Source organism: Nocardia sp. alder85J (assembly GCF_020176955.2).
In the GTDB taxonomy this organism is placed as follows: domain Bacteria; phylum Actinomycetota; class Actinomycetes; order Mycobacteriales; family Mycobacteriaceae; genus Nocardia.
This window is the reverse complement of the sequence record NZ_JAIUCZ020000008.1, coordinates 286,207-343,877: the sequence shown is the minus strand read 5'-3', so window position 1 is coordinate 343,877 and position 57,671 is coordinate 286,207. Positions and strand designations below refer to the sequence as shown.

Here is a 57,671-nt window from a genome sequence, read left to right as displayed (position 1 = left end):
AGGGCACCTTCGACGCGGGCAGTGTGGGCCGGATCGTCGATCAGCAGCCCAAGGCCGGATCCTCGGTCGCCAAGGACGGCATCATCACGATCGTCACCGGGGTGCTGGGCCCGCCCTGATCAGGAGAGGTCGAGGTGCCGGTTCATCGACATGGCCTCCGCGGCCAGATCCGGCAGCTCGAGCACCTCGATACCGTGTTCGCGCAGCTGCTCCACCCCGACGCAGTCGGCCACGAAGATGGCCGGCTCCCGCCAGGCGATGACCACCCGGGCGACGCCCGCGGCCAGGATCCGCTCGGCGCACGGCGCCCGGTCGGGCGACGCGCGGCGGGAACAGGGTTCGAGTGTGCTGTACACGGTGGCGCCGGTCAGCCGGGGGTCGTCGCCCAGTTTGTCCAGCGCCGATTCCTCGGCGTGCACCTTGGGGTCGGTCTCCCGGGAATAGCCGTGCGCGAGTTCGATTCCGTCGGCGCCGACGATCACCGCGCCGACGGAGAACGCGGTGGGGCTGCGCGGGCACAGCCGGGCCAGCCCGATGGCATGATGCATCCAGAACCGGTGGGTGGTACCGGGATTCGCTTCCCGTTCTTCGAAATCGGTTGTCACTGTGAGGTTTCCGTTCCGGGCCGGCCCGCGGCGAGGGCCTGCGGAGCGCCGCCGCGGGGAAGATACCGCAGGACCGCGATGTCACCGATGCGGGTGACGTCCGCCAGCACCATTCTCCGCCCCGGCCCGCCCGGGTAGTCGGCCGGATGCAGGAATCGCGGGGCATCGGTGTGGCCGACCAGGATCGGCGCCACCGCCAGCAGCAGTTCGTCGGCCAGCCCCGCGGCGAGGAAACCGGTGTGCAGATGCCCGCCGCCCTCCACCATCAGCCGCCGCACCCCGCGCGCACCCAGATCGTCGAGTAGTGCGCCGAAGCCGACCTCGGGGCCGAGGTCGACGACCTCGGCCAGGCCGGCCAGCCGGGCGCCGAGCTCCGCCGCGGCCGCGGTGGTGGTGTACACCAGTTTGCCGCCGCCGGAATGCAGGAAGCGCAGACCGGGATCGACGTCGCCACCGGCGGTGACGGTGACCTTCACCGGATGTTCCGGCCGCCCCGCCGCGAGCCGCGCGGTCCGCCGCTGCGGGCTCGCGACCAGCAGGCGCGGATCGTCGCGGCGCAGGGTGCGCGCCCCCACCAGGATCGCGTCGGAGTCGGCGCGCAGCGCGTCCACCCGGTCGAAATCCTCCGGATTCGACAGCAGCAACCGCTGCGGGGAGGCGTCGTCGAGATAGCCGTCGATGCTGACCGCGACCGACAGCAGCACGTACGGCCTGGTCACAGCGACAGCGCCGCGACCTCGGCCTCGAGCGTCGCGACCAGGCCCTCGGCGGGCCGGTCGCCGCACACCTCCAGCCAGTTGGCCAGCATCCGGTGCCCGCCCTGGGTCAGCACCGATTCGGGGTGGAACTGCACGCCGTGGATCGGCAGCGTCCGGTGCCGCAATGCCATCACGATGCCGCTCTCGGTGCGCCCGATGACCTCGAGCTCGTCGGGCAGCGTGCCCTCCAGCACGGTCAGCGAGTGGTAGCGGGTGGCGGTGAACGGATCGGGCAGACCGGCCAGCACCCCGGTGCCCTTGTGGAAGACCGAACTGGTCTTGCCGTGCAGCAGTTCCGGCGCGCGGGTGACGGTCGCGCCGAACGCCTCGCCGATGGCCTGGTGACCGAGACAGACGCCCAGCAGCGGGGTGTCGTGCCGGGCGGCCGCGCGAACCAGATCGATGCTGGCCCCGGCGCGGGCCGGGGTGCCCGGGCCGGGGCTGATCAGCACGCCGTCGAAGGCCGTCACGACGTCGTCCACCACCGCCAGGTGCGGATCGTCGTTGCGCCACACCGTGGCCTCGACGCCCAGCTGCCCCAGGTACTGGACCAGGTTGAACACGAAGCTGTCGTAGTTGTCGACCACCAGTACGCGCATGGGTCGAGCCTACGTCGCGCCCGATTCACGGTCGCGGGAATATCCGGCACACGCCCCGGCAACCGTCCGAGCCCCGGACGTATACCCAGCTGGGATAGCCTTTAGGTCAGACGGGCAGGTGGCCGGCGTGGCCCACGTGGCAGACGACACGACACGCTGCAACCTGCGCTCACCGGCGGGCCAGCGCTCGCCGGACGACCTGTACGCCGAATTCGAGGACGTCATGCCCAAGTCGAAGGTCCGGAAGAAGACCGATTACTCGATCACACCGACCAGTCGCATCCCGGTCAAGGTGAAGGTCGGGCCGTCTCCGGTCTGGTACATCTCCATCATGCTCGGCTTCATGCTGGCCGGGCTGGTCTGGCTGCTGGTCTACTACCTCGGTGCCGACCACATCGGCTGGATGAGCGATCTGGGAGCCTGGAACTTCCTGATCGGCTTCGGCCTGATGGTGATCGGCCTGATCATGACCATGCGCTGGCGCTGATCCACAGCCGGCTGTGGATATCCACACCTGTGGATAGCTATGTGGACAACTCGAGGAGCAATGGGGGACGTGACCGAACAGCCGCAGGTGGGACCGCGCCTCACCTGGTCCACTCCCCTGCCCGCTCTGATCGTCGCGACGCTCGGCGCGGTCGCGCTGGGCGTCGCCGCCGTGTTGTCCACAGATCCGCCCGGTCGCCTGTTGATCGGCCTGGGTGCGGTATTGCTGCTGGTCCTGGCCCTGATCGGGTTCCGGCAGCGGCCGCGGCTCGAGGTGCGGACCGGCACCGGGGCCGACGGTCCGCGGTTGATCGTGCGGGGTGTGCTCGGGCCTGTGGAGTACGCGCCCGAACAGATCCGGCGGGCCCGGGTCGTCAGTTTCCCCAGGCTCGGCCGCCGTGTCCCCAACCTGGAGCTCGACGTCGAGCACCGCGGTGACGAGCGGCTGTTGATATTCGGCCGCTGGGATCTGGGAACTCATCCACAGGATGTGCTCGACGCACTCGTCGTGCATCGGCTGGCCCGGCTGAGCGACGCCTATCCCGGTGAGATCGGGCCGGACGATCGGCCGGGCGCCTGGTGATGACCAGGCCGTGAGCCGATCACCGGCCCCGATCGCCCCGGCGGATCCGGTCGACCGGGGCCGGTGATCGGCTGTGGACAACTGCGGTCAGGCGGCGATACTGGCCGCCGCGCCCACGATGGCGATGATCGCGAGCAGCGCCACCCCGGCCACCGCGGCCCAGCCGATCGTCCGCACCGATTCCCGGGTCTTCGCACCCAGCCACTGCGGCAGGAACAGGATGCCGACGGCGGCCAGCGTGCCGGCGGTCAGACCACCCAGATGACCCCACAGCGAGATGCCCGGCAGCGAGACACTGATGATCAGGTTGATCGCGATCAACACCAGCATCTGCACGGGACTCTGCCGCAATCGCAGCAGGATGACCGTCATCGCCCCGAACAGGCCGTAGATCGCGCCGGAGGCCCCGGCGGTGGCCGTGTGCTGCGCCAGCCACATCACCGCCGCCGAACCACCCAGCAATGCGGTCAGGTAGACCGCGAGATAGCGGGACCGGCCCAGCACCAGCTCGGTGTCCCGGCCCAGGATGTAGAGCGCGAACATGTTCACCGCCAGGTGGATCGGCCCGTAGTGCAGGAATCCGGCGCCCAGCACCCGCCCCCACTGGCCCTGGTCCGCGACCAGTTGCGGCGCCAGCACCCAGTCGTAGAACAGCCGCGACATCTGATTGTCGGAGACGCTGTGCGCCTGCGCGGCGGTCGCGGCGAAGACCGCGACGTTCACCGCGATCAGCCCGTAGGTGGCATACGGCGTCGGACGCCCGGCCACCGCACCCGCAGCGGTCCGGACCGGCGCTGCCTGGGCGGACTCCTCCCGCACGCAGTCGACACAGTGCTGCCCGACCGCGGCCGGGCGCAGGCATTCCGGACAGGCCGGCCGCCCGCACCGCGTGCATGCCAGGCCGGTGGCCCGGTCGGGGTGGCGGACGCAGGTCGGTGCGGGCGGATTCGGGTTCACGTCACAACACAACCAGAAAATTCAGGCCAGGGTGATGCCGGAGATCGCGATCGGATCCTTCGGCCGGTCGTTGCGATCGGTGGGGACGGCGGCGATGGCGTCGACCACCTTCCGGGAGTCCGGATCCAGCACCTCACCGAAGATGGTGTGCCGCCGGTTCAGATGCGGCTGCGGGCTCACCGTGATGAAGAACTGCGAGCCGTTGGTGCCCGGCCCCGCATTCGCCATGCCGAGCAGGTACGGCCGGTCGAACCGCAACTCCGGATGGAATTCGTCGGCGAACTGGTACCCGGGCCCACCGCGACCGGTATCGGTCGGATCGCCCGTCTGAATCATGAAGCCGTCCATCACGCGGTGGAAGACGACGCCGTCGTAGAACGGACCGGAGGTACCGCCGGCGGCGTTCTTCGAGGTGTACGAGGCGGATCCGTCGGCCAGGCCGACGAAGTTCCGCACCGTCCGGGGGGCGTGGTTACCGAAGAGCGAGATCCGGATGTCGCCGAGGCTGGTGTGCAGCGTGGCCACGGCAGTCTGATTCGGTGAGGTCACGCGACCATGGTGCCACGCACGGATCGGGCCGCCCGGGACCACCACCCGGCGCGAATGTCCGTGGTCCGCGACACGCGGGCGGCACGACCTGCCGCGCTGCGCGAACGACGCCACTGTGTCACAGTGGTCGCATGGCTCTGGGGAGTATTCGGGAATCCGGTCGGTTGCGTAATCGCCTCGTCGTCGTGGCACTCATCGCGCTGGTCACCGCCGTCGCCGGCGTGCTGCGCTCGCGCCGCCCCCAGCTCGCGCCGCCGGTGCCCGAACCGCCGCGCATCGGCTACTCCCGCAACGGCGCCGCGCCCAGCACCGTCTCGGTCTGATTCACCGCGTCTCGCCTGCGCGACCGGCCGTCAACGGCTGACCGTGCGACGGAACTGACGCAGCGCCAGCGGCACGAAGATCACCAGGATCACCACCACCCAGACGAGGGTCGTGACGGTCGGATGCCGCATCGACCACACCGCCTCGGACGGCAGCACGGCCGTATCGTTGCCGAACAGTTCGCGAGTGGCCTGGGTGACCGCCGACACCGGATTCCAGTCCGCGAAAACCCGTAGTGGCGTGGGCAGTTCGCGACTGGGCACGAAGGTGTTGGCGATGAAGGTGAGCGGGAAGATCACCACGAAGCTGGCGTTGTTGAAGACCTCGGGCGCGCGGACCAGCAGCCCCACCACGGCCATGATCCAGGACACCGCGTACGCGAACACCAGCAGCAGGACATAGGCCAGCACCGCGTCCAGCAGCGACCCCCGGATGCGCCAGCCGACGGCCAGTCCGGTCAGCGACATCACCACCAGGCTGACCACGTTGATGACGACATCCGCGAACGTGCGGCCGATCAGCACCGCGGCCGGCGTCATGGGCAGCGATCGGAACCGATCGATGATGCCCTTCTGCATATCCTCGGCGAGGCTGGAGCCGGTGAAGGTGGCGCCGAAAACGGCTGTCTGCGCGAAGATCCCGGCGATCAGGAACTCCCGGTAGGAGGTGCCCTCCAGCTTGATCGCCGAGCCGAACACGTAGGCGAACAACAGCACGAACATGATCGGCGACAACGTCGAGAAGATCAGCACGTCGGGCACCCGGCGGATCTTGACCACATTGCGCTTGGTGATGGTGAGGCTGTCGGCGACGAGATCGGTCAGCCGATCGGACAGCGAGGTGCGCTCGGTGAGCGTGGTCATCGGGTGGCTCCTTCCGCCGGCTGCGGCGCGGCGCCGGGGGTGTCGGCCGCCTCGTGGCCGGTGAGCGTGAGGAAGACGTCGTCGAGCGAGGGGCGGCGCAGGGCCACGTCGCGAATGGCCACCCGGCGCTCGGTGAGCCGGCCGACCGCGTCCGCCAGGGCCTGGGCGCCGTCGCTGACCGGCACGGTGATCCGCCGCAGCGCGGGCTCGGGATGGATCTCGCCGACCGCCAGCCCGGCCAGGGCCTGCCGGGCGATCTCCAGATCGCCGGCCTGTTCCACCGTCAGCTCGATGCGATCGCCACCGACCAGCGCCTTCAGCTCGTCGGCGGTGCCACTGGCGATGACCCGGCCGTGATCGATCACCGCGATCGAGTCGGCGAGCCGGTCGGCCTCCTCCATGTACTGGGTGGTCAGCAGCAGGGTGGTGCCACCCGCGACGAGTTCCCCGATGACCTCCCACAGGTCCAGCCGGGCCCGGGGATCCAGCCCGGTGGTCGGCTCGTCGAGGAACAGCACCGGCGGATCGGCGACCAGCGCCCCGGCCAGGTCGAGGCGGCGGCGCATGCCGCCGGAATAACCCTTCACCGGCCGATCGGCGGCCTCGGTGAGCCGGAACCGGGCCAGCAGTTCCCGGGCGCGTTCCTTGCTGCGTTGCACGCCCAGGTGGTACAGCCGCCCCACCATCTCCAGATTCTCGAAGCCCGTGAGGTATTCGTCGACCGCGGCGTACTGCCCGGAGGTGCCGATGTGCGCCCGCAACCGCTGCGGCTCGCGCAGCACGTCGATCCCGGCGACGGTGGCGCGGCCCGCGTCCGGGGTCAGCAGCGTCGTCAGCACCCGGACCGTGGTGGTCTTGCCGGCGCCGTTGGGACCCAGCAACGCGGTGACGGTGCCGGCCGGAACGGACAGGTCGAGCCCGTCCAGGGCCACGAGCCGGCCGTATCGCTTGACCAGTCCCTCGGCGATGATGGCGTCGGGCATGACACTCCTGACTGGGCGGGGCCCGGGCTCGGGCCCTCGGTGCAGCCAGTATCGCGGAGGGCACCGACAAGTTTCACCCCGATTCATCCCCAGCCCTGTTCCCCGCCGTCATCCCCAGATTCGGCCCAGGTCGGCGGCACTTTCTCCACAAGTTGTCCACAACCGTGCAGTTCCTCTGCACATCGATCGGCCCCGGACTGCACAGGTGATCCACGGGGAGAACCGGATTCGTGCACAGCCGGTTCACACCTCGGCCCCCGGCACGAACGGCGAGGCCGCATCCCGGACCCGGCGGTGCTCGGGGGGTGCCGGGCGGGATGCGGCCTCGTGATCAATGGTGGTCCGCGGGCGCCGTGAAATCCCGAGTAGTGCGGTACGCGTCTTTCGTTTCCGGCGTACTCGATGGGCTGTGGTCGACACGCCGGACGATCCGGACGACGCGGACGCGAATCGGGATATGCACGGCCGCTACGCACCGCGACACCTCCGTTCGACCGCCCGCGGATCCCCGCTCGGAACCGCCGCGAGAAACCTCGGAAAGCCCTGGTGCACAAGGCATTCGGCCGCCCTCGGCAGGACCCGGGAGGTACCCGCCGAGGGCCGGTCTCACGATCGCGAACAGCGCCTGTGAAAAAACTTTGCGAAGTGGCCACGCTCATACGCCCGGAACCGGCGATCGTCGCGTAGGATCGAACACGTCGGCCCCTCCCCCCCGGGCCGACCTTACGCGGGCCTCGGCTAACTCCCCCCCTTCGCCGAGGCCCGCTCCTATTTCCGGGTACTTCCGCCGTGCGTTTCCGGGTACTTCCGCGTAGCCGCGAAACCGGTCACGGACCCCCGCTCCGGCGGGCCCGTCCGGCACTCACCTCACTCGGGCGTGCCGACTGTCCCCAGCACATTCCACCGGCCGATCAGCGGTCGCTCACCGCGCGGCGCGTCGCAGCACATGCGAGCGCAACCGGCTGAAACCGCGTACCCGGACACTGCGCAGCTGCCGCAGGGCGAACATCTGCTCGCCGGCCAGCCGCGCGGCCGCGCCGTCGTCGATCAGTACCGTGCCCGGCCGCGCCACACCCGTCAGCCGCGCCGCGATGTTCACCGTCGAGCCGTACAGGTCTCCGAACCGTTGCAGCACGTCCCCGTACGCCAGGCCCACGCGCAGTTCGGGGGTGGTGCCGTCCCGCCGGGTCGCCTCCTGGATCGCCAGGGCGATGTCGGCGCCCGCGACGGCCGTCTCCGCGGCGAACATCACCTCGTCGCCGACGTTCTTGATCACCCAGCCGCCGTGCGCGGTGATCGCCTCGGTGCCGACGGTCTCGAACGTCTCCAGCAGTTCGGTCAGCTCCTCCGGATCCAGATGCCGGGTCAGCCGGGTGTACCCGACCATGTCGGCGAAACCCACCGCCAGATCGCGCACGATGCCGCCGGGGTGGTCGCTGTCGCTGTCGATCGACCGCGCCAGCGCGGCCGCCAGATGCCGCCTCCAGGCGTACGCCTGGAGGGCCTGTAGCCGCGACAGCACCTCGTCGGTGGCCGCCTGCGCCGCCGCCTCGCGATCCGCGCCCGGATCGGCGGCCAGAGTATCTGCCAGCCGGGTGGTGATCTCGGCGACCACCAGATCGACCTGCCACTCCGCCAGCCGCGCCATCGACTGCCCGAGGCTGCGGACGACGGCCTGCTGCTGCCGCGGATCCGCGGCGGCCAAGGTGTCCAGACTCCGGAAATTGCGCACGGCCGCGATATCGGCCTCGGTGTACTCGTGCGCGGAATCATCGGGATCGGCCGCGAAACCGAGCGAAACCCACAACCGCCGCGAAACCTCCGACGGCACCCCGGAACGCTGTGCCACTTCGGCCCGGCTGTAGCGCCGCGGCCCGTTCAGCAACGCCGGCTCCACCACCGACTGCACCAGTTTCGACAATTCCGCGGAGGCCATGAATTCGACAGTACGGGCCGGAACGACGTCCGAAGAATGGGCTGGTGATTTATCACAGGCGCTCCCATCAGGGCATATACCTTCTACTGGATACAGAAGAACTGTGTCCACCGATCGACTATCGGCGGCGATCGCGATACGGAACCCGGTGAGTCGTCAGGTCCGCACCCCCGCCACCCCGGACTACCGCCCGGGTCGGGGCCGGGATGCGGCCCAGCGCCGCACGGTACCCTCACAGGGGTAACAGTGAACCGGAGGGCATAGGTAACAGTGAGTCGTGCGTACGGATGGCAGCGGGACGGCCGCACCGTCGACCCGGTCGAGGCCGACGAGATCCGCCTGTGGGCGCGCTACATGCTGGCCGACGTCGACCCCGCGCCGTCGCAGCGGGGCCTGGTCGACGAACTGAGCGCCCGCGGCGTCACCACCGTCAGCGGGAAGCCCTGGCGTGCCATCGTCATCCGCCGCGCACTCACCGCGCCCCGGATGATCGGCATGAAATTCGACGACACCGGCCGCCTGGTCGACGCGGATATGGAACCGATCCTGGATTGGGAAACCTGGCAACGGCTGCGGGCGGTACTCGACGATCCGCAACGCAGCGTGAAGTTCGCCCCGAACCGGAACCGGCCGCCGGCGTTGCTGAGTGGCGGCCTGGCGCGCTGCGGGGCCGACGGATCGGCGCTGCATCACTCCGGCGGCCGCCACGGCAGCTATGCGTGCAGCGTCCGCGCCGGCGGCTGCGGCCTGTCGATCGCCGCACCCCTGCTGGAGGCCGACGCCACCCGGCGGCTGCTGGCCCGGCTCACCGACCCGGCCGGTAGGCAGTCGCTCGGCCGCGGGCAACCGGCCGAGGCCGAAGCGCTGGCCGAACTCGACGAACTCCAGGCACGGCTGCGCACCCTCGGCGAGGACTACGCCGACGGTGCGATCGAGCGCGACACGATGCTGTCGGGCACCGAGCGCGCCCGGGAGCACATCCTCCGAGCCCGGAAACGCGCCGAACGCGCCCGGCTGCTGACCGCGTTACCGGACGCGTCGACGGAGAATTCGCCCCCGCTCGACGGCTGGTGGAACACCGCTACCGACGCGGACCGGCACACCGTCCTGGCGGCCGTCTTGGACCACGTGATCGTGCGGCCGTCGGAGGGCCGGACCGTCATCGGCGCCGACCGGCTGGAATATCACTGGTACGAATGACCGGAAAAGAAAAACGGCCCCGACAGACTGTCGAGGCCGGAGATTCGTCCGGAATCCGAGCCGAACCTTTCGATGGTGGAGCCTAGGGGAATCGAACCCCTAACCCCTGCTTAGCGGACAGGGGCCGATGAGGATTCTCATCGGCCCCTGTCCGTGCTTCCACCTGCTTATATGCCGAGGAGCACCGACCCATCGGTTCCTGTCGAATCGCACCGATTCCCGCTGAAACCGTGTCGTTAGCGTGTCACGGTTCGAGTGCAGCGAACGGCCTGGTACTGGTTACCTCGGGCGTAGTCGGACCTGACGTACCGGAGGATCAACGGCAGACTCGACCCACCTACCCATCGGCCGCATCGAAGGTTGCTTTCTACGCCAACGCTCAGCGTCCGAGCGGGACGGCGGTGAATCGGAGAAGAAAAGCAGCGGTCCGGCCGAGTCCAAGACATTCCTGATTCGGTTCACGCTTGCTGGTGACACCAAGTCCGAGCCGTCGCTGAAGGCTGAGAAGGGAAGTTGGGGCCGGCCCTTGGTGATTCACCGCCAGGTCCCGGGACACCCCACGGGGGTAGGTCGAATCCCCAGTCAGAACCCACCAATGACCCAGCCTCAGACCAGTTTGCTCGGTGCCAAGTTTCCCCGTGATGTGAAGAAAGGGCCGGAGCCCGGATCTGTGCGACGCTGGCCGAAACGGCCAGTCCCGAACGGCATCGGCTACAGCGACGCTGAGCTACTTCCCGACCGCGAATCGGGGATGCTCGTGCAGCGCGCGCCAGGCACCCTCCCACGGGAAACGCTCGCGAGCGGCACCGCCGGACTTCGGTTCGTGCGGCGGGTCCTCCGATAACACGGTCACGCCCCACTGCGACAGCTTGCGCACAGCCTCGCCGATCGGCGGGAAGCTCAGCAGGGCTCGGTTCACGAACGGCACAGCGACCACAGGCAGGCCCAGCCCGACCGCTTCGACCAGCAACCCGAGCGGCAACGTGTCGGAGATGCCCGTGGCCCACTTCGCCAGCGAGTTCGAGGTGATCGGCGCGACGATGATCCCGTCGGCCGGCGGTAGCGCGTCGGGGGCTCCAGGGTCCTTGTACTGACTGCGCACCGGGTGCCCGGTCTTGGCCACCAGCTCGTCAACGTCGATGAACCGCCGCCCCTCCGGCGAAGCGATCACGCACACATCCCATCCGTCGCCCTGGGCGAGATCCACCAGCGCGCCGACATTCGCCGCGACGGTCGAGCCGGTCACGATGGCGTACAGGACCGGAATTCCCTGCTCGTTCATGCCCTTATCGTGTCAGCCTCGCGGCCCGCCGTCCGGCTACAGCGACGCACCCAGCCAGGAGGCGAACCCGAGCAGGCTGTCCGACTGGCGGCGCTGCGCCGCGGCGATGCCGTAAACGGTCTCCCGGACCGACGGGTGCAGGCGAGTCTGCTGTGGAGCCACGGTGCGAGCCTTGTTCAGTGCCGCCAGCGCCTTGTCCGGCTTACCTGCCATGAGCCAGGCGCGGGCATTGTCCTGCCAGTGATGCCCGGCCCGAGGGGCGGCTACGTCGGACGGCAGTTGCAGCACGGCACCGTCCCGAGCGGCCTTGCCAGGGTCGCCAGCTTCCAACTCGACTGCGCACGCATGGATCTCGACATTGCCCGGACCGAAATCGGTTGTGTACAAGTCGCTCTCACGATTCATCGTATTAGCGATCCGGCGGGCTTCTTCGATGTGGTCGCGCGCCGAATCCAGCCGCAGGCCACGCGCGGCCACGATCGCGGCGCGAAGATGCCCGTATCCGCGCAGTACGCGCTCCCCCTCGCTGTCTCCGGGCAGCAACTCGAGGCCACGATCTACCAGCGACATCGCTACGTCGGTCGAGCCGTACGACATGAGGAGCCGTGACCGTTTCATCAGACTGCGAACCGCGTAGCCGCGATCTTCGGCATGCCCAGCCGCCCAGTCCAGCCGATCAAGCACCAACGCCGTCAGCGACGAGTATCCGAGTCGGCAGCATGCGCCTTCGGCTGCGACGTATGCAGCACACAGCATCTCGTACGCGCGGGTGCGCTCCCGATCATCTCGAGCAGACTGCGCCGCACCGTGCAGTTGCCGAATCAGACCGGGAAGCAACGCCAGTGCACGCCGCGTTTTGTCGTCGTGCAAGGCTGTCTCCACCCTCGCCAATTCGGCGGCCAACTCCGATGATGGCGGCGGCTGAGCAGCCAGCACGTACGCGCCTTCGGCCAACACCGCCCGCAGTTCGGCAAGCCCTTCGAGTGGGCCGTCTTCTTCCAAGGTCTCGACGAAAGGCGTTCCTTGTAGCCTGTCCGGCTCCACTCCGAGCGCCCTCGACACCGCTGCGATGAATCCAGGCGAAGCGACCTCCCGGCCCTGCTCAACCGCCTTGACCATGCTCAGGCTGTACAAAGCACGCCCGGCCAACTGCCGTTGGCTCAGCCCGGCAATCTTGCGCTCGGCGGCGATCCGCTGTCCCACATGCTCGCCCATGAACCGAGCGTAGATCGATGCCTACCGGCTGTCCCTCTGTCCCATCGCTGGCCCTCGCCGGTCTTGCCAGCCACGAAGCTCGGTAGTGGCCCCGCCGCCGGGTCGGAATCGGCCCACCTCGTCAGGTTCCCCGGCGGCGGGTGCCTTCCAGATATCGGAGACAGGCAGGGGTGACGACGTGATCGTGTCCAGGAATACGGATCGGCTTCTCTTCCGGACGGTGAAGGATGTCGTCTCGGCCATGTGGGAGATCCCCGCCGGCGGTGTCGCCCGGATCATGCACCTCAACGATCCGCAATCCCGGTTCCCGGCTCGGCGGTGGCCGAACGAGCCGATGCGGGAACTCCCGGACGGCCACATTGCTTTCGGCCCCGAACCACACCAGCGTCCGACGCTGGACCAGGTCCGGGAGATGCTGCCGCAGTACGCGGGCCTCTGGGACGAGATCCGGGAAGAGTCGCTGATCAATCACACAGTGCTGGTCGTCAACAACCGGCCCTCGGGATGCAACATCGGCCGGATGTTCACCTCTGCCGACGGCTTGACCGACTGGACCGAGCGGGTACGACGATGATCACGGAAAGTTCCCTACCACAACGGATTCCGCGTCGATCGGACGATGCGCAGCCGTGGGAGGTTCGGGAACCGTATCGGCCGATCGAGTTCGCCGGACCCGAGGAGATCGAAGCGACGCTCGAGGCCATGCGGGACGCGCGATGGTGACCCTCGTCGGTGTGGTGGCGATCGTGGCGGTATGCGCCGGTGTGGTGTTCGTGTCGTTCACCTGGCCGAACCGCACACGAACCACGCTCCAACCGTCCGGCAAGCTGAAAAAGCTTGTAGAGCAAGGGATCAGGGGAAACCGTGGCGCTGACTGAGCCGTATGTCACCGTGACCGCTTCGGGCAACGGAGCGGTCTGGCAGGCGGACGGACCCGTGATCCGGGTCGCGTCGTTCTGGGTCGAAGACCACACAGTCACCTACTTCTCCCCGCGTCCGTTGTCCGACTGCATGGACCACATGCCCCTCACACTCACGCTGGCGGTGTGGGGACACTACGACGAATTCGCTGGCAGAGAAGGTGTTTTGACCTACTTGGAGAGAGAGCATGGGGTATGACGGTCCGGATGCCGACCCTGAGGACGATGGTCCGGCCACGTTTCAACAAGCTTGGCTGGAAGATTTGTCGCGGTACGAGCGGTGGGGGTGGATGGAGAAGGCCGAGGAACTGCGGCGGCAAGGCCCTGACTGCGCTCATCGAAATTCCCCAACTGGGCTCGTCGAAATGCCTCACCCGTGGGCGGTCACGATTATAGGGGCTCGCGATTGCCGGTGGTTGCCCGCCGGAGGTTGTCCGCGGTTGCGTGATGATCGCGTAGCCGGTAGGAGTCGCCGTCGAGGTTGATGACCATCGACCGGTGTAACAGGCGGTCCAGGAGTGCGGCCGCGACGGTGTTGTCTCCGAGGATTTCGCCCCACGACCCGACACCTCGGTTGGTGGTGATCACGATCGAGGTCTTCAAATATCGTTGCGAGACAACCTGAAACAAGGCTGATGCCGCCTCGGCCGGCAACGGCAGGTAGCCCAGTTCGTCGATGACGAGCAAGGCCGGTCCGGCGTAGAACCGCATGGTGGTCGCCCACCGGCCCTCGATCGCCGCGCGGTGGCAGCGGGCAGCCAGATCGGCGGCGGTGGTGAAGTAGGTGCGGTAACCGGCGTGGGCGGCCGCGCGGGCGAGTCCTGTTGCCAGATGGGTCTTTCCGGTGCCGGGGGTGCCGATCAGCAGGACGTTGGTCGCGGATTCGAGGAACCGGCAGGTGCCGAGCTCGTCGAGCAGCGGCCGGTCGATCCCGGAGGCGGCATCGACGTCGAAGTTGTCCAGCGACGCGGGGGTTTGCAGGTTCGCGAACCGGAGACGCCCGTTCAGCCGGCGGGCTTCGGTGTCGTCGACCTCGATGCGTAGTAGTTTCTCCAAAGTCGCTGTCGCCGAGAGGTTCTGCGCGACGGCGTCTTCGAGGATCCGTGGGAGGGCTTCGGCGGCGGCGTGGAGTTTCAGCGTCGCCAGATGCGAGCGGAGCTGCTGGTAGCGGGTCGCGGTCTCGTCGGCGCCGGCGGCTTTCGTGGCTCGGCGGGCGGTCTTGTTCGGGCTGGTGGTCATTTGCGGCTCCTGGCGGTGGCGGCGCGCTCGTAGGCGGCCAGATCGGTGATGTTGCTGGTGACCGCCGATGCGGCTGTGCTGGTGTCGGCGGGATCGGCGGCTGCCCGCAGGGCCGCGGCGGCGGCGCGGGCGGCGTCGCCGGGTGGGATGCGTTCCTTGCGGCGGTGCGGGCGGCCGGTGTTCGCCGACTCCATCGCCGCGCGGTCGAGCGCGACGACGTGGCCGTGGTCACGGACCGTGGCGCCGAGGCCGTCGGCGGCGCGTTCGTGTCGGGCGATCACGATCCCGGCTGTGGTGGCGATGTCGATGGTGTTGCCGCGTAACGGTTGTGCGACGATGACCGTCGCCGCGGCCAGCTCGGGAGGCACCGAGTAGCGGTTGCCGCGCCAGGAGATCATCGCCTGCCGGGACACAACCCTCGGTTCGGTGACCATCGCCGGATACGGGTCAGCAGGTAACGGCCGCAATGGTTCTCGTGCCGCGATCGTCGCGACGCTGGCCCGGCCGTCGGCGGTCGGCCGCAGCCGGGTGTCGGTGCGCAGTGAACAGAACTTGTCCAGGCTCGCTTGTGCCTGTTCGACGGTGAGTTCGTCGGCGAGGGTGCGCCACCAGCGTTGCGCGGCAGTGTGATTGGCTTTCTCGACCACTCCTTTGCGGTTGCCGGCGCGGGCCGGGCAGATCTCCGGCAGCACGGCGTAGTACTTGAGCACCGCGGCGAACGACGCGGTGACCTGCCCCGACGACGGATAGCAGACAGTGGACATGCGGTCGAACCGCCACGACCCGGTCACCCCGCCCAGGGCGCGAGCGACCCGGTCCAGGCCCTCGATCAGGTGCGGCTGGTCGGTGGCCGGCGCGAGATAGCCGCGCCAGCGGCCGGAGTGGGCCAGGGACCCGACGAGCAGGTGCGCGTTCGCGCCCCACCCCCACGACTGCGGTGGGTTGGGCAGATCGACCCAGTCCCATTGGGTTTCACCACCGGGTGGGTGCGCGATGACGGCATTGGGGCGTTCGGTCACCCTCCGGCAGGCTTGGCAGACCGGACGGAGCTTGCGGGCGCGGATGTTGCGGGTCAGCGACTGATACGACAACCCGAACCCGAGAGGTTCGAGCTCGTCGAACAGGGTTTGCGCCCACAGGTGCGGGTCCTCGGTCAGGCGGGCGGTCACATAGTCCACGAACCGTTCGAACGGGTCGGGCTGGTGTCGTTTCCGGACCCCGGGCTGGCGTTCCCCGGCCAGATAGGCGCGGATCGTCTTGCGGTCGCGGCCGGTGTGGCGGGCGATCTGGGAGATCGTCCAGCCTCGGGCGCGCAGGGCACTGATTTCCACATCTTCCTCACGTGTCAACATGGAAAAGCGGGCCTCCTCCGAACGAAACTGCTGGTCAGGTGTGGTAACCACCAGCTTCGGAAGAGGCCCGCCCTTCACGACGAAGCCACACGGGCAAATGGGGAATTTCGATGAGCGTCAGTGGGGAGATTCAGTGAGCGCCGTCAGCCCGCCCCCGCCGATGGTGTCGGACGGGTACGGCGGCAAGCTCGCCTACTACCGGCATCATGCCGACGCGGGCGATCCGGAAGCGATCGAGGTCTACCAACGGTTGATCGCCGAAGGCCCGGCAGGCTACACGTAAGCGATCTCTGGCGGGGTGCGGTATCCGGTCTCGGCTCGAGGGTCTGGCGGGCACCGGACCCGCCCCACGGGTGGAACCCTCACCGACGAACACGACGCGATCGTATGCAGCGGCAGCCTCGAGCACTGGCTCTGGCACCACGATGTACCCGGCACCGACCGATAGACCCCGTGCTGTGCGGGTCGAGCGGGCACCGCGTCACGACCGTGAGTCCATCCAGGGGATATCCGCCCACGAATGACCCTGGAAGATGCCTGTTTCCGCTGTTCAGGCACCGGAACAGTCCGTTTCTTGGCGAAAAACGGCCCCGTATAAAAAAATTCATGACTAGGGCGGGGGTCATGGGGGCCGGGGGTCGGATTTTTCCGGGGCCTGCCCCCGCCGACGTGCTTCTACCCGGACAGGGCGACCATCATCGGTGACGGTCACTACGGATCGGAACGATTCCGGAACCCGTACAAACAACTCGGCGGTATGCCTGCCGATGACGGTTTCAGTCCTCTCCCTGGTCGGAAAAACCGGCCATGGCGCACGCATGGGGGCGAGTGCTATGTGTCCCGGTGAGCATCGCCAGGTCCGGGGGTAGTCCCCCACCCCTCCCCCGGCTGTCCGAGCGGCATCGGGATGCCCTGCGCATTTTCGTCGGTACGGGTTCCCCAGCGTTCGGCCAGAGATTCCGCGCCACCTCTACCCGACTCCTTCGAGCATGAGTTGGGGGCGGCACACCCGGTGCCGATCGAAGACGAACTTCCGAGGCAACTCCTCGCCGCACACCGCGCACCGTCGCGGGTAGTTACCGGCCGTACGGCAGCGCCGACACAGCGCGGTCGCGTTCAGTTCGAGGTCATCGTGAACCTGGCGGCAGATCGGGCAGCGCAGCCCTGCGACATCCGCCAGCGGTTCGGGCTCACCCGATCCGGCTGTCGAATCACTTGCCACATCCGTAGATCTCTGGTCGGTATCACCAACCACAGGGACTCAAGTCCCACTGGGACTCACAGAATCTCCGCTGGTAGAGCGGGATTACCAGGATGAGTCCCTGGGGACTCGGGTCCGTCGGTGGACAAGGTGTAGACCGGCTTGCTGTCGGGACCGGATTCGAGGATCTGGCCGGAGTCGAGCAGATCCGAGAGCGCGGCATCGAAGTTGGCGCGGATATCTTCCTTCATCCTCCGGCGCAGTGGCGAACGCCCGGCCGGGCCATCGGTAAGAGATCGAAGAATCGAGTTTCGGGCGCGCTGGAACTTCCGGTCGCTGAGTATCTCCTCACGCTCCGCGCTCGCCAGCGCACGAGCGTGGTTGGCGCGGCGCTTCTGCTCGGTTGCTGCTCGCTGCACACTCGCACGCGTCCCGTCCGAAACGGCCATCACCACACCGGCAAGAGCCCAATCCTGCGCGTCGATCACCGTCCGGCCATCCAGCACCATCAGCGCCGCTGCAACCTTCAAACGGGACAGCAACCCGTGCCCGTCCAGCGTTTCAGCTTCATCTGTGCCGCCACGCAATCGAGCCAACCGCGCCGCGTCGATCTCTTGCCGGGCAACATCCGGAATCGGCAGCGGACCAGGCTGCCAGTCACGCAAACGCACCTTCCACACCGCCGGCTCGGCGGGCGCTTGGTCCGGCGCATCCGGATCGGCGACCGGCAACCACAGGAACCGTTGCGGAGTACCACCGTCGGCCCCGTCGAGCAGCGCCCCCGCCCGCAACGGCTGCGCTCCGACCACCAGGCAGGCCCGATAGCTGTGCGCGGAAACCACTGTACGTGTCGTCTTCTGGGCGTTGTTGAAGCCGATCTGTTCACCGCTGTACAACTTGCGCAGCTCTGCTTCAAGTGTGGCTCCGGTACGCGCGAACAACGCCTTCATAGTGTCGACCTCCGGCGCTGTAAACACCGCTCGATCCCTCAGGTTCGGTGCATCGTCGTCGGCACCCGCCGGGCGGAAACTCCGAGCGATTCCCTCGCCGGACCCCAGAGGAAACTCCGGCACGTCGACCACGACCCGGCCGGTCGGGTCGTAGCAGCAGACCAAGGCATCCCGCGCCGCGGCTTCACACGCACCCTTACCGCTACCCGACGGGCCGACCAGCGCCGTGAACAAGTTCAACGACATCCGGCCGCCGACCGTCGCGGGCAACGTCACCGTCGGCGGGACGGCAGCCACTGCGCGCGCCAGCACCACGCCGAGAGTTCCCCACGGCCCCGCCCGTCGCGCTCGCGCGAACTCCAGCACATGCGCCAATACCGGGCGCGCACTCCAGAACCCCACCACCGGATCGACCGGCGACGACGCCGACGCCTGCCACGGCACAGGTACCAGCTCACCTATCCCGAGCCCGGCAGCGATATGGTCGGCCAAGTCTTTACCTTCACGAGCCTCGACAATCGCCACAGATGCGGCGGTGCCGACCAGCAACTTCGCCACCGCCTTGGCCCGCGCCCGGCCCACGTCGTCTTTGTCCTGGACCACGACGACGCGCCTGCCGCGTAGCGGCGACCAGTCGGCCCGCTCCGGCGAGGTGCGCGCGCCCTGGGCTTGCGACACCGCGAACACCCCGACCGCGGTCGCGGCCCGCACGTCTTTCTCTCCCTCCACCACGTACACCACCGAATCCTGATCGGTAGGCGGGTTGTCGATATTGAACAGGGCGCGGCCGGACCTGGTGCCGCTCTGGCTGAAGGTCTTCTTCCCATCCCGGTACGAGCGGGTCACTGTGCGGCCATCGGCGTACCGATACGACGTACGCGGCGAATCGAACAGATCCGCCATCGTCAACCCGAGCGCAGTGAGCATCTCCTCACGGTCCTGGTTGAAACACCAGACCAGCACACCGTCCGGATACCGGCGGAACATCGTTCCCCGATCCGAAGAACCATGGCCCGGGGTGGACGCTGAGCCACGATCACCCTTGTCGTCTACCGTGCACCCGTACTCACGCAGGCAGGACACGAATTGGTCGTAGGCGCTCACCGGCCCGCCATCTGACCTACCTTGTACCGCCACCGATCAGTCCTCGAATTGCTTTCTCTCCCAGTCAATTACGTCACTGAGTAGGTAGCGGCAGTACTTGCCCATGCGGACATAGCGCGGCCCCTTCTGCGGCTGCTGGGATGCCCACACGGCCAATGTCTTGGCCGGGATCTTCAGGCGTTGGGCCAATTCGTCGCGGGTGAGCCACTGATCATCTGCTGTGGTCGGCACGGCCAACTCAACCTCCGGTGTTCGGTTCTTACGGGAAGCGCTCAAGCACCACCGGTCACAACGATAACGCATGAAGTTACATCTATCTTAGAAGCTAATGTTATAGTCACAACGAGAAAATATGAGAAGCGACAGGAAGATGTAGAACGTTGGATGTTGACCGTGCGATCGGTAAGCGGATCGAGGCGCGCCGTATCCACCGAGAGTGGAGCCAAGAGGAGCTTTCGAAACGGCTGCGGGAAGTCGGAGTGAACTGGAGTCAGGTCACCTTGTCCAAGGTTGAGAAGGGACAGCGACCAGTCAAGCTCGCCGAAACCCTCCCGGTCTCAACCGTCCTGGGCATCGAGCCTCTAGCTCTGGTCCCAGGATGGGGAGGGCTCGCCACGCTGAGAGCCCGAGCCGACCAGAACCTTCAACAGGCCATGCACCGGGTTCACCAGACCACGAGCATCCTCAACCATGCCCGCCACGAACTGAAGGGCATACGGGCAAAGGCCGAACTGTTCCATCTGTGCTGCGAGCTAGAGGAGGGCAGACGTGGACCACGCCAATACGTGGTCAACTGCCGCAACGAAAAGGAATTCCTCGAACTGCTGGACGGCACCGTACAGGAGTTCGACCGGGTCGATGCTGGCGAACGAGACTGGCTCGACCTCATGGAAGAACTGGGCATCGGTCGCAGCCGCATTCGCAACGCACGCGCGCAGATCAGCGGGGACCTGAACGACGCCAACGACCAGGTCACCTACCGTCGCGCATGGGAAGTTCCACCCTATGCAATAGACATCCCTCGTGACACCGAGTGGGGGGAACACCTGCTGCAACCCCCTGAACTGGAACCGATCCTGAACAACGGCCGACTTCAGCGCGCCTTGACGTGCGGCATGGCGTTGTCGCTGTTCCGTAGAGAGTTCGGCGAGACCATCGTGTTCAGGGCCGGAGATACGAAGTGGTTCCGTGCGGGAGACGAAGAACCCTTGATGGTTCGGGGTCTGAAGGGAGATCGGTCGCACCCGCGCTCCCACCACAAGCCCGACACTACTGCCGACGATACCGACGAGACGTACCCCGGAAAGAACGGAAATGGCTAGACAACCCCTCCAGATCGGCACCTACGGCAAGATCAGCTGTAGGCAGCAGGACAACGGCAGTTGGCGCGCCACCACCCGCCACCGCGACGACGACGGCGAAACCCGGACGGTGCAAGCGTTCGGACCGACGAAGACCCGCGCCGATGCCAATCTCAAGAACAAGCTTCAGAAGCGAACCAACAAGCGCGGCACGGCGATCACCCGAGATACCAAGCTCGCCGAGTTGGCGGACAAATGGCTGTCCGAACTCACGTTCGAAGATGGCGTGACGCAACAGACCATCGACCTGTATCGCGACGAGATCGACGTATCCACCGACCCACGGGCGCGGAAGGACACGATCAAAATCAAGTCGGCACTTGGTGGAGTCAGGGTCTGGGAAGCTTCCACATCACGACTCGACCAGCATCTCAAGAAGGTTGCCGAGGTGGGCAAGGAAAAGGCCCGCCGGCATCGCGTGATCTTGTCCGGGATGATGGGTCTTGCTGCCCGGCACGATGCGATCGATCAGAACCCAGTGCGCGAGGTAGCGCGGATACGCAAGAAGCGTGAGAAGCCTCGAGCGGCCGATCTGGCCACGCTGCAAGCCCTTCAGGCACAGCTGGCGGTCTGGTTGTCTGGAGAAAAGATCCCCGGCACTCCGGCATACACCAGCGGACCGAAGCGGAGCCGAGCCATGCTGGATATCGCGGACGTGCTACTGGCGACCGGCGCGCGGCCGGGCGAGGCGCTGGCGGTCCGGTGGTGCGATCTCGACCTTGCCGCCACAGCCCCCACGCTCACGATCTCCGGCACGATTGTTCGGAACTCGGCGAGGGGCTTGCATCGCCAGGAGTGGACGAAGACCGATGCCGGGTACCGGACCGTGAAGCTACCGAAGTTCGCGGTGGACACCCTGCTTCGGGTAAAGGTGGACGCGGTGCCGAACAAGTTGGACTTGGTGTTTCCGGACCGCAATGGTGGCATCCGCGAGCCACACAACTTCCGCCGGGTCTGGCGGCAAGCACGCGGAGACGACTTCGCATGGATCACGCCGAAGACATTCCGCAAGTGCGTGGCTTCGATCATCGCTGAGGACTACGGGCCGGAGGACGCGGCAAGCCAACTCGGGCATGCAGACGGAGGGGCGATTGCTCGCAAGCACTACATCGATAAGCCTCATGAGGCGCCGGACTTTACGGCAACGCTCGACCGGTTTGCGAGCTGAATCCGTGTCATTTCCGTGTCATTCGATCGAATCTCTATTCGATCGAACCAGCGTTTCCGCTGGTAGAGAGTGGAGCCTAGGGGAATCGAACCCCTAACCCCTGCCTTGCAAAGGCAGTGCTCTGCCAATTGAGCTAAGGCCCCTGACCGGGAAATCAGCGCGTGGTGACCTCGTGCCACAAAGCGGCATCGTCACGCTGGCGGAACCGGCTGATGGCGAAGGCCACCGCGGCCACGACACCGATCGTGAGAAAGTACTTCATGAACCCCACCCTACTGTGCTGTTCTCCAGTGGGCCTAGGAGGACTTGAACCTCCGACCTCTTCGTTATCAGCGAAGCGCTCTAACCGCCTGAGCTATAGGCCCTCATCCGATTCGAGTGTGTGACTCGAACGAGTTGGAAGATTACCGTACGGCGGCCCGGAAGACCAAAACGGCCGGTACCAGGCCCGGAAGGGGCGGTACCGGCCGTCGGCGGCAGCGGGCGCCGGACTAGTCCGGATCGGCGAGGGTGACCTGGATACCGCCGACCAGATCGGTGCACTGGTTGTAGATGAACACCCCGATCGTCGACAGCGCCGTGATCAAGACCACGTTGATGAGCCCGATCACGGCCGCGTAGCCGAAGACCGAGCCGGCGCCGATCAACGACGACGAACCGCTGTCGGACACCATGTCGGTGGTGAAGGTGTTGATCCGGTCCCACACGCCCATGCCGGACAGCACGATGTAGAGGAAGCCGACGGCGAGCATCCACACGAAGAACATCGCCACGCTGATCACCAGCGACACCTTCAGCGTCGACCAGGGGTCGATGTGGCGCACCTGCACGGTGGCCCGCAACGGCTCACCGGTGACCGCCGCCTGGGCGACCGCGGCCGGGGCCGTCGGCGAGATGCGCTGCTGCGGGCCGGTGGCGTCCAGCAGCGGCGCCGCCACCGGCGGTGGCACGGGGGCCATCGGCAACCCGGGCTGCGGGGCGGCCGCCGGGGCCGTCGGCAGCGGATGCCGCAGCTCCGACAGATCGGGCATGTCCTTGATCAGCTCCGGCCGCGCGATGCTGCGGGTCGGGCCGTCGATGCCGACCGACTTCACCATCGCCGCCTCCTTGCGGGCGGCCTTGGCGGCGAGATCGGCGGTGGTGCGGGCGTTGCTGACCCCGGCATTGAGCCCGACCGAGCGGCCGCCGGTCACCGGGACGTGGCCCGGACGGTTCAGGTTGGACTGCGGCTCACGCTGCGGCAGCTGCGACGAACCGTTCCCACCGTCGGCCTTCGGACCGGATCCGCCCGGCTCGCCGATATCCAGTGTCTTGTCCAGCTTTTCCGTCGCCGAATTCTCCGCGGCACTACCCGGCCCGCCCTCACCCGACGCCGGCCGCGGAATCGGCCGCGGCGGAATCGGCGACGGTGCGACCCGCTCGGTCACACCGTTGGCGTGGTGCCGATCGTCATTCGGCTGGTTCGGAGTGGTCAATGTCGGAAGTCCTTCGATCGGTCGTGCCGCCGCTGCTGGTGGAGAACTTACTGGTTCTACGAACCATCGGTATCGTCAACGCCGGAAACCTGATCGGGCTCGTCGGCATTGCGGGCGATTGCAAGCAACGTATCGCCCTCACCGAGGTTCATCAATCGCACACCCTTGGTCTGTCGGCCCGCTTTACGTACTTGATTCGCAGCCGTCCGGATGACGCCGCCCCCGGAGGTGATCGCATAGAGCTCGTCGTCGTCGTCGACGATCAAAGCGCCTACCAGATTGCCACGCTTGGGGTCGTACTGAATCGTCAGCACCCCTTTACCCCCGCGGCCCTGCGCGGTGTACTCGTCGATCGCGGTGCGCTTGGCGTACCCGCCCGCGGTGGCGACCAGCAGATACGTCTCCTCCCGCACGACATTGAGCGACAGCAGCTCGTCGTCGGTGTTGAAACGCATACCCTGCACGCCCGAGGTGGCGCGGCCCATCGGGCGCAGCACCTCGTCGTTGGCGGAGAACCGGATCGACTGGCCGTGCGCCGACACCAGCAGCAGATCCGTCTCGGGGGAGCACAGCGCCGCGCCGACCAGCTCGTCACCGTCGCGCAGGTTGACCGCGACGATGCCGCCGGACCGGTTGGAGTCGAAATCGGTCAGCTTCGACTTCTTCACCAGACCGTTGCGGGTCGCCAGCACCAGATAGGCCGCGTCCTCGTAGGACTTGATCTGGATGACCTGCGCGATCTTCTCGTCGGGCTGGAAGGCGAGCAGGTTGGCCACGTGCTGGCCGCGGGCGGTACGGGCCGCCTCCGGCAGTTCGTACGCCTTGGCCCGGTACACCCGGCCGAGGTTGGTGAAGAACAGCAGCCAGTCGTGCGTGGACGTGATGAAGAAGTGCTGGACCAGGTCGTCCTGCTTGAGGCCGGCGCCCTGCACACCCTTGCCGCCGCGCTTCTGGCTGCGGTACAGGTCGGTCTTGGTGCGCTTGGCGTACCCGGTCGCGGTGATGGTGACGACCACGTCCTCGCGGGCGATCAGATCCTCGTCGGCGACGTCGCCGTCGGCCGCGATGATCCGGGTACGGCGATCGTCGCCGTACTTGTCGACGATCTCCTTCAGCTCGTCGCGGACGATCGCGCGCTGCCGCTCCGGCTTCGCCAGGATGTCCTTGAGGTCCGCGATCTCGGCCTCGATCTTGGTCAACTCGTCGAGGATCTTCTGCCGCTCCAGGGCGGACAGGCGACGCAGCTGCATGTCGAGGATCGCGGTGGCCTGGATCTCGTCGATCTCCAGCAACTGCATCAGGCCGGTGCGGGCGGTCTCGGTGTCGGCCGAGCGCCGGATCAGCGCGATGACCTCGTCGAGCGCGTCCAACGCCTTGACCAGGCCACGCAGGATGTGGGCCCGCTCCTCGGCCTTGCGCAACAGGTACCGGGTCCGCCGGACGATGACTTCCAACTGGTGATCGACGTAGAGCCGGATCATCTGATCCAGGCGCAGGGTGCGCGGCACGCCCTGGACGATCGACAGCATGTTGGCGCCGAAGCTGGTCTGCAACTGGGTGTGCTTGTACAGATTGTTCAGCACGACCTTGGCGATCGCGTCGCGCTTGATCGTGACGACGATGCGCAGGCCGACGCGGTCGGAGGACTCGTCGTGGATGTCGGCGACGCCGGCGATCTTGCCGTCCTTCACCTGCTCCGCGATCGAGTTGATGAAGTTGTCCGTGTTCACCTGGTACGGCAGCTCGGTGATGACGATGGTGGTGCGACCGCGGTTGTCCTCCTCGATCTCCACCACCCCGCGCATCCGGACCGAACCGCGGCCGGTGGTGTAAGCGTCGTGGATGCCCTGGGTGCCGACGATCAGGCCCGAGGTCGGGAAGTCCGGCCCCTTCACCCGCTCCATACAGGCCGCGAGCATGGTCTCCTCGTCGGCCTCGTGATTCTCCAGCGTCCAGTAGATCGCCTCGGCCAGCTCGCGCAGGTTGTGCGGCGGGATGTTGGTGGCCATGCCGACCGCGATCCCGTTGCTGCCGTTCATCAACAGGTTGGGGACACGGGCCGGCAGCACGACCGGCTCTTGTGTCTTGCCGTCGTAGTTGGGGATGAAATCGACCGTCTCGTGGTCGATCTCGCGCAGCAGTTCCATCGCCAGCGGGGTGAGCCGGCATTCGGTGTAGCGCATGGCGGCGGCGCCGTCGTTGCCGCGGCTGCCGAAGTTGCCCTGGCCGTCGACCAGCGGGTACCGCATCGCCCACGGCTGGGCCATGCGAACCAGGGTGTCGTAGATGGCCGAGTCACCGTGCGGGTGGTAGTTACCCATGGTCTCGGAGACCGGACGGGCCGACTTCACGTAACCGCGGTCGGGCCGATAGCCGTTGTCGTACATCGCGTAGAGGATGCGGCGGTGCACCGGCTTCAGACCGTCGCGCACCTCCGGCAGCGCGCGGCCGACGATCACGCTCATCGCGTAATCGATGTAGGAGTTCTGCATCTCCTGCTGGATGTCGACCGGCTCGATACGGTCGCCACCGCTGGGGGGCAGGGAGGTCTCGGTCATGAATCAGTCTCCAGGGGAAGGCTTTTCGGATGGTTCCTCGGAGCGCGACCGCGGCGGCGCACTACCCGTCGCCGCGGCGGCGCGCTACACGTCGAGGAACCGCACGTCCTTGGCATTGCGGGTGATGAAGCTGCGACGTGCCTCCACGTCCTCACCCATCAGGATGCTGAACAGCTCGTCGGCCGCGGCCGCGTCGTCCAACGTCACTTGACGAAGTACCCGCACGCTCGGATCCATGGTGGTCTCCCACAGTTCCTTCGGGTTCATCTCACCGAGGCCTTTGTAGCGCTGGATGCCGTCGTCCTTGTTGATCTTCTTGCCCGACGCCAGACCGCTCTCCAGCAGGCCGTCGCGCTCCCGATCGGAGTACGCGAACTCCGGCTCGCCGCGCTGCCACTTCAGCTTGTACAGCGGCGGCTGCGCGAGATAGACGTGCCCGTGCTCGACCAGCGGCCGCATGAAGCGGAACAGCAGCGTCAGCAGCAGCGTCGAGATGTGCTGGCCGTCGACGTCGGCGTCGGCCATCAGCACGATCTTGTGATAGCGCAGCTTGGTGAGGTCGAACTCGTCGTGGATGCCGGTGCCGAAGGCCGTGATGATCGACTGCACCTCGGTGTTCTTCAGCACCCGGTCGATGCGGGCCTTCTCGACGTTGATGATCTTGCCCCGAATCGGCAGGATCGCCTGGTACATCGAGTCGCGGCCGGATTTGGCCGAGCCGCCGGCGGAATCGCCCTCCACGATGTAGATCTCGGAGCGGGCCGGATCCTTCGAGCGACAGTCGGCCAGCTTGCCGGGCAGGCCGCCGAGATCGGTGGCGCTCTTGCGGCGCACCAACTCTCGCGCCTTGCGGGCGGCCGCGCGAGCCTGCGCCGAGGACACCGCCTTCTGCACGATGGTCTTGGCATCGGCCGGATTCGCCTCGAACCAGTGCGCGAGGTGCTCGTTGCAGGTGCGCTGCACGAACGACTTCACCTCGGTATTGCCGAGTTTGGTCTTGGTCTGGCCCTCGAACTGCGGATTGCTGACCTTCACGCTGACGATGGCGGCCAGGCCCTCGCGGATGTCGTCACCGGTGAGCGCCGGTTCCTTCTCCTTGACCAGCTTCTTGTCCTTGGCGTACTTGTTCACCACCGTGGTGAGCGCCGCGCGGAAGCCCTCCTCGTGGGTACCGCCCTCGTGGGTGTTGATGGTGTTGGCGAAGGTGTGGACGGACTCCGAATAACCCGAGTTCCACTGCATCGCGATCTCGAGCTCGTGGCCGGTGCCCTTGCCCTGGAACGCCACGATCGAGTTGTGGATGGGCTGCTTGGTCCGGTTGATGTGCTTGACGAAATCCTCGAGCCCGCCCGGGTAGTAGTACGTCCGGGTCTTCACCTTCTGCTCGACCGGCGCACTCTCGGCCTCGGCGTGCTTGGGCGCCTCCGCGGTCTCGCTGACCACCTCGTCGATGACGTCGTTGGCGGCCACCCGCTGATCGGTGAGCGTGATGGTGAGGCCCTTGTTGAGGAAGGCCATCTCCTGCAGGCGGCGCGCGACCGTCTCGAAGTTGTAGGTGGTGGTCTCGAAGACGTTCGGATCGGCCCAGAACCGCTGGGTGGTGCCGGTGCGCTTGGTGGGCTCGCCCTGGATCAGCTTGCCGGGCTTGGCCTCTTTGTACTCCTGGCTCCAGTGGTAGCCGTCGGTGTCGATCTCCACCTCCATGCGGGTGGACAGCGCGTTCACCACGGAGATGCCGACACCGTGCAGACCGCCGGAGACCGCGTAGGCGTCGGAGTCGAACTTGCCGCCGGCGTGCAGCTGGGTCATGACGACCTCGACGGTGGGCACACCCTGGGCGTGCATCTCCACCGGAATGCCACGGCCGTCGTCGATGACCTCGACACCGCCATCGCCGAGCAGGGTGACGTCGACCCGGGTGGCGTAGCCGGCCATCGCCTCGTCGACGGAGTTGTCCACAACCTCCCAGATGAGGTGATGCAGACCACGCTCACCGGTGGAGCCGATGTACATACCGGGCCGGAGGCGAACCGCCTCCAACCCCTCGAGGACCTTGATGTTGGAGGCACCGTAGTCCTGGTTGCCCGCTTTCGCCCTGGTCGTACCACTTGCGTTGGAGTCGTTGGCAGCCACTGCTCGGTAGCTCTCCTTACTTGCTGATCCCTCTGGCGCGGAGTTCCCGGCGTCGTGCTGCTCGAGAATTACGGGTCCTCGCGCGGGCTGTGCGGAACGCGCCGACGGTATCGCCGCTAGTTACTCCACCATCCTACTGGTAGACCCCGACCAGGATGCACCTATGACACCCCTGGCCGGGCCGTGAGCGCGTTGAATCGAGTCGCGACGGGTCGGGCTATAGGTGTCGGTGCTCCCGGAAGCCTCAGTGGCGCCCGGAGAAGGTTTGCGGATCGGTTGGCCGGTTCCCGCGCCATCGGTTCCACGTGAAACTCCGGCGCGACACCACGACATCCGGTCGGCGGTGGGCCCGAGCCGTACCGGCAGTGGGCCCGAGCCGTACCGGCAGTGGGCTCAGCCGTAGGTGTCGCGCGGCCCGCGGCCCCTGATGTGCCGTTCTCCCTTGCGCCAGCTGGGCGCGGCCGGACCGCTGATCTTCAGCGAGGTCACCACGCCCTGGCCGATCGCGGCATTGATCTTCGCCAGCAGCTGGGACTGCAACATGCGCAGTTGGGTGGCCCAGGCGGTGGATTCGGCCTGCACGCTCAGCACCCCGTCGGTCAGCGACACCGGCGTCGCGTGCGAGGCGATGTCCTCGCCCACGACGCTGGACCAGCGGCCGAACACCATGCCCTCCGCGACCCGCGCCGACCAGCCGCGGCTCTTGGCCAGGGAACCGGCCAGGGCGGACAGCAACTGGGGATCGCGCTCGTCCGGCCGGGACCCGGACCAGCCACCGCCGCGCCGCCGCAACGCGCGCACCCCGCCGCGGCGCGGCGACGCCCGGCCCTGGCCGACCGCCTTGCCGCTGGCGCGGGCCGCGGCCCGCGCCTCCTCCAGCGCACGCCGGGCCAGGTCGACACCGCGTAGCGCGCCATCGGGCCCGGCCGGCGCGGCGGCGCCAGTAGTTGTGGAAACGTCTGGGGATGAATCCGCAGCACCGGCCGCGGGCGGGCGGGCATCGGACCAGGCGGCCGGATACGACGGATCGGCGTCGTGTGCGTAGTCGTCGGTCATCGTGTGCGTCCTTCCCCGATACCGGCCTCGACGTGCGGTTCCCCATTGAGCCCGGGCGCGGTGTGCAGGACAGGGTATCCGGTCGCCGCCGCCGGATCGATCTCCTGGACCGGGTGTCGCGAGGCACGCCGCGCGGCGCCGGAGCGGCCGCGCCGATCGGAGTTGTTCACAGTCAACCGGCGTGGCTGTGGACAACTATGGCCGCCGCCTCGGGGACGACCACGTCGGCCGCCTCGGACGGCTCCGGAGCCGCGGCGCTCACCCGGGAGGCGCGATGGTCGGCCTCGCCGGTGGTCTCCACCCGGATCGGGTTCGCCTCGAGTTCGGGCGGCACGTCGTCGGGAACGGCGGCGGTGATGAGGACCTGTTCGGCGCCGGCGGCGACGGCGGCCAGCGCGGATCGGCGGCGCCGGTCCAGTTCGGCGAACACGTCGTCGAGCAGCAGCACCGGATCGCTGCCGGTACTGCGCAGCAGTTCGAAGGCGGCCAGCCGTAAGGCCAGTGCGAACGACCAGGATTCGCCGTGGCTGGCGAAACCCTTGGCCGGTGCCGAGCCGAGCATCAGGTCCAGATCGTCGCGATGCGGGCCGACCAGGCAGACACCGCGTTCCAGCTCCTTCGGCCGGGCGGCCGTGAGCTCGTGCAGCAGCACCGTCTGCAGTTGTTCGGCATCCTCCGGCCGCGGGGCGCGGCCCGGGTCCAGATACTCCGGCGGCAGGTAACCGCTGCGATAGCCGATGGCCGCCGCCCGCGATTCGGGGGCGATGGACCGGTACGCCGCGGCCAGGTGCGGGGCCAGTTCGTGGACCAGCGACAGCCGTTGGGCCAGCAGTTCGGCGCCGTGTACGGCCAGATGCCCGTCCCAGACGTCCAGCGTGCCGAGTTCGGCGCCGGCCGAGCGGGACCGGGACTGTTTGCCTGCGGTCTTCAACAGGGCCGACCGCTGCCGCAGCACCCGGTCGTAGTCGGCGCGCACTGCGGCCAGCCGGGGCAGCCGGGCTGTGCACAACTCGTCGAGGAAGCGGCGGCGCTCGGACGGATCGCCGCGCACCAGCGCCAGATCCTCCGGAGCGAACAACACCGTCTGCAGGATGCCGAGAATCTCCCGGGTACGCCGCACCGGGGAGCGGTTGATCTGCGCCCGGTTGGCCGTGCCCTGGTTGAGCTCCACATCGACGCGCAGCTCGCGGCCGGAATTGACCACCGTGGCCCCGACCCGGGCCCGGGCCGCGCCGATGCGCAGCAGCGGGGCCTCGGCCGCCACCCGGTGTGAACCGAGTGTGGACAGATAGCCGACCGCCTCGACGAGGTTGGTCTTGCCGTTGCCGTTGGCGCCCAGGAATACCGTACGACCTGGGGACAACTCGAGATCGGCCTGCTCCCAGGACCGGAAGTCGCGCAGCGTCAAGGTCCGGACGTACACGCTACGCACCCCCTGCCGAGGCTTCCGCCGGATCCCGGCGACCGTCGGATGCTCCAGGAACGGTCCAGGTCGCCAAGTTATCCACAGACTTATCAACACTATCCACAGTTGGGTACCAATTGTGGATACAGACCACCGGCATCAGCCCGGCAGCCGCACCGGCATCAGCAGATAGATGTACTTGCTCTCCAGCGCGGCGAACGCACCCGAGTCGAGCACAGCGGGCTCCTCCTCGGCCGTCGGGCACATTACCGCAGGGCGGCTGGGAGTCGTGAATCCGAAGGTCACCCGGTCCGAATGCAGTGCCGCCAGGCCGTCGTTGAGGTAGCCGGGGTTGAACGCGATGGTCAGCGACTCGCCCTGGAAGTCGGCCTCCAGCCATTCCTCCGCGCGGCCGGCGTCGTCACCGCCGGCGGTCAGCCGCAGGCCCTGCTCGGAGAACTCCAGGCGCACCTGGGCGCCGCGCTCGGCGACCAGGGCGACGCGCTTGATGGCCTCGATCAGCGCGCTCACCTGGAGGGTCGCGATCGAGGTGTGCTCCTTGGGGAGCAACTGGCGGAACTTGGGGAATTCGGCGTCGAGCAGCCGGGTGGTGGTGCGGCGGCCGCCGTTGACGATGCCGAGCAGGCCGTCGGTGCCGGTGCCGAATGCCAGCTGCACCGGCTGGTCCGACGCACCGAGGGTCTTCGCCGCCTCGGACAGGGTGCGGGCCGGGACCAGGACCGCGGTCTCCACATCGGGACGGCCGGGCTGCCACTCCAGATGCCGCACGGCGAGCCGGAAGCGGTCGGTGGCGGCGAGCACGATCTGGGTGCCGGAGATCTCCACCCGGATGCCGGTGAGCATGGGCAGCGTGTCGTCGCGGCCCGCGGCCACGGCCACCTGACCGACCGCCTGGGAGAACACATCCACCCCGAGCTCACCGGTCTGCGGCGGCAGTTCGGGCAGCTGGGGATAGTCCTCGACGGGCATCGTCGGCAGCGAGAATTTCGCGCTGCCGCAGGCGATGAGGACCCGGGTGCCGTCCACCGACACGTCGACGGGCTTGTTCGGCAACGCCTTGGTGATGTCGGCCAGCAGGCGGCCGGAGACCAGCACCTGCCCGGGCCCGGCCACCTCGGCGGCCACTCGCATCTGCGCGGAGACTTCGTAGTCGAATCCGGAGACCGTCAGGCCACCCTCGTCGGCCACCAGGAGGACGCCACCGAGCACGGGCACCGGCGGGCGCGACGGCAGGCTACGGGCCACCCAGGCGACGGATTCCGCGAAATCCTCGCGAGCGACCCGAAACTTCATGCTTGCAAGCTCCATCGCCCGGTCTGTCCTCTCCAGTCTCGATCGGTCGTGATCTGTTCGGCTGCTCGGTTCGGCTGCTCGTCGTCGGAATTCTCCATCGACGGTCGCTCCGAGCAGAGGTCTGAATCGGCCGCCGACGACGTACCCACGAGAGTGTGGCACAGGCGACCGACACAGACCGTACCCGTGAGCGTCCGCTGTGGCTACGGCACCCCTCCGTGCGGCGCGGCGAATTCCGGCCGTGGCGCACAGGGGACTCGTATATCGGACGTCCGCCTGTCGGGCCGATCCGCCGGCGTCCGGGTGGATCCGCGTGCGGCCCTCGATCGCTCCCCGCGCCGATCCGTCGCACCCGTGCCGCGGGTTCGCTGTCCTCCTTGCCGATCGTTCGCCGACGCGTCCCACTGCGGATCCGGCGGTTCGCTCCCGAGCCGAGTTTCCACACACCCTGTTTTAGAAGAATTTATTCAAGGAGAAGAACTGCAGTAGTAGTAGGCACTGTGGAATCTGTGGACTTCCGCCATATCCGCAGGTGGGAACGGGTGGCGGCATGGGGATGTCCGGCGGATGTCTCGAGGATGAACGAGGAGCCGCTGTGGACACAGCGAAACTGTCCCACGGTCATCCTCGAGTCATCCTCGAGTTCTCCCCTGGTTAGGGGCCTGTTGTGCACACTGTGGGTAATCCGGTGCACAACCAGGGGATTCCTCGAGGATTCCTCGAGGAATCCACAAGCCGTATCGGCCATCGTGGCAGCTCAGTGCCCGTGGATGAATCAGCCTGTGGGAACTGTGGATCACACCCTGTGTACAGAGCCGGCGGACCGCCGCGCTCACCCTGTGCGCAGACCTGTGCAAAACCGGTGGACAACAACGGTTTTCCTCGAGGAATCCACAAGAATTCCTCGAGGATTCCACACCCCCGAAAACAGCGATACCCCCAGGTGGACCCGGGGGTATCGGCTTGTGGAGAACGGTCAGCGGGAGCGCTGTTTGATTCGGGCTGTGAGTTCTTGCACCTGGTCGTACACGCGGCGCCGCTCGGTCATCTCCTTGCGCACCTTCTTCTCCGCGTACATCACCGTGGTGTGGTCGCGGCCGAAGGCCTGGCCGATCTTCGGCAGCGACAGATCGGTGAGCTCCCGGCACAGATACATCGCGATCTGGCGGGCCTGGGCCAGCGGCCGCGCCTTGCCCGGCCCGGTCAGCTCCTCCAGCGTGGTGTTGAAGTACTCCGCGGTGACGGCCATGATCGTGGAGGCGGTGATCTCCAGCGTGGTGGTGTCGGGCATCAGATCCCGCAGCACCACCTCGGCCAGCGACAGATCCAGCGGCTGGCCGTTGAGCGAGGCGAAGGCCGTGACCCGGATCAGGGCGCCCTCCAACTCGCGGATGTTGCGCTCGACCCGGCTGGCGATCAGCTCCAGCACATCGTGCGGTACGTCCAGCCGATCCATCCGGGCCTTCTTGCGCAGGATGGCGATCCGGGTCTCCAGCTCCGGCGGCTGCACATCGGTGATCAGCCCCCACTCGAACCGGGTGCGTAACCGTTCCTCCAGTGTCGCAAGCTGTTTCGGCGGCCGATCCGAGGAGACGACGATCTGCTTGTTGGCGTTGTGCAGGGTGTTGAAGGTGTGGAAGAACTCCTCCTGGATGCCTTCCTTGCCCTCGATGAACTGGATGTCGTCGACCAGCAGGATGTCGGTCTCGCGGTAGCGGCGCTTGAACGCCACCTTCCGATCGTCGCGCAGACTGTTGATGAAGTCGTTGGTGAACTCCTCGGTGGATACGTACTTGACCCGCATCCCCGGGAACAGTCGCTGGGCATAGTGGCCGGCCGCGTGTAAGAGGTGAGTTTTCCCCAAACCCGAAGCGCCCCAGACGAACAGCGGGTTGTACGCGCGGGCCGGCGCCTCCGCGATGGCGACCGCGGCCGCGTGGGCGAAGCGATTGGAGGCGCCGATGACGAACGTCTCGAAGGTGTACTTCGCATTCAGGCTCGCCGCGGACGGGGTTGCCGCCTGCGGGGTCGGTTCCGGCGGCTTGTTGAAATAGGTCGGCCACGAGTTGCGGACGTTGACCACCGGTTCGTCGTCGTCCGCGGCGGATTGATCCTCGATCGGGCGGCGGGTGGGCAGCACCGGCGGCGGCGCGGGAGCGGTCTCCGGGGCGAACAACGACTCCTGCCGGGCGGTGTCGGCGCCGCCGCGCAGCGGGGGTAGGTCCAGATCACGGCGAACGGGCCGGATGGCACCGCTCTCGTCATCCTCCGGCAATTCTCCGGCCACCGGTTGCGGCGGGAACGCGGGCTGGGGATAGTCCGGGCGCGACGGGTAGTCGCCCTGGGCCAGATAGCGCGGCGGTGGATAGTCGGCGGGCGCGGCGTAGTCCGGGGCGGCCGGATAACCGACCGGCTCGCGGGGTGCCTCGCGCGGCCGCTCGGGCCGGGAGGTGAGCCGGGCGTGGCGCGGTGAGGCGGCCGGTCGGTCGACCGGAGGCGTGGCCGGCGCGGCGATGCGGACCCCGAGTCCCTCCACCTGGGGGCCGAGCCGGCGGGCCAGCGAACGCAGAATCGGTTCGCGCAGATCGCGTTCGATGGCCTCCTGGGCCAGTGACGACGGTACCGAGAGCAGTGCGAACCCCTGGGCGACGGTGAGCGGCCTGACCAGGCCCAACCACGCCTTCTGAGCATTGCTCACGGGCGGGATGGCCCCGTCGGCCGAGCCGGTGGTCAGTTCGGCCACCACCTCGGGCCAGACGGCGGTCAACACGTTCTGCTCGTCGTCCACGTAGGTTTCCTCCCCGCAAGATAAGTCGATAGGAGCAGACGGTGCCCCGCCTGCGTCCGAAGCAGCACGGGCGTCGGCGCTGATCGGCGACGAGCCGTCCGGTGGGCGGGTGGCTGGTACGAATATGCCACTCCGGGGGTATTTCCACACAATTATCCACAGATGTGGAGAACCACAGTGGTGTGAGTTGCGCGGCTGGAGATCGTCACTCGACGGGGAGCCTAGCGATCGTTCAGCTATCTTCTGGCTACGCGACCGGGACGGGGTGTGAACCGGCGTCGGGGCGACCCGGCCACCGCGGGGTCGCGGCACGTCGAGGCCGGTTTCGCCGCCGGCGCCGGACCGCCGCGGCCGGGCCTGCCCGGCGTGTCGGCCTACCCCGAGTTTGACCCTGTCGCAGCCGGTCAGTACTCTCGTACAGTCACCCATTGACGTGGTGGCGGCTGTTTGCTGCCCGCGCCGTGATGGGCGTTGCGCTGAGGGCGGTGTCGACGGATCACTGATTCGACGACATCATCCTCCGTCGCGAACACATAGTTTCACCGAACAAGCTGCGGGTGCCTCGGGTGGCACCCACCAACTCGAGGAGTGTCGACCGTGGCCAAGGGCAAGCGGACGTTCCAGCCGAACAACCGTCGTCGTGCGCGGGTTCACGGATTCCGTCTCCGGATGCGTACCCGTGCGGGCCGCGCCATCGTCTCGGCGCGCCGCGGCAAAGGCCGCGCCAAGCTGACGGCCTGACCCGTCGGCACCGGCGTCATGCCCCGTCCGCCGTACGGTTCACTGCCTCCCTCCGCCCGTTACGCGCTCGGACACTCGGGTGTTGCCTGAGCCGTATCGGCTGCATCATCGTGCCGATTTCTCCCGGACGGTGCGCAGTGGCCGGCGAGTCGGGAGGCGTGATGTCGTCGTGCATCTACTGCAATCGTCCTCGGTCGTCGCCGAGGACGATCGGCACCCGGCCGTGCGGGCCGGGGGCCCACGTTTCGGATTGATCGTCAGCAAGGCGGTGGGCACCGCGGTGGTTCGTCACCGCGTGGCCCGCCGCCTGCGTCATATGTGCGCCGGATTGATCGGCGAACTCCCCGGTGAGGCGGATGTCGTCATCCGGGCGCTGCCCGGCGCCGCCGCGGCCTCCTCCGCCGAACTCGAGCGGCAGGTGCGTGCCGCACTGCGGCGGCTGCTGCCGGCGGCCCCCGAGACCCGCTCGATGCCCGAGGGGCGTTCGGTGCCACGTGAAACATCGATGCCACGGGAAACATCCCTCGCGTCACGTGACACTGGAAGCATGACCTCTCCGGATGCGGCGGCTCAGGACTTTTCGTCATGACCGGATTCCGGACGCTGGCCCGGCTGCCCGTGAATCTGCTGATTTTCCTCATCGAGTTGTACCGGACCTACGTCTCCCCCACTCGTATGCCGGTGTGCCGGTTCACCCCCAGTTGCAGCGAGTACGCGGTGACCGCGCTGCGCACCCGAGGCCTGATCGTCGGTCTCGGTTTGACGGCCGTCCGATTGGCCAAATGCGCGCCCTGGCACCCTGGTGGATGGGACCCCGTGCCGGCGCCGAAGCGGAACAGGACAGCCGCTCCCGTCGCGGATGCGGCTGCCAGCGACCCGGTCGGCGATCAGCCGGCCGTAGACAAGCCTTGGAATAGGTCGCCGCACGCGGTGACCGGCGATACGACCGACGGGAGTACATAGAGCCGTGCTCGACTTCATCTACTATCCGGTGTCCTGGATCTTGTGGTTCTGGCACCGTGCCTTCGGGCTGGCCTTCGGCAAGGACAGTGGCCTTGCCTGGGCACTGGCCGTGGTCTTCCTGGTCTTCACCCTGCGACTGGTGTTGTACAAGCCGTTTGTCAAACAGGTGCGGACCACGCGGCAGATGCAGGAGCTACAGCCGCAGATCAAGGCGCTGCAGGCGAAGTACAAGAACGACCGCCAGAAGATGGCGGTCGAGATGCAGAAGTTGCAGAAGGACCACGGCTTCAACCCGCTGATGGGCTGTCTGCCCGTGCTGGCCCAGGTCCCGGTCTTCATCGGTCTGTATCACGTACTGCGCTCGTTCAACCGCGTCGCGGGCAGCTCCGGGTTCGCCGGTATCGGCAAGACCGGTGCGATGACGGCCTACCAGAACGCGCACACGCCGAACTACGTGTTCAACGCCGAGGACGTGCAGTCCTTCCTGCGGGCCCGTATCTTCGGCGCGCCGATCTCGGCCGCGATCACCACCCCGAAGACCCAGCTGGAGGCGTTCGCCGATTACGGCGGCATCCCGCACGTGGCGAACATGGCAGCGGTCGCCGTGCCGCTGATGATCATCGCGGGCCTGGCCACGCACTTCAACGCGCGGGCGTCGGTGGCCCGGCAGACCGAGGCAGCGGCCGCCAATCCGCAGGCCGCCATGATGAACAAGCTCGCGCTCTACGTCTTCCCGTTGGGCGTCATGGTCGGCGGTCCGTTCCTTCCGATCGCCATCCTGATCTACTGGGTCTCCAACAACATCTGGACCTACGGGCAGCAGCACCTGGTGTTCGGCCGGATCGACAAGGAAGAACAGGCGAAGAAGGCCGAGGCGATCGAACGCCGCGCCCAGAACGCGCCCAAGCCCGGAGCGAAGCCGGTCGACCAGAAGCCCAAGCCCGGTGCGAAGCCGGTCGATCAGAAAAAGGGCGCGACCGCCGACACCTCGGTCGATGAGGTCGCCGACACCGCCGGCGCCCGCAACGGCAAGGTGGACGACGCGCCCGCCCCGTCGCAGAACGGCTCCGGCGCCACCGGGAAATCCTCGGGGAAGGCGACCACCTCACCCGGCCGGTCGGCACAGGGGAATCGCAAGCGATCCGGTAATCGCGGTCGTCCGAACCAAAAGAAACGCCGCTGACTTTCCCATTGATACGGGCATCCCGGCGCCGGAGGGGTCCGGCGCCGGATTCGACGAATGATGCAGATGAAGGAAACGACATATGACTGTTGAGACCGACGGAGGGGACGCGACGGTGGCACTGGACACCTCGACCGCGGACCCGGCGCAGACCGAGCTGGACGCGGTGAGCGACGATGCGAACGACAGCGAGGAAGCGCTGATCGAGGAGGGCGAGATCGCCGGCGACTACCTCGAGCAACTGCTGGACGTGCTCGACTTCGACGGCGATATCGACCTGGACGTGGAAGGCGACCGGGCCGTCGTGAGCATCGATGGCGGCCGCGATCTGTCGAAGCTGGTCGGTCGGCGCGGCGAGGTACTCGACGCGCTGCAGGAGCTGACCCGCCTGGCCGTACAGCAGGCGACGGGGGTGCGGAGCCGGCTGATGCTGGATGTGGCCGGCTGGCGCGCCAATCGGCGCTCGGAGTTGAGCACGCTCGGCTTCGAGGCGGCGCAGCGGGTGCTCGCCTCCGGCGAGCCGGAGTCGCTGTCGCCGATGACGCCCTTCGAGCGCAAGATCGTTCACGACGCGGTGTCGTCGGTGGACGGCGTCACCAGTGAAAGCGAAGGCGCGGAGCCGAATCGCTACGTGGTGGTATTGCCGGGCTGACCGACGTGTCACCCGACAGGGCCCCCGGTTCACGGAACCGGGGGCCCTACTCTTGTCCGAGGGACGATGCGCTCACGCTCCCCCGGGACCGTGTTCTCGTCTCGGAGTCCGTTCTCATCCCGAGAACGACCGAGCACAACGCGGCAGCCGACGGAAGGATGTTTCACGTGGAACGAGGCTGGGACCACTCCCCCGCTGCGCCAGGGGATACCGGTAGTGCGGAGCCGAACGTCACTGTGACGTCGGAGCCGCCCGTGGTCGCCGGTCGAGTATTCGGTGATCGATTGCCGTTGGCGGAGCGGTACTGGGCGATGCTGTCGACGGCCGGAGTCGAACGCGGGCTGATCGGTCCGCGGGAGGTGCCGCGGCTCTGGGATCGGCACATCCTCAATTGCGCGGTGCTCGGCGAGCTGATCCCGGACGGCGCCTCGGTCGTGGATATCGGGAGCGGCGCCGGACTGCCCGGTATTCCGCTCGCATTGGCGCGGCCGGATCTGCGAATCACGTTGGTGGAGCCATTGTTGCGCCGGACCGTCTTCCTGACAGAGTTCATCGAGGCGGCCGGTCTCGCGGTGACGGTGGTGCGTGGCCGCGCGGAGGAGCCGGCCGTCCTGACGGCGGCCGGCGCGGCCGACATCGTGACCTCCCGTGCGGTCGCCCCACTGGGGAAGCTGGCGCGCTGGTCGCTCCCCCTGGTTCGCGACCACGGCCGGATGCTGGCGCTGAAGGGATCGAGCGCCGCGGAGGAGATCGAGCGCGATCGAGCGGAACTCACCCGGCTGGGTGGTGGCGCCGCGGCGGTGCTCGAGTGCGGAGCGGGAATCGTCGACCCGCCAACGGTTGTCGTGAGTGTCGAACGACTCCCCCGGGCGACGCGATCGGCCGGGGGGAAGCGCGGCCGGAACCGCCGCTGAGAAGGCCGCTGCGGCGCGATGTTTCACATGAAACATCGCCGCACACGGCGAGTCGCGTGATTCTGTGCGTGTCGCAACGTGATTGCTGCGGTTCAACTTCCGTATTGTGTCCGGTACTGGCAAGCTAAGTACCGTCGAGCGTGAGCGCATCCTCGCGGTGTCCGACCCCGCTCGCCGGACTGGTTCAGACAGGCTTCCGACGAGCTTCGGGCAGAGCAGATTACGTCCGCGCCTTGCTCAGCAGAGCCCCTGGGGCTCCTGGAGTGATGCGGCACTGGTGCTGCGGCCGACACGCGTCTTGAAGTTCTTTCGGTTAGGAGCCTGGGTATGTCGAATGGTCCAGCGAATGTTTCACGGGAAACAACGTCGCGGGTGCCTGGAATGCTGGAAGGGAGCACCTACGATTTGGAAGAGTTCAATCGGACCTCCTTCGGGAACATCTCTGCCGCGGATACCCCCATTGCCGCCGAGGCGGAGCGTGCCAGCCAGGTACTGCATCCTGGTTCCATGACGATCCCCAAGCCTCGCGAACAACGCATCATCACCATCGCCAATCAAAAGGGGGGCGTCGGAAAGACCACCACCACCGTCAATCTCGCGGCGGCCCTCGCCCTGCAAGGCATGACCGTGCTCGTGATCGATCTCGACCCGCAGGGCAATGCCAGTACCGCGCTCGGCGTCGAACATCATTCCGGCGTGCCCTCCAGCTACGAACTACTCATCGGTGAGATTCCGGTACAGGACGCCATTCAGCAGAGCCCGCACAACGAACGGCTGCTGTGCATTCCGGCGACCATCGATCTCGCGGGCGCCGAGATCGAACTCGTCTCGATGGTGGCCCGCGAAGGACGCCTCAAGTCGGCCATCCAGGAAGCGAATCTGGCCGGCTACGACATCGATTACGTCATGATCGACTGCCCGCCCTCGCTCGGCCTGCTGACCGTCAATGCGATGGTGGCGGCGCGGGAGGTGCTGATCCCGATCCAGTGCGAGTACTACGCGCTGGAAGGGGTGGGACAGCTGCTCCGCAATATCGGTCTGGTGCAGGCGCACCTGAACCCCGAATTGCATGTCTCCACGGTGATTCTCACGATGTACGACGGTCGCACGAAGCTTGCCGATCAGGTTGCCGACGAAGTGCGTGGGCATTTCGGCGACGTGGTGTTGCGGTCGGTGATTCCCCGCAGTGTGAAGGTTTCGGAGGCACCGGGATTCGGCATGACCGTCCTGGACTACGATCCGGGTTCCCGTGGTGCGATGAGCTACCTGGATGCCGGTCGCGAGATCGCATCGCGGGCAGTCGTGCGGTGATTGTGGCGCGTGGCGTAGTGGTATTCGAGGGAAAGGGGTCGACAGGCCGATGAGTGGTGCGAAAAAGGGTGGACTGGGGCGCGGGCTGGCCTCGTTGATCCCGACGGGTCCGGCCGAGGTTCAGGGGCTCGGCAGTGCCGCGGCCAATGCGGTGATCGGCCTGGAACCGATAGGTCCGCATCCGGCATCGGCCTATCTGCACCGGGTGCCGGATCCGGTCGAATCGGAAGCGGGGGCGGTCTACCGCGAGATCTCGCCGGACGATATCGAGCCGAACCCCAGACAGCCTCGCCAGGTCTTCGAGCAGGAGGCCCTGGACGAGCTGATCCACTCCATTCGCGAGTTCGGCCTGATGCAACCGATCGTGGTGCGGCGGGTCGAGGGATCCGTGACGCCGCGCTATCAGATCGTCATGGGCGAGCGGCGCTGGCGGGCCTGCCAGTCCGCGGGCCTCGCCACCATTCCGGCGATCGTGCGGGAGACCGCCGACGAGTCGATGCTGCGCGACGCGCTGCTGGAGAATATCCACCGGGTGCAGCTCAATCCCCTCGAAGAGGCGGCGGCCTATGCGCAGCTGCTCGAGGAGTTCGGGGTCACGCACGAGGAACTGGCCAACCGGATCGGGCGGTCCCGTCCGGTGGTGACCAATATGATCCGCCTGTTGAAGCTGCCGATCCCGGTGCAGCGGCGGGTCGCGGCCGGCGTCCTGTCCGCCGGTCATGCCCGGGCGCTGCTCGGGCTGGAGGCCGGCGCGGAGGCTCAGGAGAAGCTGGCCGAGCGCATTGTGGCGGAGGGACTGTCGGTGCGTGCCACCGAGGAAGCGGTCACCCTCGCCAACCGCTACCCCGAGCCGGAGTCCCGGCCCGCGCCGAAGCGTAAGCCGATTCATGCCCCCGGGCTGGACAAGGTCGCGGAACGGCTCGCCAATTCCTTCGACACCCGGGTCACGGTGACGATGGGTAAGAAGAAGGGTCGCATCGTCGTCGAATTCGGCGATGTCGCGGATCTGGAACGCATCATCGGCTTGATGGAACAGGCCGAGCTTCAGTGATCGATCGATAGGCCCGAAACAGGCGCATGCACACCGGATACTCAGCCCTGGCGTTGAAACGTCACTGTGACGATTCCGTTCGGGTCGCGCCCCGATGACGGGCGAGTGTCCGGGGTTGCCGTCGTCACAGACAGCGATGGAAATGAGGCGCATTGGGTTCGATCGCTTATTCTTGCTGGCGGGAAGCGTGAGTGTGGATGAATCGGACAGCTGGAGGCTGAGCAGAGCGGTGTCGACCAGCGTGACCGCATTAACCCTCGGCGGACTCGACAAACTCCCCGCACATGCCAGGCGGTGTGTGTTCTGGGAGATCGACCCCGCTGTGGCGGAGGACTCTCGTGAATTCAGTGATCCCGTCTTCGAGAAGGAAGCATGGCTGTCCACGGTCATGCTGGAATGGGGCTCTTGTGGTCAGGTCGCCCTCGTCGACGGGCAGCCCGCCGGGTGCGCCCTCTACTCACCCCCGAGCGTGGTGCCGCGCGCGGCGCTCTTCCCCACCTCACCGGTGAGCCCGGACGCCATCCTGCTGACCACGCTGCAGGCCGAACAGCCGCATCAGAGTGACGACATAGCCGCGCGTCTCATTCAGGCCGTGGTGGCCGATCTGGTCCGCCGTGGTGTGCGGGCCATCGAGGCGTTCGGTATCCGGAAGGATCCGACGGCGGTGACCCTGCCGACCCGGGCGGACCGTTCGATGATGTTGATGGAGCGGATCGACACCCCGGCCTCGGGTATCGCGTCGCCGGCCGGGCGGCGGGCCGCCAACGGCGCGTGCACTCCGGACAGCTGCATGATCGATGCGGAATTTCTGGCGGATGTCGGTTTCACGGTGGTCGCGCCGCATCACCGGTTCCCCCGGCTGCGGATGGAGCTCGACAGCGACCATCTGTGGAAGGAAGACGTGGAACGGGCCCTGGATCAGCTACTGGCGGCCGCGTCGATGACCGCCCCCACCCGCGTCGGTGCGGGGCCGCCACTGCGCGTCTAGAGTCCGGCACACGCTCCGCGGAGACGAGAATGCCCACCCGAGAATCGCTCGGGTGGGCATTCGCACCTTCGGATTCGATCAGACCCGGTCGGCGGCGGCCAGCTCCTCCGCCAGCAGTTCGGCGAAGGTGTATGTGCCGGTGGGCTGATCGTCCTGGCCCAGCAGATACAGCCGCTTCACCGAGACCAGGATCGCCTCGGCGATCACATCGCGCATTCGCGGGTTGGTCAGCACCCCGGCGTCGTATTCGTTGGTGAGATAACCGATGTCGACCTGTACGGTCGGCATCTTGGTGAGCCGCAGCAGATCCCAGGTGCGGGCGTGGGTTCGGCAGTCCTGCAACGAGGTCCGGGCCACGATCTCGCGCTGGATGAATCCGGCGAGCACCTGCCCGATCATCGACACCGAACCGTGTGAATTGCCGAAGTGGAAGCTGGCGATGCCGTTGGCCAGCGGACTGGGATTGCCGGCGCAGCGCAGCGAGATCATCAGATCGGCGTCGAACGTGTTGGAGGTGTCGGCGCGCTCGGCGTCGGTGGGTCCGGCGCCCCAGGGGCGGGACAGGAAGGTCTCCATGCCGGTGGCGGCCATCCGGCCCTCCAGCCGGCTGGCCAGATCCCAGAGGATCTCCGACTCGTAGACGTCGCCGAATTCGGTCGGCACCACACAGCCGCGATCCGGCCCGCCGAGACCGGGATCGATGACGATCCGCTTGCCGCTGAGCTGGGGGCCGGCTCGGTGCACGACCTCCTCCTCGGCGATCCGGTGCGGATTACCGCCGGTGACGCGGGCGCCGAGCAGTTCCAGCGCCCGCAGCGTGTCCGGACCGCAGATGCCGTCGGCGGACAGCCCGATCTCGCGCTGGAACGCCGACAGCCCATCGTGCGTGTGCGGACCGAAGAACCCGTCGACCCGATGGACGTAGAAGCCCAGGTCCTGTAGCCGCCGCTGCAATGTGGCCACATCGTCCCCGTACAGCGGCGCCGACAGCTGATAGATCAACGTGCGCGCCCCCAGCCGGTACGAGGCCTCCTTGAGCGCGCGGTAGGTCGCCGGACCGACGACACCGTCGACCAGCAGACCGCGGTGCTGCTGGAAGGCCCGCACCGCCGAGTCGAGATTCTCGTCGAAGCCGGCGTCGGCGTCCTTCCAGTACTCACCGTGGCCGTCGGCGCCGGCGGCATGGGAGTGGAGGAAGCCTAGGCTTGCCAGAGTGCCCCGAATCTCGGCGACGGCAGGACCGGTGTCGCCGTGACGGAGTCGGTGCATGCGTCAGAGCCCTTTCCTTCTGCCAACCCAGATACCCACTCGCGCGACGATTCACACCCGCCGTCGCACGGCCGGTGCCCGGCATCCTACCTGCCCGGAGTCAGATCACGTCGCCGAGTTCGCGCAGGAGGGCGGCCTTGCCTTTGGCACCGACGATTCGCTTGGCCTCCTTACCCCCCGAGAAGAGCACCAGGGTGGGCAGCGACAGGATGCCATAGTCCCGTGCGACCGTCGGATTGGCGTCGGCATCGATCTTGGCGATGGTCAGTTTGTCCGAGTGCTCGGCGGCGATCTCCTCCAGCACCGGGGCGACCATCTTGCAGGGGCCGCACCAGGTCGCCCAGAAGTCGACCAGGACGGGCTTCTCGCTGGTCAGCACCTCCTGCTGGAAGGTGGCGTCGGTGACGGTCTTGGTGGCGGATTCGGACATGACGGTGACTCCTCGAACTTGCTGGGCCGGACCGGGATGGACGGTGTCCGTCCGTCGAGACGGACGCCGTCCGATTTTCAGAGGGTGTTGGCGGTGATGTCGCCCTGCTCGGCGAGCCACCGCTCGGCGTCGATGGCCGCGCGACAGCCGGTGCCGGCGGCGGTGATCGCCTGCCGGTAGGTGTGATCGACCAGATCGCCCGCGGCGAAGACGCCGGGCAGCGAGGTGGCGGTTCCCGGCTGCTGGACCAGCACGTAACCCTCGTCGTCGACGTCGACCTGGCCGCGGACCAGATCGCTGCGCGGGTCGTGGCCGATGGCGACGAACAGGCCGGTCGCGGCCAGTTCCGAGGTCTCCCCCGTGCGGATGTCGCGCAGGGTCAGCCCGGAGACGCTGTTCTCGCCGAGCACCTCGACGACCTCGGCATTGGTGACGAAGCGGATCTTGTCGTTGGACCGGGCGCGGTCCAGCATGATCCGCGAGGCGCGGAACTCGTCGCGGCGGTGCACGATGGTGACGCTGGTGGCGAATTTGGTGAGGAAGGTGGCCTCCTCCATCGCCGAATCGCCGCCGCCGATCACCACGATGTCCTGGCCCTTGAAGAAGAAGCCGTCGCAGGTGGCGCAGGCGCTCACACCGCGGCCGAGCAGCCGCTGCTCGCCGGGCACGTTCAGGTAGCGCGCGGCGGAGCCCATGGCGAGGATCACCGAATACGCCTGGTGGGTCTCGCCGCCCACGGTGACCGTCTTGATCGGGCCGCTGAGGTCCAGCTCCTCGACGTCCTCGGTACGGATGTCGGCGCCGAACCGCTTGGCCTGCTCGCGCATCTGCTCCATCAGGTCGGGGCCCATGATGCCGTCGCGGAAGCCGGGGAAGTTCTCGACCTCGGTGGTCGTCATCAGGGCGCCACCGAATTGGGTGCCCTCGAACAACAGCGGCTCGAGTTCGGCCCGGGCCGCGTAGACGGCGGCGGTGTAGCCGGCCGGGCCGGAGCCGACGATGATCAGGTCGCGAACTGGGGTACTCATGGAGCCCTTCCGGATGTTGGTCGTGGAGCGGAATTGCTTGGCGGGCGTGTCGGACAACAACAGGGTAAACGTCGTTGTTCCCGGGCCCGTCCGGCAGCGCGCGTCGCGGCAGGTCAGCCGATGTCGCGGGTCTCCAGGAGCTGCGGGTCGCCGGGACGGCAACCCGGGCCGACGACCAGCGCGGTGATCGTCGGCGGCTGCGGGCCCGCGAGCAGGATCAGGACCGCGGGATCGCCCTGGTACCCGGTGTTCACGGCGCCGAGCACGGTCCGATCGAGACCGGCCGCGGCGACACAGGCGGTGAGCGCGTCGGGCCGGGACAGCGGCCCGGAGACGTCGTCACGGCCCAGCGCGTCGAGCAGGGCGGTTCTCGACAGCCCCCCGGTGGAGGCCGCCGCCGGGGCGGACGGAGTGGTCGTGGCGGCACCGGACGCGGCCGTCGTCGCGGGACGATCGTGGACGGCCGCGACGGCCGCCAGCCCGCCCGCTACGAGGGCGACGGCCGCTGCGGCGGCGGCCGCCCCCCAGCGTGGTCGTAAGCCGCGGGCCGAACGGGCCGCCGGCGGCGGCCCGAAGGGCAACACCGCGGGCGACAGCTCGCTGTTCACTGCCGGCAGCTCGCTGTTCACTGCCGGCAGCTCGCCGTCCATCGCTGACTGCCCGCCATCCACCGTCAGCCGGCTGCCGTTTACCGCTGACAGCCCGCCGGCGATCACGGACCGCCGGTCATCGATCACCGACCTCCCGCCACCGGATGCGGGCGGCCCGCTACCGGCCATCGGCCGGGCGCTGTCGGCCGTCGGCCGCTCGGTCTCGACCACGGGCCGGTGATTGCCGGCCACCGGTCTTCCGTGACCGCTCGTCCGCTCGGCCGGGGTGCGGTCGGAGGCCAGGGTCGCCGGATCGGTGCCGGCGGCGAGCGCGTCCAGCATCCGGTCCAGCCGGGTGGCGACCCGGGTCGGCATCGGGTGCAGGACCAGCGGATCGGCGCCGAGGCGGTGCAGTTCGTGGCTGACGTCGTCGAGGGAGCGCAGGAAGCGTTCCGCCTCCGGATCGTCGCGGACCAGCGGCCAGAGCCGGTCGGACACGTCGGGTGCGAGATTGTCGGCATGCAGGTCGGCGAGTAGATCGGCCGAGTACGGAGGTTGCGGCACTGAACGAGCCGTCACTGTGCACACCTCCTCCGTCGGCGCTGCCACCTCGAAATATCTCGTCGCAAATTAAGACGTTGCGACGTTACCTCCGGTTCCCTGGTTCTCTCAGGAATTCCAGATGTTGCCGGAGTCGCTCCCGGCCACGAGCGCAACGGCTCTTGATCGTGCCCTCGGCCACCCCGAGCAGTACGGCCGCCTCGGCTACCGTATACCGCTCCAGATCGACGGCAACCAGGGCGGTGCGCTGCTCGGGCGGCAGCGCGAACAAGGCCGCATCGACCACCATCGACATCTCCAGATCGGCGAAATCGTCGCGCTCGTCCGCCGGTTCCCCCACGGCGTCGTCGGACAGCGAGAGGCTGTACCGGGACTTGTTGCGGCGGATCCGATCCAGGCACGCATTCACCACGATGCGATGCAACCAGCTGCCCACCTCCGCGTCGCCGCGGAAGGAGGCTGCCTTGCGATGTGCGGACAGCAGCGCGTCCTGCAACGAGTCGGCGGCGTCCTCGGGTGTGTACGAGGTGCGCAGCGCGAGCTGCCAGAGCCGGTCGTAGTGCCGGCGGAACAGGACTCCGAAGGCGTGCTGGTCCCCCGCCACATGCGCGGCGAGCAATTCCGGATCGGCGGCGGCCTCCCGGTCGAACGAACGGCGACGGACTGCTGTGGATGACTCGGACGTCCCCCCGGCGTACTCATCGACCTCGAACGACAATACAAACCCCTAGGATCGGCGCTGACGACGGCATGACTGCCCGCGGCGAAGACGGGCAACCGTCGCATCTTTCGCGTCATCCAGGACCGAAAACGCCAGATCCCGAGAAACTCCCTGCTGAGAGCGCGCTGAGAATCATATCGGCTGTGACGAAGGGGCAGCAACCAGACCGACGCGGAGGCGACCGTTCGCACCCCGTCCAGAGGGTGCGAACCGCAGGTTACGGGGCTGCCTCGAACCGGATGTCGGCGATCGAGGACTGGTACTGGCCACCGGAGTTGGCCAGCGATGTGATCCACACCAGCACGTACCGGGCCGGCTGGTCGGCGCGCACCGCGATCGAGGTGGCGCCGTCGGCCAGGGTGGCCTGGCCGATCAGCTGGGTCTGGTCGAGTGTGGTCGCCGCGGTCGGCGAGGTGCGGATCTCCACCACGGTGCCCGCGCTCGGCGAGTCGATGGTCACCTTGGTCAACTTGCTCGGGCTGCCCAGCGTGGTCAGGATGCCCACACCCTTCTTCAGCGCCGGGAACTGCTGGAAGTACTGATCGGTCCGCCACATGGTGGCCGGATTGCCGTCCAGCACCGCGGTGACGCTGCCCGGATTGTCCGGGGTGCCCTCCGGGGAGAACACCGACGCGCCGGTCACCGGCACCGGCACGCCGCCGGTGGCCGACTGCGGCGCCCCGGGCGCGGACCCGGCGCCGGCGGTGGACGGATCCACCGGGGCGGTGTTGGCCGTGGTGAGGCCCAGCTGACGCTGCTCGTTGAGCGGGGCGTTGGAGGAGCTGGGCGCGAACACGCTCAGCAGCCACCAGATGATCACGCCGACCGCCAGTGCGGCCAGGATGCCGAGGCCGACCAAGATCCAGACCATGCGCTGCGACCGCTCCTTCTCGGCGGCCAGCAGTTCCGGATCGGCCAGGGAGTCGCTCGGTGCGGTCGCCCGCTGACCCAGCCGCAGCACCGGGATGAAATCGGTCTTCTGATCGACCACCGACGCCTGCTCCAGCACGTGCTGCACGGTCGCGGCCGTCCGCACGCCCTTGTTGGACTCCAGCGAGCGCACCGCCACCGCGGAGATCTCGAAGGGCACCTCGGGCCGGATCTGCCGCGGCTCCACCGGGGTGCCGTCCGGGCCGAAATCGGCCAGCGGCAGTCCGCCGACGTTCGCCGCGGCGCCGGAGACGCCGCCGATCCGGATCGGCCAGCGGGCCGTCATCAGGGCGTAGAGCATGGCGCCGAGACCACGCACGTCGGCCTGCGGCTCGGAGTCGGAGAGCGTGCCGGGGAAGGCCAGTACCGCGTCACCGGTGGCGCTGATCCGCACCCGGTCCGGATGGTCGATGGACAGCGAGCCGCCACCGCGGTGCGCCAGTTCGGCGGCGGCCGCGAGGGCGCGGATGGCTCGCGCCGCGCCGATCGGCGACGGCCGGGTCTCGGCCATCTCCCGCAGCGACCGGCCGGGGGTCCACTCGGCCACCACGATGCCGCCGGAACTACCGCGCACCACGTCCAGCACGCGGGCCAGGCCCGGGGAGTTGATTCGGCCCAGCCGCAGTGTGCGGGACAGGATGGCCTGCGGCCCGTCCTGCCCGGAGTTCTCGGTGGCCTTCTGCTCGGCGTCGACGAAGGTCAGCGCGACCTCGCGGTCCAGCTTCACGTCCAGGGCCTGCCAGAACCGCAGGCCGCGGGCGCCGCCGTGGTCGGCCAGCAACCGGTAGCGGCCACCGGCGACGGAGGCGCCCGGCATCAGCTTCGGCCCGCGCGGTAGTCGCCGCATCGGCGGTTCCACCCGCATCGGCGGCATCTCCGGGGAGACCGGCGACATCATGCCGGTGTCGTAGACCGGATCGCGGGACGGCGCCCCCGCCTGTGATTCGGCCGGTGGTTCGCCGTGCTGGTCCTCGCCGTGCCGGTCCCCCGGCACGGCGCCGGGCTGGACGTCGTCGGTGCGTACAGCGCCCGCCGCGGCAGCAGCATCGGCGGCCGGTACGGCACCCGCGTCGTCGCTCACGCTCGTTCCTCCTTCGCCCTGGTGTGTCGTGGGATACCCCGGCGTCGCGCGGACACCGGTCTCGTGGTCGTGGATTTCCGGGTCCGGCCGCTGGTGTGTGCCGGGTTCGGCATTTGCGTTTCTCTGCCGAACAGGGTACGGGAACTCACCCGCGCCGGTGCGGTCAACCGCACCGGCGCGGATGACGGGCAGGACCATGGTCTGGGTGTCCATGTACGGCTCGTACCGGTAGTAGTACGGAGCGGCATCGAAGCGCGGGAGCACCATGGTGTCCTGCATGTCGGCATCCGGCTGGCCGAGGTCCAGATCGGGGGCCGGCGGCGTGATACCGAGCCGCCGCGAGATCGCCACGGTGATCGACACGATCTCCGGGATGCCGACCAGGCGCATCAGACCGAAGGCGACGCCGAACATCACCACGGCGTCGATGACGACCCGGAACATGGAGCCGCTGACGCTGTGCAGCCGCGGCAGGCCGAGCAGCTGATCGACGATCAGCGTGACCGCGGCGCCCGCCACCGAGGCGAGCACCACCCGGGTTATCGTGCGGCCGACGTTGGCCATCTTGATATCGCCGAGGCTGCGGTGCAGCAGCCAGCCGCCGATGATCGCGCCGGCGATGTACCCGATGCCGTTGGCGACGCTCAACGCGATCACCACGTGGTCCTCGCCCACGACGTACGGCGCCACCGCCGACAGCACCATCCGCACCGAGGTGATGCCGAGGATGATCCAGGTCGGCGTCCAGGCCTGCTCCCGCGCGTAGAACACGCGCAGGTGGATCAGCACCAGCGCGTACGGGATCAGGGTGAAGGCGGACCAGCTGACCGTCTCGCCCAGCCGGGTCGCCTCGGCGTGACCGAAATGCCCGTAGCCGTACAGCGCCTTGCCGACCTGCGGTCCGGCGACGGTCAGGAACAGCACCACCGGCAGCAGCGAGATCATCGTCAGCCGGGTGGCGGCCGAGAGATCGTCGACGACCGCGGGCGTGTCGTCCGCGGCGGCGTCCCGGCTCAGCCGCGGCATGATCGCCGTCAGCACCGTGACGCCCAGCACGCCGTACGGCAGCTGCAACAGCAGCCAGGCGTTGTTGTAGATGGCCGGGCCCGCGACGTCGGCGTGCGAGGAGATCCGGGTGCCGAACACGAAGCCGGCCTGGCTGATGAAGACGTAGAGGATGACGGCCGTGGCCATCCCGCCGAACTGCTTCAACCGGGCGTCGACGCCCCACAGCGGGCGCAGATCTATGCCCGCCCGGCGGATCGGCGGTACCAGGCTGACGACCTGGACGAGCACGCCGCAGGTCACGCCCAGACCGAGGATCAGCAGTTTCGGTTCGCCCATCCGCACCGGATGCAGCGAGATCTCCCCCGGCGTGAGCGCGTAGAGGCTCAGCACCGCCAGCACCACCACGTTGTTCAGCACCGGCGCCCACGCGCCGGGCTTGAACAGCTCGTGCGTGTTCAGGATCGCCATCAGCAGCGACGACATGCCGTAACAGAGGATGGCGGGCAGCAGCAGATAGGCCAGTGCCGTGGTCAGCCCCGTGCTGACCTTGCCGGAATCCGACAGGAAGATGTACTTGATCAGGATCGGCGCGGCCGCCGTGCACAGTAGCGCGGCCGTGGCCAGCACCATGAACGCCATGGTCACCAACCGCCGCACGAAGGCGGCGCCGCCGTCGGTGTCCTCCTTCTCGGCCCGGACCAGGGTGGGTACCACGAACGCGGTCAGCACCGCGCCGAGCACCAGCTGCTCGACCATGGTCGGGATCTGGCTCGCGACGGTGAAGGCGCTGGCGATGGCCGGGCCCAGCACCGTCAGCAACAGCAACTGCTTGCCGAAGCCGGTGATCCGGCTGATCAGCGTCGCGATCGCGATCGAACCGGAGTTGCTGAGCAGCCGGGAGCCGGCGTCGCCGGCCGGCCGGGCCGGTGCGACGGCCACCTGCGCGGCGGTGCGGGGATAACCGCCCGCGCGGTCGGGGGCCGCGGTGTCGCGCCGCGAGATCCGTTCGGTCGGATCGGTCGAGCCGGGCGGGTGATAGCGGTACCCGGCTTCCGCGACCTCCGCGTCGGCCCCGCGGTGCGGGGGACGCACACCGGGCGCCGCCGGCCGGGCGGGCGCGTTCGGCGGTATCGGCTCACCGGGCGCGGGGCGGCGCATCGGGCGGCTCGGCGGGCCGGAGTCGAAGGCGCCGGGGGGCGCGGATCGCCGCGGCACCCCGTTCGGCGGTGCGGGCCACGGCATCCCGTTCGGTGGAACCGGGCGCATCGAGCCACTCGACGGACCCTGTCGTGCCGGATCACCCGCAGCGCCGGGCCGTCCCGGCTGCCGGTCACGGCGCGGCGGCTCGTTCGGCGGTCCCTGCCGGGCCGGATCGCCCGGCGGCACCTGCCGCAGCGGCGCACTGGGCGGCGGCGGTTGCCGGCGCGGGCCGTTGGGCGGGACCGGGCGCATCGAGCCGCTGGGCGGCCCCTGCCGCACCGGTCCGCCGGCCGGCGGCAGCTGTCCCGGCGGAACCGGGTGGGCCGCCGGATTGTTCGGCGGCGGCATCCGGCGCAGCACATCGGGTGGGATACGCGGGATCGGGCCGGTCAGCGGGACCTGCGGTCGCAGGGCGCCGGGTGGGGCCGGCGATTCGGCATTCGGTGGCGAGCCCTCGGACTCGTCGGGCAGCTGCCCGCGCTCCCACGGCGCCGCGGGGGTACGCCGTGGCAACGGGCCGTCGCTGTCGCGGCGGGGTCCGTCGAAGTCGTTCACCGTGCCTCCCGCATCGGTCGGACGGCATCGTGGCACAGGTGCGGTGCACCCCGTCGGCCGGTTCGCGACACGACCGGCCCGGCAGGCACGGCGACTGTGGCGGCCGATCTCGATACATCGCCGTCGCTCATCGTGCCTCCTGTCGCTGCGTCGCCCGCGTCCGCGCGCGCCCGTACCGGTTGACCCGGCGTCGTTTGCCCGGATCCAACCCTTCGTCGGCCGGATCGGGCTGCCCCCGGAACCGGCGCCATAGACGGCGACCGGCCAGTAGCAACAGTAGTGCTCCGGCGCATGCGGTAATTATCGCCAACGCCTGGCCGTACGCGTTGGATCGCACCGAGACCGATGTGGCGTTTCCGAGTGGAACCGCCTCGGGCGTGGTCAGCGAGATCGGAATGACCAGGTTGCGCTTGTCGCTGACCTGGGTCGGAATCTGGAACGACCGCGAGCCCTCGGCCGGGAGCTGCTGCTCACCGATATCGGTGATGGTCGCCTCGGCCGGGGCATCGATCTTGAACCGGATGCGCACCGCGACCGGCAGATCGTTGCGGGCCACCAGCAGCAGCGGGCTCTGTTCCGAGGCGAGCGTGTACACCCCGCCCGGCGGCAGCACGGTCACCGATCGGTACAGCCCGTCCATGGTGTGCGTGGTCTGATCCAGCCGCCGGTGCGCGGCGGTATCGGCCTGTTCCCCGGTGCTGTTGCGGTCGGACAGGCTCAGCACCCGGATCAGGTCGTCGCGCAGCGGGGTCAGGAAGGTCCGGGGCGTCGGCTCCTGCTGGGGCACCTCCACCAGCGCACCCATCAGGGCGGTGATCCGCTGTCCCTGGTCCCGGACCGGGTCGAGGTACGAGTCCGGCACGGCGTCGTCGGCGGTCTCCGGCAGGTAGTTCACCTCGAACGGCCGCGGGTCCGCCGGCTGGGCGAGCAGTTCCGGCAGCGATCGCGGGGCCGCCAGGCCGGTGCGGAACAGCACGTCCAGCTGGCTCAGCAGCGCCGTGGCCTCGTCCCGGTTGGCGCTCCACTGCTGCGGCGGCATCAACAGGGCCGAGCGTCGCGGTGACTGCGGGTTCAGCGCCGCCCAGGACACCGCGCCGAGCGCGTCCTGCAACCTGGCCGCCCGGGAGTCGTTGTTGACGTCGTAGCGCACCCGATCCGGGGTGAACGACGGTGTCGGCGGATTGGAACCGACCGCGGCCAGTGCGGTGGCCGACCAGATGTCGAAGGTGGCGACCTTCAGCCCGGCCGGCGACGAGCCGGCCGGCGTGGCGGTGTTCGTGATTCCGGTGGCCGCCGGCGTGGTGGTACCGGCCGGGGTGGGCGTGGCGCTCGCCGCCGGCGTGGCGGTGGCCGAGGGTGCCGCCGCCGGTGCGGTGGCGCCCGGGGTGGCCGCCGCCGGGGTCACGGGTGGCGGGGGCGGCAACTGGACCAGCTCCGGGGTGTCGGTGTCCGGACCGGGCGCGTGGGCCGGGCCGTCGGATCCGCCCGCCGCGGTGTGGCCGTCCGGGCCGGTGACCGCGTTGTCGGCGAGGATCGCGCTGGTGTAGCCGTGCCGGGACAGCAGGGTGGCGGCGCCGTCGTCGATGCTGCCCGCGGTGGGCAGCGCGACCCCGCGCACGGATTTGATGGACAGGATCGAATCCACGATCTCGGCCGGAGCGTCGATCGCGCGTCCGGTCAGGCCCGGATCGTGGACCGCGGCGACCGCCGTCGGGTCGGCCTGGGCGAACGGCAGCGCCGTCGTGCACAGCGCACCGGCCAGCGAGTGCAGCCGGTCCAGCCAGGTCTTGGCGGCGTGCGCGCCGGAACCGTCGCGGGTCGGGCCGTCCGGATCCGAGGGACTGGCCAGCACCCGGTAGCCGCCGGTCATGGCCGACACCGTGACCAGCAGGTCCGGATCGACCGCCAGGCACAGGGCGGAGGCCAGGCCCGGTCCGGTCCGGGACGGGTCCAGGCCGGTGTCGGGATGCAGTGCCGACTCCACGGCCGCCAGCAGTTGGTCCAGCCGGCCGCCGGTGGCCAGTTCACCGGCCAGTTCGTCGTCGGTGAGCAGCGCCTTGCCGTCCACCGACCCGGGGATGCCGGCCACCAGGCGGGGCCGATCCGCCAGCGGCCACAGCATGGTGGTCGCCACCGGGGCCTCGGCCGGCGCGGGAACCGGGGGCAGTCCGGAGCCCTTGGCGTCGCCGGCGGGGATCGCCGGCAGCCCCAGCACCGGCACCAGGAAGCGGGCGTCGTCCAGGCGGGCCTGGCCACCGTAGGCGGGCTGGCCGTTGACGTTCAGCAACAGCGGGTACACCCCGGGATCGGTGATGCCCAGTGCGGCCGTGATCGCGGCATTGCTGTCGGTGCTGGGGACCACGTCCCGCACCCCGATCCGCAGCGTGAACTGTTTGCGCTGACCCGGGGTCAGCTCGTCGGCGACGTCCTGGAAGGGCGTGACCAGGTCGTAGTCGCTCTGCTCCAGGCGCAGCGTCGAGCGCAGGCCGCCGGGATTGCCGATGGCGGCGCCGCGCTGCACCCGCACGCTGATGTCGTCGACGTTGCGATCGCCGATGTTGGTGACCGTGCCGGTGATCACCAGCACCGCCGAACTCGTGGTGGTGACGGTGTTCGGCGTCACGGAGTCGATGGTGAGCTTCAGGAATTTCGGTCCCGTCGAGCCGGTACCGCCCGAGGACGGCTGAGCGCCGGTCACCGCGGCACCCGGAATACCCAGCACCCCCAGGACGACCAGCACAATGCCGAGAAACATCGGCGCCCAGCGACGCCGATGGTGACCCGCACGCGTCATCGTCTGCCGTTCTCCATCCGATCGATCAGGCGGTTCGCGACCTCCGCCAATCGCCGTTCGTCGGCATACGCGAGCTTGGAATCCAGTTGGCTCAGCGGCACCCATTCCACCTGGGTCACCTCGACATCGGCGTCCGACAACTCGCCGCCGACGGACCGCATCAGATAGTGGTGCACGGTCTTGTGCACCCGGCGGCCGTCGGTGACGAACCAGTAATCGATACTGCCGAGTTCGGCAACGACCATACCGTTGATACCGGTCTCCTCGGCCACCTCGCGCACCGCCGTCTGCTCGGCGGTCTCACCGTCCTCGATATGTCCCTTGGGCAGCGACCACAGTAACCGCCCGCGGCGGTCGGTGCGCCCGATGAGAGCGGCACAGCGCTGCTCCCGCGGACCGTCGAGGCCGTCGACCACGAGGCCGCCCGCCGACGTCTCCCGCACGGTGCGCATGCGCGGCTGTTTCCCACCCTTGGGGCCACCGGATTTCGCCCCGCCGCCTTTGGTGCCGCCGCCCTTCGCGGTGCCGGCCTTGGCGGTAGTGGTCTTCGCGGTGCTGTTCTTGGGGCTGCCGGATTTCGGGCTGCCGGTCTTGCCGGCGCCGGGCGTCGTGGCCGCCGGCGCCGCCGCGGATGTCGCGGGTTTGGCGGCGCCACCGCCCGAACCGCGGCGCCGCGGCCGGCGGCGTCGGCTGTTCGCGCGATCGGCCGTAGACACTGCGTCAGTCTAGCGGGGTTTGATTTGCTGCTCCGTCGTCCTGGCGCCGGTGCGGCGGCGGTCGGCGGTGATCGGCGGGCCCGTCTTCGGGGGTCGGATTTCGGGGGCCGAGGGCTCGGCCGACTAAGCTGCCGTTTCGTGGTTTCGCCGAAGTCCGAGGCGGCAGCTGTGCCCGCCCCCGCCCCCGTCGTGTCCGATGAGCGCCGTACCCGGCTGCTCGCGGCGGCGGCGGTCACGCTCGGCCGGCAGTCGGATGTGCTCACTCCGCTCGGCGAGCTCTTCGCCGCGCACGGGCATCAGCTGTATCTGGTCGGTGGCAGTGTGCGGGATGCGGTCCTCGGCCGGCTGGGCACCGATCTGGACTTCACCACCGACGCCCGGCCCGAACAGGTGCTGGCGATCCTGCGCGGCTGGGCCGATCACCTCTGGGACACCGGCGGGCTGGCCTTCGGCACGGTCAGCGGTTCGAAATCGGGGTGGCAGCTGGAGATCACCACCTTCCGCAGCGACAGCTACGACCGGGTGTCCCGCAATCCGGAGGTCACCTTCGGCGACACCCTCGACGGCGATCTCGTCCGGCGCGATTTCACCGTCAACGCGATGGCCGTCAAGGTGGGTGCGGACGGTTCGCTGGAATTCGTGGACCCGCTCGGCGGACTGGACGCGCTGCTCGCCGGGGTACTGGACACCCCCGCCGCGCCCGAGGATTCGTTCGACGACGACCCGCTGCGGATGCTGCGTGGCGCCCGCTTCGTCTCCCAGCTCGGATTCACCCTCGCCCCCCGGGTGCGGACGGCGATCACCGCCATGGCCGGGGAGATCGATCGGATCACCGCGGAGCGGATACACACCGAACTGGACAAGCTGATCGGCGGCGCGCATCCGACCGACGGCATCGACATCATGTGCGAGACCGGCCTGGCGGAGCGGGTGCTGCCGGAGATCCCGGCGATGACCCTGGAGATCGACGAACATCACCAGCACAAGGACGTGTATCAGCATTCGCTGACCGTGCTGCGGCAGGCCATCGACCAGGAGGACGGCGATCCGGATCTGGTGCTGCGCTGGGCCGCGCTGCTGCACGACATCGGCAAGCCGCCGACCAAGCGCAACGAGCCCGGCGGCGGGGTGAGCTTCCATCACCACGAGGTGGTCGGGGCCAAACTGGTGCGCAAGCGGATGCGAGCGCTGAAGTATCCCAAGCAGTTCACCGAGGATGTGGCCCGGCTGGTGTACCTGCACCTGCGATTCCACGGCTACGGCACCGGTCAGTGGACGGATTCGGCGGTGCGCCGGTATGTTACCGACGGCGCCGAACTGCTGCCGCGGCTGCACAAGCTGGTGCGCGCCGACTGCACCACCCGCAACAAGCGCCGCGCCGCCCAGTTGCAGGCCACCTACGATGATCTCGAGCAGCGCATCACCGAGTTGCTGGCGGCCGAGGACCTCGCGCGGGTGCGCCCGGACCTGGATGGCAACGACATCATGGAGTTGCTGGGCCTGGAGCCCGGGCCGCAGGTGGGCCGGGCCTGGCGCTATCTGAAGGAGTTGCGCCTGGATCGCGGGCCGCTCTCGCGCGACGAGGCCGAGGCGGCCTTGCGGGAATGGTGGAGCGCGGGCGCTCCGTAAGGTCCGTGCCGGACGGTCGGTGCCGGTGTGCGGACTTGTTCATCCGAAGATACGGCCGCATCGTCTTGTCTGATCCGATAATGCGGACATATGCTCCGGCGGTGCCCAATCTGCGTATCCGCGATGCCGCCGAACTGCTCGGGGTCAGCGATGACACCGTGCGTCGATGGATCGACACCGGTGCGCTCACCGCGCAGAAGGACGATGCGGGCCGCCTGGTGATCGAGGGTCGCGATCTGGCCGAACTGGCCAGTGCCAACGCGCGGCCGCCGCAGGCCAGGTTGGGTAGTGCCAGTTCGGCACGCAATCGGTTTCCCGGATTGGTCACCCGCGTGGTGGTCGACGGGGTGATGGCACAGGTGGAGATGCAATGCGGACCGTTCACGGTGGTGTCGCTGATGAGCAGCGAGTCGGTGCGGGCGCTCGGTTTGGAACCGGGCAGCGTCGCGGTGGCGAGCGTGAAGGCCACGACGGTGGTCGTCGAGACGCCGCAATGAGCGCCGCGCGGTGGCGCGGGGTGGCCGGGCTGACGGCGGCGGTGGCCGTCGCAGGCCTGGTGGCCGGCTGCGGATCGAGCGGTTCGAGTGGTTCCGGCAGCACCGCGGGCACCGCACCCGCGACGCTGACCGTGTTCGCGGCGGCGTCGCTGAACCACGTGTTCACCGATCTGGGCGCGACGTTCGAGAAGGAGCATCCGAACACGAAGGTGACCTTCTCCTTCGCCGGCTCCTCGGATCTCGCCGCGCAGCTGAATCAGGGCGCGCCCGCGGACGTGTTCGCGTCCGCCGACCAGGCCAACATGGACAAGGTGACGAAGACCGGCCGGATCACCGCCGCGCCGCAGACCTTCGCGACCAACACCCTCACCATCGTGACCCCGCCCGGCAATCCGAAGCACATCGCCGCGCTGGCCGATCTGGCCCAGCCCGGCCTGCGGCTGGTGGTCTGCGCGGCGCAGGTGCCGTGCGGCTCGGCGGCCAAGAAGGTGACCA

The 57,671-nt window shown here is 68.2% G+C and carries 52 protein-coding genes and 3 tRNA genes (2 of these 55 only partly in view); 22 read left to right on the top strand and 33 right to left on the bottom strand.

The annotated features are described in order from the left end of the window. Positions 1–119, top strand: the end of a protein-coding gene (gene pknB, locus LBW94_RS29770) for a Stk1 family PASTA domain-containing Ser/Thr kinase (RefSeq protein WP_225058014.1). 1,771 nt of this gene lie to the left of the window's left edge; only the last 119 of its 1,890 coding nucleotides appear in the window; its start codon lies off the left edge, out of view; the stop codon is at positions 117–119. Here the strand turns inward: pknB and LBW94_RS29765 are convergent, their stop codons facing one another. From LBW94_RS29765 to LBW94_RS29755, 3 genes are read right to left on the bottom strand one after another with little or no spacing between them, the layout of a single operon-like run. Further along, positions 120–605 carry a dCMP deaminase gene (locus LBW94_RS29765; protein ID WP_225058013.1) on the bottom strand — a complete coding sequence of 162 codons (486 nt, stop codon included), beginning with the start codon at positions 603–605 and terminating at the stop codon, positions 120–122. It abuts the gene before it with no gap. Beyond that, a complete protein-coding gene (locus LBW94_RS29760) occupies positions 602–1,324 on the bottom strand; it encodes a RibD family protein (RefSeq protein WP_225058012.1) in 723 nt (240 codons plus the stop codon). Before LBW94_RS29760 ends, LBW94_RS29765 begins: the two co-directional genes overlap by 4 nt. Continuing rightward, on the bottom strand, positions 1,321–1,962 hold the full coding sequence (locus LBW94_RS29755; RefSeq protein ID WP_225058011.1) for an aminodeoxychorismate/anthranilate synthase component II: 642 nt from the start codon (positions 1,960–1,962) through the stop codon (positions 1,321–1,323). The genes LBW94_RS29760 and LBW94_RS29755 overlap by 4 nt, the downstream gene beginning before the upstream one ends. Positions 1,963–2,185: 223 nt before the next feature. Between LBW94_RS29755 and crgA the strand changes: the two genes are divergently transcribed. Together crgA and LBW94_RS29745 are read left to right on the top strand one after the other, a co-directional pair. Next, positions 2,186–2,449: a cell division protein CrgA gene (gene crgA / locus LBW94_RS29750; protein WP_225058147.1), complete on the top strand. Its 264-nt coding sequence runs from the start codon at positions 2,186–2,188 to the stop codon at positions 2,447–2,449. 69 nt (positions 2,450–2,518) lie between these two features. Beyond that, entirely contained in the window at positions 2,519–3,031 is a 513-nt protein-coding gene (locus LBW94_RS29745; RefSeq protein ID WP_225058010.1) for a PH domain-containing protein, read from the top strand. A gap of 87 nt (positions 3,032–3,118) precedes the next feature. On the opposite strand, the gene LBW94_RS29740 is transcribed toward LBW94_RS29745, so the two are convergent. Both LBW94_RS29740 and LBW94_RS29735 read right to left on the bottom strand, forming a co-directional pair. Then, positions 3,119–3,988 (bottom strand): rhomboid family intramembrane serine protease, encoded by an 870-nt coding sequence (locus tag LBW94_RS29740; RefSeq protein ID WP_225058009.1) that lies wholly within the window; start codon positions 3,986–3,988, stop codon positions 3,119–3,121. 21 nt (positions 3,989–4,009) lie between these two features. After that, complete coding sequence (locus LBW94_RS29735) at positions 4,010–4,537, bottom strand: peptidylprolyl isomerase (RefSeq protein WP_225058008.1); 528 nt, start codon at positions 4,535–4,537, stop codon at positions 4,010–4,012. 131 nt (positions 4,538–4,668) lie between these two features. Between LBW94_RS29735 and LBW94_RS29730 the strand changes: the two genes are divergently transcribed. Further along, on the top strand, positions 4,669–4,860 hold the full coding sequence (locus LBW94_RS29730; RefSeq protein ID WP_225058007.1) for a hypothetical protein: 192 nt from the start codon (positions 4,669–4,671) through the stop codon (positions 4,858–4,860). Between the two features lie 30 nt (positions 4,861–4,890). Here the strand turns inward: LBW94_RS29730 and LBW94_RS29725 are convergent, their stop codons facing one another. From LBW94_RS29725 to LBW94_RS29715, 3 genes are all read right to left on the bottom strand, one after another. Then, positions 4,891–5,724, bottom strand: a complete 834-nt coding sequence (locus LBW94_RS29725) for an ABC transporter permease (protein WP_225058006.1) — start codon at positions 5,722–5,724, stop codon at positions 4,891–4,893. Next, positions 5,721–6,707, bottom strand: a complete 987-nt coding sequence (locus tag LBW94_RS29720) for an ATP-binding cassette domain-containing protein (protein ID WP_225058005.1) — start codon at positions 6,705–6,707, stop codon at positions 5,721–5,723. Before LBW94_RS29720 ends, LBW94_RS29725 begins: the two co-directional genes overlap by 4 nt. A gap of 922 nt (positions 6,708–7,629) precedes the next feature. Then, positions 7,630–8,643, bottom strand: a complete 1,014-nt coding sequence (locus LBW94_RS29715; RefSeq protein ID WP_225058004.1) for an adenylate/guanylate cyclase domain-containing protein — start codon at positions 8,641–8,643, stop codon at positions 7,630–7,632. Positions 8,644–8,913: 270 nt separating this feature from the next. Here LBW94_RS29715 and LBW94_RS29710 point away from each other — a divergent pair, with 270 nt between their 5' ends. Beyond that, entirely contained in the window at positions 8,914–9,843 is a 930-nt protein-coding gene (locus LBW94_RS29710) for a recombinase family protein (protein WP_225058003.1), read from the top strand. A 73-nt stretch (positions 9,844–9,916) separates the two neighbouring features. Here LBW94_RS29710 and LBW94_RS29705 read toward each other — a convergent pair. The 3 genes from LBW94_RS29705 to LBW94_RS29695 form a co-directional block, all read right to left on the bottom strand. Then, positions 9,917–10,004: transfer RNA gene (locus LBW94_RS29705), tRNA-Ser, on the bottom strand. 566 nt (positions 10,005–10,570) lie between these two features. Beyond that, a complete protein-coding gene (locus tag LBW94_RS29700) occupies positions 10,571–11,125 on the bottom strand; it encodes a flavoprotein (RefSeq protein ID WP_225058002.1) in 555 nt (184 codons plus the stop codon). 36 nt (positions 11,126–11,161) lie between these two features. After that, entirely contained in the window at positions 11,162–12,340 is a 1,179-nt protein-coding gene (locus LBW94_RS29695) for a helix-turn-helix domain-containing protein (protein ID WP_225058001.1), read from the bottom strand. A gap of 178 nt (positions 12,341–12,518) precedes the next feature. On the opposite strand from LBW94_RS29695, the gene LBW94_RS29690 reads away from it, so the two are divergent. Continuing rightward, the gene (locus LBW94_RS29690) at positions 12,519–12,914 is read left to right on the top strand and encodes a hypothetical protein (protein WP_225058000.1); all 396 of its coding nucleotides are present in this window, start codon (positions 12,519–12,521) and stop codon (positions 12,912–12,914) included. Positions 12,915–13,056: 142 nt separating this feature from the next. After that, complete coding sequence (locus LBW94_RS29685; RefSeq protein WP_225057999.1) at positions 13,057–13,218, top strand: hypothetical protein; 162 nt, start codon at positions 13,057–13,059, stop codon at positions 13,216–13,218. A gap of 432 nt (positions 13,219–13,650) precedes the next feature. Here LBW94_RS29685 and istB read toward each other — a convergent pair whose 3' ends face one another. Both istB and LBW94_RS29675 read right to left on the bottom strand, forming a co-directional pair. After that, positions 13,651–14,499: an IS21-like element helper ATPase IstB gene (istB, locus tag LBW94_RS29680; protein ID WP_225062770.1), complete on the bottom strand. Its 849-nt coding sequence runs from the start codon at positions 14,497–14,499 to the stop codon at positions 13,651–13,653. Beyond that, the gene (locus LBW94_RS29675) at positions 14,496–15,851 is read right to left on the bottom strand and encodes a Mu transposase domain-containing protein (protein WP_225062769.1); all 1,356 of its coding nucleotides are present in this window, start codon (positions 15,849–15,851) and stop codon (positions 14,496–14,498) included. The genes istB and LBW94_RS29675 overlap by 4 nt, the downstream gene beginning before the upstream one ends. 133 nt (positions 15,852–15,984) lie before the next feature. Between LBW94_RS29675 and LBW94_RS29670 the strand changes: the two genes are divergently transcribed. Next, on the top strand, positions 15,985–16,134 hold the full coding sequence (locus LBW94_RS29670; protein WP_266272428.1) for a hypothetical protein: 150 nt from the start codon (positions 15,985–15,987) through the stop codon (positions 16,132–16,134). A gap of 995 nt (positions 16,135–17,129) precedes the next feature. Here the strand turns inward: LBW94_RS29670 and LBW94_RS29665 are convergent. Beyond that, positions 17,130–19,106, bottom strand: a complete 1,977-nt coding sequence (locus tag LBW94_RS29665) for a hypothetical protein (RefSeq protein ID WP_225058166.1) — start codon at positions 19,104–19,106, stop codon at positions 17,130–17,132. 36 nt (positions 19,107–19,142) lie between these two features. After that, a complete protein-coding gene (locus tag LBW94_RS29660) occupies positions 19,143–19,337 on the bottom strand; it encodes a helix-turn-helix domain-containing protein (protein ID WP_225058315.1) in 195 nt (64 codons plus the stop codon). Between the two features lie 149 nt (positions 19,338–19,486). Here LBW94_RS29660 and LBW94_RS29655 point away from each other — a divergent pair, with 149 nt between their 5' ends. Both LBW94_RS29655 and LBW94_RS29650 read left to right on the top strand, forming a co-directional pair. Next, positions 19,487–20,428, top strand: coding sequence for a helix-turn-helix domain-containing protein (locus LBW94_RS29655; protein ID WP_225058167.1), 942 nt, complete (start codon positions 19,487–19,489; stop codon positions 20,426–20,428). After that, positions 20,421–21,635 carry a tyrosine-type recombinase/integrase gene (locus tag LBW94_RS29650; RefSeq protein ID WP_225058168.1) on the top strand — a complete coding sequence of 405 codons (1,215 nt, stop codon included), beginning with the start codon at positions 20,421–20,423 and terminating at the stop codon, positions 21,633–21,635. The genes LBW94_RS29655 and LBW94_RS29650 overlap by 8 nt, the downstream gene beginning before the upstream one ends. Positions 21,636–21,705: 70 nt before the next feature. Here LBW94_RS29650 and LBW94_RS29645 read toward each other — a convergent pair. From LBW94_RS29645 to dnaA, 10 genes are all read right to left on the bottom strand, one after another. Continuing rightward, positions 21,706–21,778 (bottom strand) — tRNA-Ala (locus LBW94_RS29645). Between the two features lie 11 nt (positions 21,779–21,789). After that, positions 21,790–21,897: a DLW-39 family protein gene (locus LBW94_RS29640; RefSeq protein ID WP_225058169.1), complete on the bottom strand. Its 108-nt coding sequence runs from the start codon at positions 21,895–21,897 to the stop codon at positions 21,790–21,792. Positions 21,898–21,926: 29 nt separating this feature from the next. Then, positions 21,927–22,000, bottom strand: a tRNA-Ile gene (locus LBW94_RS29635). 126 nt (positions 22,001–22,126) lie between these two features. Beyond that, entirely contained in the window at positions 22,127–23,110 is a 984-nt protein-coding gene (locus LBW94_RS29630; protein WP_225058170.1) for a DUF3566 domain-containing protein, read from the bottom strand. 56 nt (positions 23,111–23,166) lie between these two features. After that, positions 23,167–25,668: a DNA gyrase subunit A gene (gene gyrA, locus LBW94_RS29625; protein ID WP_225058171.1), complete on the bottom strand. Its 2,502-nt coding sequence runs from the start codon at positions 25,666–25,668 to the stop codon at positions 23,167–23,169. Between the two features lie 84 nt (positions 25,669–25,752). Beyond that, a complete protein-coding gene (gyrB, locus tag LBW94_RS29620) occupies positions 25,753–27,801 on the bottom strand; it encodes a DNA topoisomerase (ATP-hydrolyzing) subunit B (protein ID WP_225058172.1) in 2,049 nt (682 codons plus the stop codon). Between the two features lie 393 nt (positions 27,802–28,194). Continuing rightward, entirely contained in the window at positions 28,195–28,857 is a 663-nt protein-coding gene (locus LBW94_RS29615; protein ID WP_225058173.1) for a DUF721 family protein, read from the bottom strand. Between the two features lie 172 nt (positions 28,858–29,029). Continuing rightward, a complete protein-coding gene (recF, locus tag LBW94_RS29610; RefSeq protein ID WP_225058174.1) occupies positions 29,030–30,280 on the bottom strand; it encodes a DNA replication/repair protein RecF in 1,251 nt (416 codons plus the stop codon). Between the two features lie 141 nt (positions 30,281–30,421). Then, positions 30,422–31,591: a DNA polymerase III subunit beta gene (gene dnaN / locus LBW94_RS29605; protein ID WP_225058175.1), complete on the bottom strand. Its 1,170-nt coding sequence runs from the start codon at positions 31,589–31,591 to the stop codon at positions 30,422–30,424. A 961-nt stretch (positions 31,592–32,552) separates the two neighbouring features. Continuing rightward, entirely contained in the window at positions 32,553–34,187 is a 1,635-nt protein-coding gene (dnaA, locus tag LBW94_RS29600) for a chromosomal replication initiator protein DnaA (protein ID WP_416276986.1), read from the bottom strand. A 774-nt stretch (positions 34,188–34,961) separates the two neighbouring features. Here dnaA and rpmH point away from each other — a divergent pair. The 9 genes from rpmH to LBW94_RS29555 all read left to right on the top strand — a co-directional run bounded on the left by rpmH (position 34,962) and on the right by LBW94_RS29555 (position 42,167). Then, the gene (gene rpmH, locus LBW94_RS29595; protein ID WP_033085250.1) at positions 34,962–35,105 is read left to right on the top strand and encodes a 50S ribosomal protein L34; all 144 of its coding nucleotides are present in this window, start codon (positions 34,962–34,964) and stop codon (positions 35,103–35,105) included. A 79-nt stretch (positions 35,106–35,184) separates the two neighbouring features. Beyond that, positions 35,185–35,694, top strand: coding sequence for a ribonuclease P protein component (gene rnpA / locus LBW94_RS29590; RefSeq protein WP_416276972.1), 510 nt, complete (start codon positions 35,185–35,187; stop codon positions 35,692–35,694). Beyond that, complete coding sequence (yidD, locus tag LBW94_RS29585) at positions 35,691–36,068, top strand: membrane protein insertion efficiency factor YidD (RefSeq protein WP_225058177.1); 378 nt, start codon at positions 35,691–35,693, stop codon at positions 36,066–36,068. The genes rnpA and yidD overlap by 4 nt, the downstream gene beginning before the upstream one ends. A 4-nt stretch (positions 36,069–36,072) precedes the next feature. Next, entirely contained in the window at positions 36,073–37,251 is a 1,179-nt protein-coding gene (yidC, locus tag LBW94_RS29580; RefSeq protein ID WP_225058178.1) for a membrane protein insertase YidC, read from the top strand. Between the two features lie 82 nt (positions 37,252–37,333). Beyond that, a complete protein-coding gene (locus LBW94_RS29575) occupies positions 37,334–37,903 on the top strand; it encodes a protein jag (RefSeq protein ID WP_225058179.1) in 570 nt (189 codons plus the stop codon). Between the two features lie 158 nt (positions 37,904–38,061). After that, complete coding sequence (gene rsmG, locus LBW94_RS29570) at positions 38,062–38,817, top strand: 16S rRNA (guanine(527)-N(7))-methyltransferase RsmG (protein ID WP_255634363.1); 756 nt, start codon at positions 38,062–38,064, stop codon at positions 38,815–38,817. A 381-nt stretch (positions 38,818–39,198) separates the two neighbouring features. After that, positions 39,199–40,128: a ParA family protein gene (locus LBW94_RS29565; protein WP_225058181.1), complete on the top strand. Its 930-nt coding sequence runs from the start codon at positions 39,199–39,201 to the stop codon at positions 40,126–40,128. Positions 40,129–40,177: 49 nt separating this feature from the next. Next, positions 40,178–41,179 carry a ParB/RepB/Spo0J family partition protein gene (locus LBW94_RS29560; RefSeq protein WP_225058182.1) on the top strand — a complete coding sequence of 334 codons (1,002 nt, stop codon included), beginning with the start codon at positions 40,178–40,180 and terminating at the stop codon, positions 41,177–41,179. Positions 41,180–41,408: 229 nt separating this feature from the next. Next, positions 41,409–42,167: a GNAT family N-acetyltransferase gene (locus LBW94_RS29555; RefSeq protein WP_225058183.1), complete on the top strand. Its 759-nt coding sequence runs from the start codon at positions 41,409–41,411 to the stop codon at positions 42,165–42,167. 78 nt (positions 42,168–42,245) lie between these two features. Here LBW94_RS29555 and LBW94_RS29550 read toward each other — a convergent pair whose 3' ends face one another. From LBW94_RS29550 to LBW94_RS29515, 8 genes are all read right to left on the bottom strand, one after another. After that, a complete protein-coding gene (locus LBW94_RS29550) occupies positions 42,246–43,436 on the bottom strand; it encodes an N-acetylmuramoyl-L-alanine amidase (protein ID WP_225058184.1) in 1,191 nt (396 codons plus the stop codon). A 100-nt stretch (positions 43,437–43,536) separates the two neighbouring features. Continuing rightward, entirely contained in the window at positions 43,537–43,866 is a 330-nt protein-coding gene (gene trxA, locus LBW94_RS29545; RefSeq protein WP_225058185.1) for a thioredoxin, read from the bottom strand. Between the two features lie 77 nt (positions 43,867–43,943). Beyond that, positions 43,944–44,894 (bottom strand): thioredoxin-disulfide reductase, encoded by a 951-nt coding sequence (trxB, locus tag LBW94_RS29540; protein ID WP_225058186.1) that lies wholly within the window; start codon positions 44,892–44,894, stop codon positions 43,944–43,946. 113 nt (positions 44,895–45,007) lie between these two features. Further along, positions 45,008–46,063 (bottom strand): hypothetical protein, encoded by a 1,056-nt coding sequence (locus tag LBW94_RS29535; RefSeq protein ID WP_225058187.1) that lies wholly within the window; start codon positions 46,061–46,063, stop codon positions 45,008–45,010. Positions 46,064–46,130: 67 nt separating this feature from the next. Continuing rightward, positions 46,131–46,664 (bottom strand): RNA polymerase sigma factor SigM, encoded by a 534-nt coding sequence (gene sigM / locus LBW94_RS29530; protein ID WP_416276985.1) that lies wholly within the window; start codon positions 46,662–46,664, stop codon positions 46,131–46,133. A 319-nt stretch (positions 46,665–46,983) separates the two neighbouring features. Next, complete coding sequence (locus LBW94_RS29525) at positions 46,984–50,943, bottom strand: murein biosynthesis integral membrane protein MurJ (protein WP_416276984.1); 3,960 nt, start codon at positions 50,941–50,943, stop codon at positions 46,984–46,986. A gap of 724 nt (positions 50,944–51,667) precedes the next feature. Next, complete coding sequence (locus tag LBW94_RS29520; RefSeq protein WP_225058190.1) at positions 51,668–54,334, bottom strand: hypothetical protein; 2,667 nt, start codon at positions 54,332–54,334, stop codon at positions 51,668–51,670. Next, positions 54,331–55,050, bottom strand: coding sequence for an NUDIX hydrolase (locus LBW94_RS29515; RefSeq protein ID WP_225058191.1), 720 nt, complete (start codon positions 55,048–55,050; stop codon positions 54,331–54,333). The genes LBW94_RS29520 and LBW94_RS29515 overlap by 4 nt, the downstream gene beginning before the upstream one ends. Positions 55,051–55,188: 138 nt before the next feature. On the opposite strand from LBW94_RS29515, the gene LBW94_RS29510 reads away from it, so the two are divergent. The 3 genes from LBW94_RS29510 to modA form a co-directional block, all read left to right on the top strand. Continuing rightward, positions 55,189–56,679: a CCA tRNA nucleotidyltransferase gene (locus tag LBW94_RS29510; protein WP_416276971.1), complete on the top strand. Its 1,491-nt coding sequence runs from the start codon at positions 55,189–55,191 to the stop codon at positions 56,677–56,679. A 101-nt stretch (positions 56,680–56,780) separates the two neighbouring features. Beyond that, positions 56,781–57,176 carry a TOBE domain-containing protein gene (locus LBW94_RS29505; protein ID WP_225058192.1) on the top strand — a complete coding sequence of 132 codons (396 nt, stop codon included), beginning with the start codon at positions 56,781–56,783 and terminating at the stop codon, positions 57,174–57,176. After that, positions 57,173–57,671, top strand: the 5' portion of a protein-coding gene (gene modA, locus LBW94_RS29500; RefSeq protein WP_225058193.1) for a molybdate ABC transporter substrate-binding protein. The gene runs 296 nt beyond the window's last position; only the first 499 of its 795 coding nucleotides appear in the window; the start codon lies at positions 57,173–57,175; its stop codon lies beyond the right edge, outside the window. Before LBW94_RS29505 ends, modA begins: the two co-directional genes overlap by 4 nt.

Bases quoted from the DNA above. Each gene is read 5' to 3' on its own strand.
- LBW94_RS29725 (WP_225058006.1), bottom strand. From the start codon at position 5,724: ATGACCACGCTCACCGAGCGCACCTCGCTGTCCGATCGGCTGACCGAT.
- LBW94_RS29700 (WP_225058002.1), bottom strand. From the start codon at position 11,125: ATGAACGAGCAGGGAATTCCGGTCCTGTACGCCATCGTGACCGGCTCG.
- LBW94_RS29675 (WP_225062769.1), bottom strand. From the start codon at position 15,851: ATGTTGACACGTGAGGAAGATGTGGAAATCAGTGCCCTGCGCGCCCGA.
- LBW94_RS29755 (WP_225058011.1), bottom strand. From the start codon at position 1,962: ATGCGCGTACTGGTGGTCGACAACTACGACAGCTTCGTGTTCAACCTG.
- gyrA (WP_225058171.1), bottom strand. From the start codon at position 25,668: ATGACCGAGACCTCCCTGCCCCCCAGCGGTGGCGACCGTATCGAGCCG.
- LBW94_RS29550 (WP_225058184.1), bottom strand. From the start codon at position 43,436: ATGCACCGACTCCGTCACGGCGACACCGGTCCTGCCGTCGCCGAGATT.
- LBW94_RS29720 (WP_225058005.1), bottom strand. From the start codon at position 6,707: ATGCCCGACGCCATCATCGCCGAGGGACTGGTCAAGCGATACGGCCGG.
- yidD (WP_225058177.1), top strand. From the start codon at position 35,691: ATGACCGGATTCCGGACGCTGGCCCGGCTGCCCGTGAATCTGCTGATT.
- LBW94_RS29730 (WP_225058007.1), top strand. From the start codon at position 4,669: ATGGCTCTGGGGAGTATTCGGGAATCCGGTCGGTTGCGTAATCGCCTC.
- rsmG (WP_255634363.1), top strand. From the start codon at position 38,062: ATGTTTCACGTGGAACGAGGCTGGGACCACTCCCCCGCTGCGCCAGGG.
- LBW94_RS29685 (WP_225057999.1), top strand. From the start codon at position 13,057: ATGGTGACCCTCGTCGGTGTGGTGGCGATCGTGGCGGTATGCGCCGGT.
- LBW94_RS29715 (WP_225058004.1), bottom strand. From the start codon at position 8,643: ATGGCCTCCGCGGAATTGTCGAAACTGGTGCAGTCGGTGGTGGAGCCG.
- istB (WP_225062770.1), bottom strand. From the start codon at position 14,499: ATGACCACCAGCCCGAACAAGACCGCCCGCCGAGCCACGAAAGCCGCC.
- dnaN (WP_225058175.1), bottom strand. From the start codon at position 31,591: ATGGAGCTTGCAAGCATGAAGTTTCGGGTCGCTCGCGAGGATTTCGCG.
- trxB (WP_225058186.1), bottom strand. From the start codon at position 44,894: ATGAGTACCCCAGTTCGCGACCTGATCATCGTCGGCTCCGGCCCGGCC.
- LBW94_RS29565 (WP_225058181.1), top strand. From the start codon at position 39,199: ATGCTGGAAGGGAGCACCTACGATTTGGAAGAGTTCAATCGGACCTCC.
- LBW94_RS29560 (WP_225058182.1), top strand. From the start codon at position 40,178: ATGAGTGGTGCGAAAAAGGGTGGACTGGGGCGCGGGCTGGCCTCGTTG.
- LBW94_RS29520 (WP_225058190.1), bottom strand. From the start codon at position 54,334: ATGACGCGTGCGGGTCACCATCGGCGTCGCTGGGCGCCGATGTTTCTC.
- trxA (WP_225058185.1), bottom strand. From the start codon at position 43,866: ATGTCCGAATCCGCCACCAAGACCGTCACCGACGCCACCTTCCAGCAG.
- LBW94_RS29615 (WP_225058173.1), bottom strand. From the start codon at position 28,857: ATGACCGACGACTACGCACACGACGCCGATCCGTCGTATCCGGCCGCC.
- LBW94_RS29640 (WP_225058169.1), bottom strand. From the start codon at position 21,897: ATGAAGTACTTTCTCACGATCGGTGTCGTGGCCGCGGTGGCCTTCGCC.
- LBW94_RS29695 (WP_225058001.1), bottom strand. From the start codon at position 12,340: ATGGGCGAGCATGTGGGACAGCGGATCGCCGCCGAGCGCAAGATTGCC.
- LBW94_RS29575 (WP_225058179.1), top strand. From the start codon at position 37,334: ATGACTGTTGAGACCGACGGAGGGGACGCGACGGTGGCACTGGACACC.
- crgA (WP_225058147.1), top strand. From the start codon at position 2,186: ATGCCCAAGTCGAAGGTCCGGAAGAAGACCGATTACTCGATCACACCG.
- LBW94_RS29650 (WP_225058168.1), top strand. From the start codon at position 20,421: ATGGCTAGACAACCCCTCCAGATCGGCACCTACGGCAAGATCAGCTGT.
- LBW94_RS29525 (WP_416276984.1), bottom strand. From the start codon at position 50,943: ATGCGCCGCCCCGCGCCCGGTGAGCCGATACCGCCGAACGCGCCCGCC.